Origin of the sequence: Streptomyces sp. NBC_01116, assembly GCF_041435495.1 — a bacterium.
Taxonomy (GTDB): Bacteria; Actinomycetota; Actinomycetes; order Streptomycetales; family Streptomycetaceae; genus Streptomyces.
The window spans coordinates 5,489,680-5,546,403 of the sequence record NZ_CP108644.1 but is presented as its reverse complement, the minus strand read 5'-3'; the positions used below and the strand labels follow the sequence as shown (position 1 = coordinate 5,546,403).

The following is a 56,724-nucleotide window of genomic DNA, read 5'->3' as shown; positions in this document are numbered from 1 at the left end:
CTCCGGCTCGGGCAGCTCCCCCACGGAGAACTCCACGGCGACGACGCCGGCCCGGGCCTGCCGGATACGCACCAGGAGGTCGAGGCCCCCGTCGGTCCACAACCGGAATCCGACCTCGCGGAGCCGCTGGAGGCCGGCGATGGACAGCAACTGATCGCGGGTGACGGGCGAACGGGCGCCCAGGGAGGCGGTGTCGAGACTGACGAGCACCGTGCGGCCGGTCACCGGGTGCGCCGGGCGGAGCCCTTCGGCCTCCAGGTCGCCCAGCAGGGTCCGGGCGTCCAGGCGGGTCCAGCCCAGGTGGTACGAGTAGAAGAATCCGGCATCCATCGACGCCCCCACCCCCGTCGTGTTCGTCGCGGCGTCGTGGTCGGCGACCACCGGCACATCCGAGCGTACTGAGCCGCGGCCGGGGCGGCGTGGGCCCACGGGCCCACGGGCGGCCCCAAGCGGAACGGCAGCCGCGCCTCGACGCAACACGACTGCCTTAAACGGCACTTGGGCCCGCAATGGGGGCCGTGGGCCCGGGCCGGGGAAGCTTTTCGGCCGTACGCTCTCGGCCGTCGGGCAGGACGCGCGGGGTCGAGGAGAGGTGCACCGTGAACGGTGGCGGGGGCCGGGGAGACCGGAACACGGGCCGGACAGCGCCGGGGCACCACGGCATCGCGGGGTCCGGTGCCTCACGCCACGCCCAACAGGGCGGCCGGTTCTTCGCGTTGACCCGCAGCTGGGTGACGGGCGCCCTCGTCTATCTCGCCGCCGGGTTCGTCACGAGCCGGGTCCTGGTCGACCTGCTGGGCACCGAGGCCCGGCTGGAGACCTTCGGGTGGCGGCTGGCCCTGCTCCATCTCCCCGCTCTCACCGTGACGCTCCTGACCGTCCTGGCCTCCGCCCGGATCCTCCCCGACGAGTACCGCGCGTCCTCCCGCACCCTGTATCTGCTCGCCGCCCTCGCCGTGCCCCTGGCCGGTCTCCTGTACGGCTTCGCCGTCGCCGGCGACGTCGTCGGTATCGAGGGCGTCCTCATGCCCGGCGTCTCGCTGGCGGCGGGCGCGGCGTCCGGGGTGGCCGTCGACCGGCTCCTGGAGGAGCGCGCCACCCGGACCCCGGAGCCGCCCCGGTACGCGTACGACTGGCGGGACGGCGGCGCGACCGCGACGGAGTACCTGGGGCTCGTCGTCCTCGTCACCCTGCTGATCGGCGCGATGGCGATGGCCGGGGTCGGCGGGAAGATCGGGGAGCGCCTGCGGTGCGCGATCAGTTCGCTGGCGGGTGGCGGCGGCTCGTGCCCGGCCGACGGCCAGGACCCCGAGGCGAAGCCGGGGACGGACGCCGACTACGAGCCGAAGATGTGCCAGATCTCCAGCATCTCGGACACGGCGGGCGGCAAGGTGAAGATCGGCTGGTTCGAGTGGGGCGAGGAGTACGGCTTCCAGCAGAAGGTCTCGCAGGCGAGCACCGACGTGAACGGCGACGGCACGGTCGACGGGAAGGACACGGTCGTCTCGATGACGTTCACCGACGCCGCGTCCGCCGGGGCCACCGCCGGCACCCCGGGCGTCAAGCTCGGGAGCCTCGGCAAGGCGGACGTCGACATCGGCGGCGGCATCAAGATCACCAACGGTGACACCTGGATCTTCGCGAGCGAGGAGGAGGCGCGGAAGATGCGGGACGACATCGAGGAGATGAAGATGTGGGAGACCTCCACCAAGCACAGCGGCGGCTACGGCGGCGGCTGGTACTCCGCGATGAAGTGGGCGGAGAAGAAGGAGGACATCGAGCGGAAGATCGGCGACAGGAAGATCTCCTACTCGACCGTCGGGCTCAACGCCTACGCGGACGGCGGCCTCTCCGTGAAGGGCGGCGACGAGGGCGAACTCGGCGCGAAGCTGGGCGGCAGGGCGAAGTTCTCGCCCGAGGTCACGATCACCAGGGACGACGTGAACGGCAACGAGTCGTACACGTACACCGCCAAGCTCGAACTGGAGGGCAGGGCCGGCGGAAACGCGGGCCCGGTCAAGGGGACCGTCGGCGGCAAGCAGAACCGCACGGGCGCCATCACCGTCACCCGCGACCAGAGGACCGGGAAGATCGTCCGCATCGACATGACGCAGACGGTGGAGAGCGGTTCGGCCTCCGGCAAGGTCGAGGTCGGCGGCGACAACGGCGAGAGCGGCCAGGACAAGCGCGGCGGCAAGGGAAGCGCGTCGGACTCCTCGGGCGACACCGGCATCGACGTGGTGACGAACTCGATCGTCTTCGGCAAGGACGCCGACGCGGACACGGAGGCCGATCGGGGTATCGCCGAACAGTGGCTGGACGGTTCCGGGAACAACACCGCCCCGTTCGCGTACCTCTTCGGCGACCACGGCATGGAGAACCGCCCGGAGGGCAACGACCCCTTCCAGCGGCTGATGTTCGAGGATGGTCTGTCCAGCTCGATGCGGTACACCGGCGAGAGCGACGCCCAGGAGTTCGGCTTCGAGATCTCGCTGGGCATGAGCCTCGGCTTCTCCCTCTCCACGGAGGCGAAGAAGGAGACCCTGGCGGACGCGCGGTTCCTCGGGGCCCCGCAGGGCGACGCGCGCACGTATCTTCCGTACAGCTACTGCGCGAACTGAGGGAGGCGGGACGAACGATGGGTGTCAGGAAGCGCACGACGCGCACGGCTCGGCTGCGGACGACGCACACGGTCCGGCGGCGGACGAAGCGCATGGCCCGGCGGGTGACGGCCGGCACGGCGGCCGTCGCGGGACTGGCCCTCCTGCTCACCGGATGCGGCGACGGCCAGGACACGGCCTCCGTGCCCGAGGGCTGGGGCACGCTGGAGACCGGCAGCCTGCGCGTCGGCTACCCGAAGAGCGAGGGGTACGCGGAACAGCCCGCGGCCGAGCGGGCGAAGAGCAACGCCGCCGTGGCGCTCCAGGAGAGGGACGGCATCCGGACCGGCATGGTCTCGGTCCAGCTGGACTTCGCCACCGGGGTGAGCGACGCGGCCGGGGCGGCAGCGGCGGCGGGCGCCGGCATCGGCATGAACTCCACCCGCCGGGCGACGGAGGATGTGCGCCTCGCGGGCCCGGACGACGCACGCGAGGCCCGCGAAGCCCGCCGGATCGACTACGACTTCACGGCGGACGGCCAGGACGGCACCCCGACCGTGGGGACGCCGATGACCGGGGTCCTGGTCGCGGGCGTGGACGCGAAGGGCGTTCCGTTCGTGGTGCGCCTGAACGCGGTGAAGGACGCGGTCGACGGGGAGGACCTGGACGCGTTCGTGGGGTCGATCACCGTCAAGTAGTCGATCACCGACACGTAGGGGCGGGCCCCTGCCGGCAGGGAGACCGGCAGGGGCACAGGCGGGAAGCGGCGGCTAGGTGCGATGTGTGTGGTCGGCCGGAGCTTCTGCGGTTCCTGCGGTTCCTACGGTTTCTGCGGCGTCGAGCGCGTGCTCCGCGCGGTGCTTCTTCCCGAGCAGGGCGCCGATGAGGACAGCGCCGAGGGCGAGGAGGACCGCGGCGACGGTGAGCGCGAAGGAGAAGCCTTCCGTCGCGGCGCGCAGGGGCCCCTCCCGCGCGGCCAGGGCGTCGCTGCGGCGCGAAGCCAGAGCGACCAGCACCGCCACCCCCACGGCGCCGCCGACCTGCTGAACGGAGCTCAGGACGGCCGAGCCGAGTCCGGCGTCCTCCTCGGTGGTGCCCGTGAGCGCGGCGACGGTCAGGGCCGGCAGAGCCAGCCCGCACCCGAGGCTCGTGACGAGCATGCCGGGCAGCACTCCGGAGACGTAGCCGTCGCTCGGCGCCACACCGGACAGCAGCAGCAGTCCGGCGGCGCTGATCAGGAAGGACAGGACGAGGGCCGGGCGCACGCCGAGCCTGGCCACCGCTCGGGAGGAGAGCCACATGCCCGCGAGGATGCCCGCACCATAGGGCAGGTAGGCGACGCCGGCGGTGAGCGGGCGGTAGCCCAGCACCGTCTGCAGGTGCACCATCAGCAGGAAGGCCATCGCGTACATGGCGGCGGAGAACAGCAGTGTCGTCCCGTTGGCGACGGCACGGATCCGGAAGGACAGGAACGACAACGGCACCAGCGGCTCGGCGGTCCGTGCCTCGACCGCGACGAAGGCGACGGCCAGAAGCACGGCCAGCACCAGGGACCCGGCAGCGGTCGTGTCGCCCCAGCCCGACTCCCCCGTCCGGAGCAGTCCGTAGACCAGGGCCACCAGAGCACCGGTGCCGAGCACCGCGCCGGGTACGTCGAGGCGCACCGCGCGTCCGGCCCGGCTCTCGGGCACCAGGCGCGGGAGCAGCACCACGGCCGCCACGACCACCGGCAGGTTGATCAGGAAGATCCAGCGCCAGGACGCCAGACCGGTCAGCGCGCCGGAGATCACCAGGCCCATCGTGCCGCCGAGACCCGCGATGCCGCCCCAGATGCCGAACGCCTTGGCGCGCTCCTCGGTACCGGGGAACAGCAGCGCGATCAGTGCCAGCGCGGCCGGGCTTGCCATGGCCGCGCCCGCGCCCTGGACGAACCGTCCGGCCACGAGCTGCCAGGGCTCCTGCGCGAGCCCGCAGACCAGGCTCGCCGCACCGAACAGCGCCACACCGGTCAGGAAGACGCGCCTGCGGCCCAGCAGGTCGGCCATGCGGCCGAACAGCAGCAACAGCCCGCCGAAGGCGAGGAAGTAGGCGTTGACGACCCAGGCCAGGCCCGCGGTGCCGAAGCCGAGATCCTCCCTCATGCTGGGGAGCGCCACGCTCACCACGTTGTCGTCCAGGACGAGCATGAACTGTACGAAGCACAGCACCACCAGGGCCGGCCTCCGGCGCCCAAGGGCGTGGACGGCGGCGGTGGTTGGTTCCGACGTCATGCTGAGCGCCCTGTCCTCGGCAACGGCCCCTGTGAACTGCGGCAGCGCCCGTGGCGCGGTGGGTGATCGATCGGCATGCCAATGACGCTATGCACCGGCCGCGCCGACCGCGATGCGCTACCAGGCCACGTCGTATCGCGATGAGGCCATAGGCTGCACCCATGACCGAGGACGCGATGGGAGCCGTCCCGCCCGGGGTGGGCGCGATCGTCGTCGGGAGCTTCCCGTTGGCGCACGGGGAGTGGTTCATTCCGCACAGCCACCCGCAGCACCACCAGTTGGTCTGGGCGCGGCGCGGTGTGCTCGGCGTCGCCGTCGACGACTCCTCCTGGGTCCTGCCACCCACACGGGCGCTGTGGGTGCCCGCGGGGGTGGTCCACCGGACCGGTGCGACCCGCGAGGCGGTGCTGTGCAGCCTCTACTTCGAACCGGACCGATGCGACCTGGACTGGGCGGACCCCACGCCGGTCGGCGTCGACGGACTGCTGGCCCGCCTCATCGTCCACCTCAGCCGCACCGACCTCGACGACGGCCCGCGGTTACGGGCCGAGGCGGTCGTCCCGGATCTGCTGCACCCCTTGCCGGCCACCCCCATCGACGTCCCGCACCCCACCGACGACCGCGTACGCGCCGTGGCCGACGCACTGCTCGCCGACCCGGCGGACTCACGGAGTCTTGAGGCGCACGCACGGGCCATCGGGGTGAGCCGACGCACCCTGACCCGGCTGTTCGTCCACGACACCGGCATGCACTTCGACCGCTGGCGCACCCAGGTGCGGTTGCGTGCCGCGCTTCCTCTGCTCGCCGAGGGCCAGCCCGTATCGCGGGTCGCGCACACCGTGGGATACGCGACACCGAGCGCCTTCCTCGCGGCGTTCCGGCGAACCGTCGGCACGTCGCCGGGACGCTACCTCAAGGGCGACGCCTCGTTCGAGGCATCGGTGACTGGCGCCGCCGCCGACCGACGGGCTGACGCCTGACGGCTGACCGCTGACCGCTGACCGCTGACCGCTGACCGCTGACCGCTGACCGCTGACCGAGGTAACTCCGGTCTCCCTGCTGGGTGTTCGTACGACCTGGCCGCTTCCGCTCTCAGACCAGCGGGCAGCTGAGAGGGAGGACACGTTCGGACAGCCGGCCGGTGAGGGCGGTGTCGGTGACGGCCGCGTCCGTCAGCCAGTCCGCCACGGTCAGCCGGTCCACCAGCTCCCGCAGGTCGCCGGGGTCGATGGCGCACCAGGAGGCGAGGGCTTCCAGGTCGAGGCCCTCGCCCTCGGGCCCCAGGTGCCCGTCGGCCGTGACGCCGGTGGCCAGGGCCAGGGCGAGCAGGCGGGCGTCGGCCCCGGTCTTGGCCTTGCGCAGCTTCTTCTCGCCGACGACTCGCTGGGCCCATCCGCTGAGCTTGGGTCGCATCTTCCTGCCGAAGGTGAACGGACCCGGTTCGCTCTCGTCGGGTGTCAGGGACGGCACGCTGATGCGGGTGGGGTTCTCCGGACGGGAGGCGATCAGTTCGTCGACGGTCCCGGCCATTTCCAGCCAGCCGCACTCCACCAGTTGCCCCACCAGGTGCTCGGCATCCGGCAGGGGCAGCCCCTTGAGGTCCTGCCCGACGAGGTTGCCGACGCCGGCCTGCGCGGTGCGCAGCGTCAGCATGACCACCAGCAGGCGGGCCTCCGGCCCCGGCAGGGGCGAATGGCCGGCCACGTGGGCGAGGACGGCCCGTGCGTGGTCCCACTGGGCGGGCGCGGTCAGCAGCCGTGCCACAGCGGGCTCTTCGCCTTCCGGAGCCTCACCGATGCGGTTCAGATGCTGGAGACGGGCGGTGGCGGCGGCCTGTTCGGCCCGCTGGGCGTCGAGGCGCAGTCCGGTGTCGGCGGTCACTTCGGCCCAGGCGCTGAAGGCCTTCGCCTTACGGGTGTGCAGCTCGGCGAGCACCGCGAGGTCGGGTTCGGCGCGCTGCTGGTAGGCGCGGAAGAGTTCGCCGAGTTCGGCGAGTTCGTCCCGCAGCGTGACGGGCCGCAGGTCGTGCGGGACGAAACGCTGCGCGATCCTTCCCCGCCGGGCACGCTTCCGCGCCGGCCTCGCGGCCCGGGGCGCCGGCACCTCGGGCGGGGCTGTGGTCCCGGAAGCGCTGTGCGAGAAGTGGGGCCCGACGGCCGACACGGTCGGGGCGGGGGCCGCCGGGGCGCGGAAACCGTCGGCCGGAGCCGCCCTGTCGGGGGCCGGGGCGGTGGCGACGACCTTCGCGGTGGGGTGGCCGGCCGCGCAGCGCGAGCAGCACTCCATCACCTGCCACCAGCGCCCTTCCCGGTCCGTGACGACGGCCAGGACGATCGCGCCCCCGCACCTCCAGGGCACGGGGCGCTCACGGGGTCCGGCGGGGCGGATGTGGGTGTGGCATTCCGCGGCCCGGCAGGCGCAGTACGCCGAGGGGCGGGGGGCCGGGCCCGCGCGGAGGTGGGCCTTGAGATGCTCGACCGCCGCGGTCCGGCCGACGGCCGCGGAGGGCAGCACCTGTGCGGCGCAGGCCGGGCGGCTGCACGAGACGCGTACGTCCGCACGGCCGCGCCCGACGGGGTCGAGCCGCACCGTCCACGTGCGGCCCGTCACCCGTTCGTTCGTCGCGTGGGCCTCCACACCCATCACACCCTCCTCGACGCCAGTTCGTACGTGCACCTCGGCACCCCACCTGATGAATGTGTCCTCGGCGCGCGGCGCGTCATGGTCTCCTGCGCCGGGCTGTCCGGATTCCGGCCCACAACACCAACGACGGTCCGCCGTTCGGGTGACGGGCCCGGAGAGCATGTGGCCGGTTCTTTGCCCCGGCGGTCGCCCCCGGCCTCGCGGGCCGGAGCCCGGGCTGGTGAATCAGGCCGTGGTCGGCCAGGGCACCCATTCGTTTCTTTTCGTGCCCTTTCAGGTCTTTCCAGCATCCTTGTTCCCTTTGCCGGGTCACTCAAGGATGCCCAGGCCCTGGCCCATGAATCTGGTGAGATCCTCGCGGGTGATGTTGGGCCTTCCCAGAAGCTTCGTCAGTCCCCCGCTCAGCCCGAGCCTCCGCGTGAGGGTGATCGCCCGGTCGGGGACCCGGTCCGCCAGCACGCCGAGGTTGCCGGGGCCGGTGTCGGGGTTGAACGTTCCTCCCGCGGCCATCGGCAGGGGGACGGTGGCCGCGCCCCCGGTGATCCTGGGACTGCCGCCCGGGAGGGTCGGCTTCGGTTCCCGCTCCAGGGCCAGAACGTTGAAGATGTGTTCGGGATTCCACCTGGTGGGCTCGGCCAGGAAGGCGAACACGAACTCGTCGAGGTCCCGGACACTGGGCTGTGCTCCGGTCGGCGCCGCTTCCGTGTTGGAGCTGTAGAGAAGGGCCTGGGTGACGGCGTTGGCGGTGTTCTTCCGCAGCCCGTCCTCGCCGCCCGCGTAGGTGTGCATGCCGCCGTCCGGCGGGAAGACGTAGTAGTGGTTCGTTCCCTGGCGCCCCACGCTGTAGGTCCGGCCGAGGATGGTGAAGTCCCGGCGCTGCTCGGCCTGCTCGGAGCCGGTGGATGTGATGCCCACGGCGGCGAACCGGGCCTGCTCGCTGCGCAGGATTCTCAGCTTGTCCGTGAAGCTGTAGCTGTTCTGTCCGCCGACGGCGGGTGCTCCCGCTTCCTGTGCCGGCGCCTCCCCTTCCTGTTCCGGCGTGTCGATGTGACGGCTCAGATGGCGGTACAGGTCTTCGACCACCGACTGCATCGCCACCCAGAGCAGCGCGTCGGCGGCCGTCCCCTGGGAGAACGTGTAGTTGATGCCCGATTCGACCATGGACGTCAGCAGGGGGCGGAGCCAGGTTCCCTCAGCGAAGTTGATGGTGTTGAACCCGGCTGCCTCGGCTGCCTGGAGAAGGCCGGCGACGTCGTTGTACTGCTGGCCCCCGGCCGTCACCGTACGCTGCACCGGAGCAGCCGCGGCCTGCGCCCCGGATGCGGGGCGCGGGGTAGCCCCGCTGCCCGGAGCGTGTGCCGCGGTCGACGGCGCCGGGCGACCGAGCGCGCGGGTGGCGTTGGCTTCGGCTTCCCGTTCGAAGCGGTCGGACGGGTCGGAGACGCTCAGACCCGCCCCGTTGTCGGTCCCGGCGACGGGGCCCCGGCGCTGCTGGATGACGTGGGTGAGTTCGTGGGCGAGGGTGTGCTTGTCACCTCCGCCGTCACCGATGACGACGTGGTTGCCCGAGGTGTAGGCACGGGCACCCACCTCGGCGGCCGAGGCCTTGGCGGCGCTGTCGTTGTGGATGCGGACATCGGAGAAGTCCGCACCGAGCCGGGCTTCCATGTCGGAGCGGGTGGCGTCGTCCATCGGCCGACCGGCGGCGCGCAGGACATCCGGGACGGCGGAGCGCTGCACGGTGCCCTGTTCGGTCTGCTGGTGGCAGGCGTCCCGCAGCATCTGGACGACGGCCGCGTTCCCGACCGTGGTCTGCATGGTGTGGAGCCCGGCGAGGGGCGGTCCCGCGGCTGCAGGCGGGCGGGCCGGGGCCGGCCTGTGCTCGGCGCCGGTCTTCTCGGCACCGTCCTGGCTACGCATGGGAACCTCTTTCCTGCTGAGCGTGTGACTCCTCCTGGATATACGGGGAGCGGCTCCGGATCCAGGTACTGAGGGGCACAGTTGAGTGACCGGACGGGTGCCTGGAACCGGCGGCGCGGCCCTCCGCCGCGGACATGGCCCTCCTCAACCCCGAGCCGCGTCTCGCCCGGTGCACACACGCCCGCACCCGCCATCAGTGGGAGAGCGATGGCGGGTGCGGGTGCGGGTGCGGGTGCGCTGACCCGTGAGTCCCGTGAGCGCGTCACGTGGACCTGGAGAGGGAGCGGTCAGGACCCCTCTCCGCGCGGGAAGGAGACCTCCACGCGACGGTTCTTCTTGCGGCCCTCTTCGTTGCTGTTGCTGGCGATCGGGTACTGCTCGCCATAGCCCCGGATCTCGTACGTGATCGTCGCGCCGAGCTCCTTCGACAGGACCCCGTGCACGGCGTCGGCACGCTGCTTGGACAGCACGTCGCCGTGGGCCGAGGAGCCGAGGTTGTCGGTGAAGCCGAAAACGCGGACCTTGGTCGCGTTCTGCTTCTCGATCTCGTCGGCGATCGCGGCGATGCGGGCGTTGGCGGCCGAGCTGAGCTTCGCGCTGTCCTTGCCGAAGAGGACCTCTGCCTGGAGCGCGAACTTGATGTCGGCGTTGCTGTCCTCGCGGCGTTCCTCGCCGCCGAGGTCCTCCACCACCTGGACGATGTCGAGGACCCGGCCGGGGGCGAGGGTGCCGCCCTCCGGCATCTTCAGGTCCGGGTCGTTCGGGTCGACGGGAACGGGCGGCTCCGACGTCGCCTCCGTACCGGGCGGGACGCTCGGCCCGTCGTCGGCGTACGAGGGTGAGGCTCCGAGCAGCGTGGTACCGGCGATGAGCACGGCGACCGCGACGGCCTGGCCCACGTGGCGGGGTGCCCGGGGGCGCTTGGTGGTCTTCATGGCCGCACTCACCCAGAAATCTTCAGCGAGGTGGTGGCGAACGTCGGGAGAGTGAAGTCGACCTCGGTCGTGCCCTGCGGCGGGGCGGGGAACTGCATGAAGACCGGCGCGGACTTACCCGGGGCGAGGGAGGAGATCGCCGTGGTGCAGAGGCAGCGGGAGTCCGTGTCCCGGAGGACGTAGTAGCGCTTCTTTCCCACCTTGTCCACGAGCGTCGCGCCGGCGACCGAGTTGGGGTTCTTGTTCACGATGTTCACCTCGGACCCGGACCACGCCGTGGTGATCCGCGCCTGGTCCCCCTCATTGGTGACTTCGCCCTGAACGGTGAGGAACCCGCCCGAGTCACGCTTGACCTCGTTGATCACCAGCACAAGCCCGCCCATGCCCCGTGCCTCCGCGAGCTTCACGTCCGGATCCAGGTTCTCCCCCGCAGCCGTGTCCTCCTGCTGCGTCTCGCCCTTGTCCTCCGCGGAGGGGCTGGCCGGGGCGGACGGCGCGCTGGAACCCTCGTTGCCGGGCTCCTCGCCTCCGTCGTCGCCACAGCCGGCGAGCGCGAGGGCCAGAGCAGCCGTCACCGAGACAGCCGCCATCGCCCTTCTGGTCGTCGTGGTCCGCCGCATACTCATGGTCCGATTCCTCTACTCGTCGTTCGCTTCGCTGTCACTGGTCAACCAGCCGCACGTCAAAGAGAGTTCTGCTCACGCTCTCCCACAGACCGGGCCGCCCGATCTCGGACGTCGCGATCGTGATGACATCGCCGCTCAGGCACGTGAAGATGAACGCCTCCGGGGAGCCGTCACTGTTGGCGTCGACGACCGTCGGATTGGGGCAGCGGAACTCGATGAGTGCGGTGGCCTTGGCCTTGGCCTTCTTGCTCTGTGAACCTGGGATCACCGGCGAGTCCACCGCTTCGTGCCCCTCGACCTCGACCGTGATCGTGTCGCGCAGGTATCCGGAGGTCGGATAGCAGAGCTCACTCCTCGCGTCGTTGGCCTCGGCAAGCCTCTGCGCCTCGGCGCAGGGCGGGGCGAAGGGCGCGATGAGGAAGGCGTCCAGCACGTTGCCGGGCAGCGAGCCGAGGAATCCGGGCCCGAAGTCGGCGCGTGCCTTCTGCGCGGCGGCCAGCACAGCGGCGTCCGCCGCGCCCTGGGAATCATTGCGCAAGGCAGAGGCCTTGCCGACAGCGAAGAAGGCCAACGCAAGGAAGAGCAGGCCCGCCACCATCATGATGTAGATGGGGAAGGCCTGCCCTGCGTCGCCGCGTGGACGTGTACGCATCAGCCAGAGGTGATGGCGGTCACCAGTCCGTCGATGCGCTGCGAGATGTTCCCGCCGATCCCGGCGGCCGCGATCGCACCGATGATCGCCACGACCACCAGAATGATGCCCAGGTACTCGAACGCCGTCTGTCCCCGGTCCTTCGCCGCGTAGCGCTTCTGGATGCTGCTGACGGCGGTGTTGGCCCAGCCGTTGACGCGGACGGCGGTCTTCAGGGTGATGTTCGACATGGTGTTCCCCTCCGGGTTCGGCCGACCGGTTGCCGGCCGACGCACACGTTCCTGTTGTGCCGCCCTCGGTACCGGCTTCCTCCCGGCCGGTGCCGTTGGCGACGTGAGAAACATAAGGGAGAACCGCTGCTGCCCCAGAGGGCCCGTGGGCCCATTCCCGGGCCCAAAAGGCGTCCCCGGTATCTTTGTTGCGCGATCGCTCGGTCATGGCTGCCGCCCGGGGTTCCGGGGCGCGGTGCCGAGCCAGTGGGCGATCGCCTCGCTGCGGCTGGCGCTGTGAAGCTTCGTGAAGATGCGGTTGATGTGGTTCTTGACCGTCTTCTCACTGATGAAGCAGGTGGCGGCGATCTGCTGATTACTCATTCCGGACGCAATCAGGTCCATGACCTCCACCTCCCGCGAACTCAGCTTGTACTGCTGCCTGTTGGGGCCAGAATCCGACACCCCGGACAGAGATGACTGTCCCACAGAAGGTTGCAGTTGCGAAAGACTTTCCGAAGTTTCGTGGGGGCGTGGCGGAGCGTGCACGGGTACGGGCGCTGCCGTCAGCGCCGATCCGAGCCCTTCGGGCAGCGGGCCGCGGGGCGGAGCCGACCCCCGGCGCATGTGGGCCAGCAGGGCGTCGGCCGCTGTGGCCGTGAAGTTCGCGCGGCCGTCCTTCGTGTCGCGTACCGCCCGGACCAGTTGGTCCGCCGTGAACTCGCCGTGCACCAGGTAGCCGCCCGCGCCCAGGCGCAGCGCCTCGTGGACGATCTCGCTCTCGCGGCTGTACGTCAGCATCAGCACGGGCGCGATGCCGACCAGGTGGGGCAGGGCCGAGATGCCGTCCACGCCGGGCATCCGGACGTCGAGCAGGACCACGTCGGGGCGGTGCTGGATCGTCTTCTCGTAGGCCTCGCGGCCGTCCGCCGCCTCCGCCACGACCTGGATGTCGGCCCGGCCCGAGAGCAGGACGCCCAGGCCCGCCCGGACCACCGGGTTGTCGTCCGCGACCACCACCCGGAGCCGGGCGGATTCGGGAGCCGCGGGGGCCGGTGGGAAGGGGGACGCGGTGGGCCCTCCCAACGCGGGGGCCGAAGTCGGCGCGGCCGGGTGCTGGATCGCAGTGTGCTGGTGTCCGGGCCGGCCGGCGGGACCGGGGGCCTGGGCGAGCGGGATGTGCGACGACGTGTGCTGGGGGGCGTGGTGGTGAGCCGGCGCCCCGTTGCGGTTCGGCGCGGGGGAGACATCGTCCGGCATGCTGCGACCTCCTCTCAGGGTCGGGGTCATGGGTGGGGGGTCGTGACGTTCTCGGGTGCGAGCGCCGGCGAGAGCGGTGATGAGAGCGGCGGTGAGGCCTGCGGCGCGAACGGTGACGCGGCGGTGGGCGGGGAGGGCGACGGGGTGCGCTCCCCTGCTCCCGGGCTCGTCAGCGCCGCCAGGGGCAGCTCCACACGCACCTCCGTGCCCTTCTTCGCGTTTCCCCGGCCGATCCGGATGCGGGCCCCGATGGAGGCGGCCCGCTCGACCATGCCGACGAGTCCGAAGTGGCCGGCCCGGCGGAGGGTGTCGAGCGTTGTTCCGGCGGGCAGGCCGCGCCCGTCGTCGTACACGCTGATGCGGAGCATGTCGCCCTGCACGCCCGCGAGGACGATCAGGTACGAGGGACCGGCGTGGCGGTGGGCGTTCTCCAGGGCCTCGGAGGCGACGGTGAGGAGCTGCCGGGCGACCGCCTGCGGCACGGGCGGTACCGGTGTCCCCTCGGCGAGACGGCGGAAGGTGGCCGCGACCGGGTGGCGGTCGGTGAAGTCCGCGGCGTGGGCGGCGAGTTCCGCGAGCAGGTCGACGCCGCCCTCCAGGCCCTGTTCCCGCCGCAGGTCGGTGAGCAGTTCCCGGGATTCGGCGGCGGCCCGGCGGGCGGCGCGGGCGACCAGCTCCGCCTGGAGTTTCACGGTGGGCGGGTCCATGCGGTCGGCGGAGCCCGCCAGTCCGTCGGCGGCCAGCGCCAGGCCGTGCAGGGTCTTGGCGACCGAGTCGTGCATCTCCCGTGCCAGGCGGGTGCGCTCGCCCTCCACCGCCTCGTTCACCGCCAGCCGCGCCCGGGTCTCGGCGAGCGCCTGGGTGGCCGTCCCGAAGCGCAGGAGGAGGTTGCGCAGGGTGACCCCGACCGCTCCGGCGATCACGCAGAATCCGGGCAGGAGCAGGGCCGGCGCCCCGCCCGGTTCGAGCTTCGGGACGCTCGCGTACACGCCGAAGACGATGACCACCTGGAGCGCCGCGAAGACCGCGGCGCCGCGCCAGCCCTGGATCAGGCCCGCCAGCAGCGGGGTACAGACGGTGACGTACGCGAGGGTGGACTCGGGGGTCGCCGTGATCAGCAGCAGCCCTCCGAAGAACACGTCGACGGCCAGGAGCCAGGGGTGGCGCAGGAGCACCGGGCCGAAGCGCTCCCAGTCCCGGAACAGCAGGTACGAGCCCATGAAGGTGACCAGGATCGCCGAGCCGATGAGCCACGTGGGCAGGCCGGGAGCGGTGCGGTCGATGGCGTACGGGGTCGCTATCGCGATCATCGCCAGGCGGAAGCCGAAGACTTGGCGGCACATCGCCTGGAGGGCGTTGACCTGGATGGCGAACGCCGGGCGGGCCGGGGTGCCGGTGTGGGCGCGGGTCAGTTCAGCCGCCAGTCCGGGCTGGGCTCCGCTGAGTTGGAATGCCATGTGCCTGTCACCTCCGTCTCGTTCCCCGTAACGCGCGTGGTCCGTAACGCTTGTGCTCCGTAACGCTCGTGCTGCGTCTGGCCGGCCGATCGCTTCAGCAGGCGTTCCGGAACGTAGGAGTTCCGTCCCCATCCGGCCCGCCGTTCATGTCATCCGCCCGTCAGGGACGTGAGGTCGACGTCGGCTCCGTACACGAATCCGACGGTGAGGAGGAGCAGAGTGCCCGGGAGGAGGAACGTGGTCACCGCGAACGTGGCCTTCGGGACCGCCCTCGCCGCCTTGCGGCGGGCGTTCTGGGCGTCGGTGCGGCGCATGTCGTTGGCGATCTGGATGAGCGTCTCGACGATCGGCGCGCCCAGTTCCTCGCCCTGCTGGAGCGTCGTGACGAACATGGCGACCTGTTCGGAGTCGTTGCGTCTGCGTAGTTCCTCGAAGGCCTGGCGTCGGCTGACGCCCATGTCCATCTGCCGGAGCGTGATGCGCAGTTCGTCCGACCAGGGGCCCTCGTACTTCTCCGCGACCCGGTCCAGCGCCTGCCGGAAGCCGAGTCCGGCCGAGACGACGACGGCCAAGACGTCCAGGAAGTCGGGCAGGGTCCGCTCGATGTGTTCGCGGCGCACCCGGATCGCCGACCAGATTCCGGCCTCCACCCAGAACAGGCCGAAGGCGACCATCAGGAGGGCCAGGAACAGCTGGCCGCGCAGGAGCATCGAGAACGCGCCGAGGACGCCCAGCGCGCCGTAGACCGCGCGGCGGGCCGCGTAGCGGTCGATGGTGAGGCCGCCGGGGTTGCCCGCCAGGTCGATCTGGCGGCGCTTCTTGTTGACGGCCTTGGGGCCCATCATCCGCAGCACCATGGGGGCCCAGCGGATGCCGAGGCGGTCGATGCCGGAGCCGACCGCGCTGGTGCGGGAGGCCCCGGACTCCAGGGCGATGGCCAGGTCGCTGGGGAGTTTGGCGTCGGCCCGGTACATCCGGATGCCGTGGATGGCCCCGTAGACGGCGAGGCCGACGGCCAGGGCTAGCAGCAGGTCCATGTCCGTCCTCTTTCTTCCTGGTTCCTGGTCTCGGACACCGGCTGGTTCCTGGTCTCAGACATCGATGCGGGAGAAGCGGCGGATGACGACGAAGCCGATGGCGTAGAGGACGATGGACACGACCACCGCCACCTGGCCGAAGAACGCCCCGGTCATACGGTCCAGCGCGCCGGGCATGACCGCGTTCATCAGCAGCATCGCGCCGATGCCGAAGAGGGGTACCGCGTAGGCGGTCACGGTGACCTGCGAGAGCTGGGTCTTGACCTCGCGGCGGGTCTCCTTGCGCTCCTCCAGGGTCTCGGTGAGGTTGCGCAGCGAGCTGACGACCGTACCGCCGGCCCGGTTGGACAGGACCAGCGTGGTCACCAGGACGACGAGTTCGCGGGACGGCAGGCGGTCGGTCAGCTCGCTGAGCGCGTCCTCCAGCGGCTCGCCGACGGCCAGCCGCCTGGCGACCCGGGCCAGTTCCTCGCCGGCCGGGTCCTCCAGTTCCTCGGCCGCCATCGACAGTGAGGTGCGCAGGGCCAGGCCCGCCTGGGTGGCGTTGGCGAGGATCCGGGAGAGCTCGGGGAGCTGGTTGATGAAGCGCTCGGTGCGCTTGACCCGCTGCCAGTTGAGGAACGCGTTGGTGCCCCAGAGGCCGATCAGTGCGGCGACCGGGCCGAAGAACGCGGCGAGCATGGAGGAGGCGATCATCCAGAGCCCCGCCATCGCGACGAGCGCGTAGACGACGAACTCGCCGGGTGTGATGTCCAGGCCGGTCGCCGCGAGCTTCAGCTCCAGTTTCCGGCCGAGCGCGGTGGCGCGCAGTCTGCGGTCGAACCCCTTGAAGCGGCGGGGGCGGCCCGTCTCCGGGATCTGCCCGACGTGGGAGAGCCGGTCGACGAGGGCGTCGCGGTCGGCCTTGCCGCCGGAGTAGGCGTGCAGGCCGATCACGCCGAGCACGCAGGCCAGCAGCGTGACACCGATGGTGACCAGGGGGAGGTTGACGTTGTCCATGGCTCGGTACCTAGTTGGCCTCTCGGGTGGCGAGCTGTTCGGCGGACTGGGCGACGCCGAACGCCTGCGGGATGGGCTGACTGGCCAGGTAGAGGCGCTCGGCGAGCTTCCGCGGCAGCGGGAGGTACTGGAAGTCGCCGTAGATGCGGCCGTCGGGGGCCATCGGCTGTGCGTTGAACCGCGCGACCGTGACGATGCGGTACGGGTCGCGGCCGTGCGAGTCCAGGACGGCGATCTCGGTGATCTTCCTGGTGCCGTCGGCGTGCCGGGTGAGCTGGACGATCACGTCGACGGCGCTGTTGATCTGGTCGTGCAGGGCCTCGAAGGGGATCTCGACCTCCGACATCGAGGCGAGGGTCTGCAGACGCATCAGCGCGTCCTCGGCGCTGTTGGCGTGGACGGTGGCCAGCGAACCGTCGTGACCCGTCGACATCGCCTGGAGCATGTCGAGGGACTCGCCGCCTCGGACCTCACCGACGACGATGCGGTCGGGGCGCATACGGAGCGAGTTGCGGACCAGGTCGCGGATGGTGATCTGGCCCTTGCCCTCGACGTTCGCCGGGCGGGTCTCCAGCCGGATGACGTGGCTCTGCTGGAGCTGGAGCTCGGCTGAGTCCTCGATGGTGACGATGCGCTCGATGTTCGGGATCAGCCCGGACAGCGCGTTGAGGAGGGTCGTCTTGCCGGTGCCGGTGGCCCCCGAGACGATGATGTTGAGCTTGGCCTGCACCAGTCCGGCGAGCAGCACCAGCATCTGTTCGTCCAGCGAGCCGAAGCCGATCATCTCCTGGAGCGTGAAGGAGCGCGGGAACCGCCGGATGGTGAGCGTCGCGCCGGTCAGCGAGAGCGGCGGGATGATCACGTTGACACGTTCACCGCTGGGCAGGCGGGCGTCGACCATCGGGTTGGACTCGTCGACGCGGCGGTTGACGGTCGACACGATCCGCTCGATGGTCTGCATCAGCTGTTCGTGGGAGCCGAAGCGCATCGGGAGCTGTTCGACCCTGCCGTTGCGCTCGACGAAGATCTGGTCGGGGCCGTTGACCATGATCTCGGTGATGGACGCGTCCTCCAGGAGCGGTTCCAGGATGCCGAGCCCGAGCGCCTCGTCGACGACGCGGCGGATCAGCTGCGAGCGTTCGACGGTGGAGAGGACCGGGCCCTCGCGGCTGATGATGTGGCCGAGGACGCGCTCCAGCCGGGCCCGCCGGTCGGCGGCGGCCAGCGAGGACATCTCCGCGAGGTCGATCTCCTCCAGCAGCTTGGCCCGGTAGGTGGCCACCATGTGGCCGTCCTCCCGTGCCCCGCCCTGTTCCTCAGGAGCGGTCATGCGTGCCCGCAGGCTCATCGGCGTAGCTCTCCTCGGTGTTCGCGGACGGTGCTGGTCCGGCAGGTCAGGTCCGGCCGGGTCAGGACCGGGGCCGGAGGTGCGGGTGGGGGTGGGGTGCGAGCGGGAGTGGAGGTGGCGGGGTCAGGAACGGATCCGGGACTTCTCGTTGGGCATGGTCGTGCTCCGCTCGGCCCACCAGTCGTCCAGTCCCGGCACCACGGAGGGCACCTTGACCCGGACGGTGACCGTGATGTCCCGTCCGCCGCTCTTGCGGTAGCGGAATCCGCCCTCCTCCACCCAGTCGCTCACGGCGTCGCTGGCGTTGGAACGGCCGCTTCCCCGGGCGTCCACGCTGGCTTCCGTACGGGCTCCGGCGCGCGCGGCCGTGCCCGCCTGGTTGGCGGCGTACGCGGCCAGACCCAGCTGGATCGCCGCCATCGCGACGAGGAGCAGCAGCGGGAGGAAGCCGAGGTACTCCATGGCGACCTGGCCCCGGTCGTCCCCCGCGCGTGCGGGACGGGTGCGCTCGCCGTGCGGACGCGTCGTCGTCATCACTGGTCCTCCCTCGGCGATCCGGCCGTGCCCTTGATCTTGGTGTCGAGGTCGAACAGGCCCGGCACCAGCACCGGGACCTTCAGCTCCACCGTGGCCTCGTACAGGCGGCTGCCCCCGCGGCACTTGACGACAACACCCTCGGTCCAGGCGTCGGGCAGATCCTTCAGCGCGCCCTCCCGGCAGGCGGATCCGGGCGCGAACTCCGCCCCGCTGCCCTTGCGCGCGCCCACGTCCGCCGCGTTGCCCGCGAGGCTGAAGGTGTAGCCGATCAGCGCGCACTCCCAGAGCACGAGCATGATCAGGATGATGAAGGGGGTCATGCCCAGGAACTCGACCGCGGTCTGTCCGCGGTCCCGGTTCCGGCCCCGGACCCGGCCTCCGTACCGGCGGTCACGTAGGGCGGTGATCCGCCCCCGTATGCCGCTCCGTGCCGTCCTTGTGGTGGTCATCGCTCAACGTGTCCCCTCGGAGTCTCCGGGCCCGCGGCCGGAGCCGTCGCGCCGGCGGCGCGGGCGTCCGATCGAGCCCCGGTCGTTCTTGAAGGCGCCGCTGCTCTTCTTGACCAGGGCGCTGCCGCTCTTCTTCGCCGTCGCGCTCTCCTTGACGATGCCCAGCTCTCCGGCCAGGCCCCAGAGCGCCTGCTTGACCGTGCTCTTGGCGTCCAGCTCGTGCAGGCGTCCGGAGTCGATGGACGCCTGGAGCTCCTTGAAGTTCGCGGGGACCGCCGCCGAGGCGACCCGGGTGCCGGTGATCTTCTGGATCAGCGGCGGCTGGATCTCGGTGTTGCGGGTGAAGCGGTTGACGAGGGTGATCGTCTCCTCGGCCTTGCGGATCTGGAGCCGTTCCCACATCCGTACGATGCGTTTCGCGCCGCGCACCGCGACCACGTCCGGGGTCGTGACCAGCAGGGCCACGTCCGCCATCTCGATGGCCGCGGCGTTGGCCCCGTTCATCTGGCCGCCGCAGTCGATGACGACGATCTCGTAGCGGGTGCGGAGCGCGCTGACGATCTGGCGGGCCGAGCGGTCGCTGACCTCCTCACCGCGTTCGCCCTCGCCGGGGGCGAGGAGCAGGGCGAGGCCGGTGGAGTGGGAGAACACCGCGTCGGACAGCACCCGGGGCGAGATGTCGGTGATCAGGGCGAGGTCGACGAGGGAGCGCCGGAACTGGACGTCGAGGAAGGACGCGATGTCCCCGGTCTGGAGGTCCATGTCCACCAGGGCCACCGTGTTGCCGGACGCCTGCGCGGCCAGGGCGAGCTGGATGGCGGTGACGGTCGCGCCGACCCCGCCCTTCGCGCCGGTGACCGTGACCACCGTGCCGCCGGGGCCGGTGAAGACGTCGTTCGCGGAGGTGAGGTGGCGGCGTACGCCGGAGGACCACTGGGCGGCCGCCTGGACGCGGTTGGCCAGTTCCTCGTAGCTCAGCGGGAGGGCGACGAGGCCGCGCGCCCCGGAGTCCATCGCGTCGGCGAAGAGGCTCGGGCTGGCGTCCGCGGTGATCATGACGACGCCCACGGACGGGAAGCGCATCGACACCTCCCGGACCAGCTCCAGGGCCGGCACCGGGCCGATCCGCTCGTGGACCAGCACCACCTCGGGCAGTTCGTCGATCGCCTCGCCCGCGAGGCGGGCCAGGGTGTCGATGAGCTGGGTCGAGTCGCCGACCGGGGGCGCGGGTTCGGCGTCGGGCAGCTGGCTGAGCAGGGTGGTGACGGAGCGGGCCGCGTCGAGGTCACCGACGGCGGGGAGGATTCTGGTGGTCATCCCATCCTCACTTGTCCTTGTCGAGCGTGTAGGTGCGGTCCCCCGGACGGATGGTGCCGTCGCTGCCCGGCGCGACGAGCGCGAGGCGCACGTGCTCCGCGAACGACTCGGCGTAGGCGACGCGCTGGGTGTCCAGCGTGTTCAGGGCGAAGGTGATCGGCACGGCCTCGGTCGCCCGGGTGCCGCGGTCGTCCGCGCTGGGGTCGAGCGCGGTCAGCTCGCCGACGTCCAGCACCTTGGCGTTGGAGACGATGACCTTGGACTGGGCCGCGGCGCCCTGCTGCTCACCGGCGAACGTGGCGTAGATGTTGACCGTCGCGCCGGGGGTGATCTTGCCCGCGACGCCGGTGGAGGCGTCGATCATGATGGCGATCTCCTGCTCACCGGCCCGGAGTTCGGGCTTGCGGACCATCATGTCCGACTGGAGCAGCGAGCCCTTGCGGAGCTCGGTGACCGCGATCTTCGAATCGACCTCCTGGAGGTCGGTCACGGCGTTCTTCGAGAGCCAGCGTTCGGGCATCGTGATCTTCTCGAACTGGCCGCTGTTCAGGGCGGTGTACGGAGCCACGTCGGTCTTCAGCTGGTACGCCGTCACCTCGGGTCCGACCTTCGATTTGACGTCGCTGATCACCGAGAGCACGCCGGCGAAGGCCGCGAAGGCACACAGGACCGACAGGAGCAGGAGTATCACGCCGCGGCGCTGGCGGGAGTTCATGGTCCGGACAACCTCGTTCGAATCGGATGCGTGGGACGGACAGCGGACAGGGTGGGCGGTGCGGTGGAGCGGTTACGCGCATACATCTGCGGTGGAACGGTGAGCGGTGGAGCGGTGGTGAAGTGGAGCGGTTACGCGCTTACATCTGCGGTGGCGCGCTGCCGCGGGCCGGCCTGAGCGGGGAAGGTCTCGTGCGGGGACTGCTGGGACTGGGGGGACTGCGGGGACTGGGGGCGGTCTCGTAGAGGGAGTGCGGGCAGTGCGGGCAGGAACCGGGAGGAGCGGGTCCTGCGCGGAGGAGCGGTCTCGCTAGGGGCCCGGCGATTCGCCGGCTCCCTGGTGGAGGACACCGGTGGGGAGCATGTGGTTCTCCGCGGACGCGAGTGGGGCGGAACAGAATGCGCAGCGGTCGCCGATGAGTTCCATGGCGCACCAGTGGCATTTCTCCCGGCGCACGGAGGAGACCAGCTGGTAGAGCACGGAGAGGTCCGGGAGATGGGCGGCGAACTCCACCAGCTTTCCCGTGCCCCACCAGCGCGGTGAGTCGGACGGGATCGTGGCATCGTGAATGGCCTGGACCTTCCAGGCGGGCGCGAGGGTCTCCTGTACCCAGTCCGACTGCAGATTCCCTTTGGCGACCAGAAGATGCGTGCCGAAGTCCGGTCCCGCAGGCGGTTCGACGGTCGGGCCCACCTTCAGCAGCTGCGACTCGGGTCCGGCGAGCACGACGAACTGCGATCCGGGGACCCAGGACGTGGCGTGGCTCTTGAGGCTGACCGGGACCCGGTCGAGGCGGGCGACGGAGTTGAGGAGGGCGCCCGCGTGGATGTAGTGCGAGAGCAGCCGGGCGGCGGAGGCGACCACCCCGGGACTGAAGTCGCAGATGGACAACTGCCGCAGCTGGCGCACCAGTACGGCGAGGCCGAGGGGAGGGAGGTCCACCTTGACCAGGGCGATCCGGTCGCTCTCCAGCACCGAGCGGATCGAGTGCAGGCGACGTTCGTGCTCGGGACGGATGCTCGCGGGATAGAGGGCGATCACATACCCGTGCTGCTCCAGCAGCAGGTGCATGTCGCCGATCGCCAGCTCCAGCACCTGGGCCTCGGGGGCCTGGAGCAGAGCGGCGGTCGGCGTCTGCTGGTCGATGGGCGGCAGCACCAGGTCTGCGCTCGTCACTGCTATTGCGGTCGGCACGCTCTTCCCCGTTTCGGCTCCGGTCGACGTGGGGACGTCGGCCGCAATCGCTCCTGCTCCGTGCTCCTGACCCAGCACTTTAGCCACGTCTCACCAGGCAGAGAACAGTTATCGGAGACCAGTACGGCACCATGCGAACACCGTTCCTACGGGGCCCGGGTGCTAAACGGGACGAAATCGATTCCGCCCAACTCGGCTATCGCTGCGCAGCGTTACCGAATCCTGCGTCCGGTCGTTGATCAGGTACCCATTCGCGCACGTCAGACGCGATTCCCGGGGGCCGGCCTCCTTTTCGTAAGGGCGTTTCCGTGACCGTTCGAAGAACGGCCGCAAGATCACCCGTGCGGGGGGCGATGTACGGTCGCGAGGCCGCTCCCGGCGGAAAAAACCCCGGTCCGGCACTCTCCGCGGCCCCTCGGGCCCCCGCCGCACGGTAGGCCGCGCGGCCCCGCGCCGGCCTTCGCGGAAGGCTTTTCACCGCCAAAGGTCTTGACAACTTGATTGGTCTGGACCAGTTTTATGCGCCAAGCGGTGGCCACCGCTCCCGGCAGGACACCCCGTGTTCATCGTCCCCGGTTCAGCACCCCTTGCCCCACTGCCGCACGACACCCCCGCTTCACCCCCCGATGCACAGCGCTTCACCCTGATGCGCGGCGCTTCACCCCCGACCCACCGCGTTTCACCCCGCTTCACCCCGCTTCACCGTGATGCACCGTCACGGCCCCCCGCTCCGCCCGGCCCACCCCGTGCAGCCCCGGCCCGTCGTCCGTACGGCACTCCTGCACGACCCCCGCCAGGCCACCAACTCCCCACGGAGGAACCAGTGGAACGCTCCGCAGGCAGCAGTCGCAGAAGGCGCCGCTCCCGTCCCGTGCTCGGCGGCACCATGGCCGTCATCGCGGCAGCGGCCCTGACCGTCACCGGCCTCGTCAGCACCGCCCAGGCGGCCGACGTCAACAACGCCAAGAACGCGGGCTTCGAGTCGGGCCTCGCCAACTGGACCTGCGCCGGGAACAGCGGCGCCATCGTCTCCTCCCCCGTGCACGGCGGCACGTCCGCGCTGAAGGCCACCCCGGCCGGCCAGGACAACGCCAAGTGTTCGCAGGCCGTCAAGGTGAAGCCCAACTCGACCTACGCGCTCAGCTCCTGGGTGCAGGGCGGCTACGCCTACCTCGGCGTGAGCGGCACCGGAACCACCGACGTCTCCACCTGGACGCCGGGCTCCACCACCTGGACCAAGCTGTCCACCAGCTTCAAGACCGGCGCGAACACCACCTCGGTGACCGTCTACACCCACGGCTGGTACGGCCAGGCCGCCTACCTCGCCGACGACTTCGAGGTGACCGGCCCCGACGGCGGTGGCGGCGAGGAGCCCGGCCCGGTCATCCCGGCCGCTCCGGCGGGACTCGCGGCGGGCGCCACGACCACCTCCTCCGTCGCCCTGTCCTGGAACGCCGTCTCCGGCGCCACGGGCTACAAGGTGTACCGGGACGGTGTGCAGGCCACCACCTCCACCGGCACCTCGGCGACGGTCACGGGCCTCACCGCGGACACCGCCTACCAGTTCTCGGTGAGCGCCACCAACGCGGCCGGTGAGTCGGTCAAGTCGGCCGCCGTCAGCGCCCGTACGGCCAAGAACGGCACCGGTCCGGTGACCACCGTGCCCAAGCACGCGGTGACCGGCTACTGGCAGAACTTCAACAACGGCGCGGCCGTCCAGAAGCTCAGCGACGTCCCGGCCGACTACGACATCATCGCGGTCTCCTTCGCGGACGCCACGGCGACCCAGGGCGCGGTCACCTTCAACCTGGACACCGCCGGGCTGAACGGCTACACCGACGCGCAGTTCCGGTCGGACATCAAGGCCAAGCAGGCGGCCGGCAAGAACGTCATCATCTCGATCGGCGGCGAGCTGGGCACGGTCCGCATCGACAGCGACGCCTCCGCCACCGCGTTCGCCAACTCGGTGTACGCCCTGATGCAGGACTACGGCTTCAACGGGGTCGACATCGACCTGGAGAACGGCCTCAACGCCACCTACATGACGAAGGCGCTGCGCCAGCTGTCGGCGAAGGCGGGCCCCGGGCTGGTCCTCACGATGGCCCCGCAGACCATCGACATGCAGTCGACGTCGGGTGAGTACTTCAAGACGGCGCTCAACGTCAAGGACATCCTGACCGTCGTCAACATGCAGTACTACAACAGCGGTTCGATGCTCGGCTGTGACGGCAAGGTCTACTCGCAGGGCTCGGTGGACTTCCTCACCGCGCTCGCCTGCATCCAGCTGGAGGGCGGCCTCGACCCGTCCCAGGTCGGCATCGGGGTTCCCGCCTCCACCCGCGGCGCGGGCAGCGGCTACGTCTCCCCGTCCATCGTGAACGCGGCGCTGGACTGCCTCGCCAAGGGCACCAACTGCGGCTCGTTCAAGCCGTCCAAGACCTACCCGTCGCTGCGCGGCGCGATGACCTGGTCGACGAACTGGGACGCGACGGCCGGGTTCGCCTGGTCGAAGGCGGTCGGCCCGCACGTCCGCAGCCTGCCGTAACGACACCGCACCACCCCGGAACCTGCAGCGCCGCCGCTCCCCCGGCGGCGCTGCGGCGTTACGTCCGCGACCACCCGGTCACCGGATCACCGGGTCAGCAAGGCACCGGGCCACAGGGCCACCGGTCACCAGGGCAGGTCGCGCACCTGCTGGACGCACAGCACGACGAACAGCAGCCCGGACAGGGCGAGCATCCCGTTGCTGACCCATCCGTTGCGCCATTCCCCCGGCGTACGGGAGGAGTTGAGCAGCCAGAGCAGGGTCAGGGCGAGGAACGGCATGAAGAACGCGCCGAGCACCCCGTAGGCGATGACCAGGCCGAAGGGCTCGTCCAGCCAGAGCAGGGTCATCGGCGGGAAGGTCAGCCACAGGAGGTACGCGCGGAACGGCAGCGACCGCTGGCGGCGCTCGGCGACGTCCGCCCCCTCGTGCTCCCCGGCCTCCGCCGCACCGGCCGCCGGAGCCCGGAACCGCTCCACGAAGTCGGCGAACATCAGGCTGACCCCGTGCCAGACGCCGATCAGCGACGAGAACGACGTGGCGAAGAAGCCCACCAGGAAGAGCTTCGCGGTGCCCGTGCCGAAGCGGTCCTCCAGGACCTTGCCCAGGTCGATCAGGCCCCGGTCCCCGGAGGTGAGGGCGACCTGGGTGGCGTGCAGCAGCTCGGCGCCGACGATGAGCATCGCCACGACGAAGACGCCGGTGGTGATGTAGGCGACCCGGTTGTCGAGCCGCATCACCTTCATCCAGGAGGAGTTGCTCCAGCCCTTGGCGTTGACCCAGTAGCCGTACGCGGCCATGGTGATCGTGCCGCCGACGCCGCCGATCAGCCCGAGGGTGTAGAGGAGCGAGCCGTCCGGGAGCACGGGCAGCAGCCCGGCGAACGACGCCCCGACGTCCGGCACGACGCGGGCGGCCACGTACACGACCACCACGAACATGATGCCGATCAGGACCGTCATGACCTTCTCGAAGACGGCGTACCGGTTGAACCAGACGAAGGCCAGCCCGATCAGCCCGGTGACGATCGCCCAGAACTTCAGCCCGGGGCCGTCGGGGAACAGCGCCACGATGGGCAGGGCGCTGGAGGACATGGCCGTCGCCCCGTAGATGAAGCCCCAGAGCACCACGTAGACCGCGAAGTACACCGTGGTCCAGGGGCCCAGGCTGCGCCAGCCGTCGAAGAGTGTGCGGCCGGTCGCCAGATGCCAGCGGCCGGCCGCCTCGGCGAGCGAGATCTTGACGACGCAGCCGATCACCGCCGCCCACATCAGGGTGTATCCGAACTTGCTGCCCGCGATGAGCGTCGCGACCAGGTCACCGGCCCCGACCCCGGTCGCCGCGACGACGATGCCGGGGCCGATGTACTTCCAGCTGGACTTACGTGGTCGGGAGGCCGGCTCCCCTGTCACTGTGGTTGCGCTTGTCTCCGCCATGCCGATCAAGGAAGCGCAATCGGCGGGACAGCACAAGAGGGTGCGCACGGCAGTAAAATCTGGAGGGGACCCATCGGCCGCGGCGAACGGCGGATAGGGGGAGGAAGCGGGCGCGGTTGCGGCCGCACGCTGTGGCCTTCCGAAGGAGGCGCCATGTCCCACACGATCCAGCGGACAGGGGATCCGGCCCGGCAGGAGGAGTTCGCCGGCCGGATGGTGCAGGTGCTCAACGATTCCTGCCTGGGGTATCTGTGCAGCCTCGGGCACCGGACGCGGCTGTTCGACGTGATGGCGCTGCTGCCGCCGTCGACCAGTGAGGAGATCGCCGGGGCCGCCGGGCTGGACGAACGCTATGTGCGCGAGTGGCTCGGCGGGGTGACGGTGGGCGGGATCGTCGTGTACGACCCGTCGGACGGCACGTACCGGCTGCCGCCCGAGCACGCCGCCGCCCTCTGCCGCGCGGCCGGGCCCGACAACCTCGCCTCCTTCCTCCAGGACCTCGCGCTGATCGGGCTGGTCGAGGACGAGGTGGTCGCGGCGTTCCGGGACGGGGGCGGGGTGCCCTACTCCTCGTACCCGAGGTTCCAGGAGCTCCAGGCCGAGGAGACGGCCCGCGTGTACGACGCCGCGCTGGTCGACGCGATCGTCCCGCTGGTGCCCGGCCTGCCGGAGCGGCTGGCCTCGGGCACGGGTCTGGACGTGCTGGACGTCGGTACGGGCCAGGGGCACGCGGTCAATCTGCTGGCGCGGGCGTTCCCGGCCAGCCGGTTCACCGGGGTGGACATGTCCGAGGGCGGCATCGCGGCGGCCCGGGGCGAGGCGGAACGGCTGGGCCTGCGCAACGCGCACTTCGACCTGGCGGACGCGGCCCGGGTGACCGGCCCGTACGACCTGGTGACCGCCTTCGACGTGATCCACGACCTGGCCCGCCCGGCGGAGACCCTGGCGGCCGTCGCCGGTGCGCTGCGGGACGACGGGGTGTTCCTGATGGGAGACATCGCGGCCTCCAGCAGGCTGGAGGAGAACCTGGACCTCCCGCTGGGCCCCACCCTCTACACCTTCTCGGTCTTCTACTGCATGACCGTCTCGCTCGGCGAGGGCGGTGCGGGCCTGGGGACCGTGTGGGGCAGGCAGACCGCGCTGCGGATGCTGGAGGAGGCGGGCTTCGGGGAGGTGGAGGTGCGCGAGGTGGAGGGCGACATCCTGAACGTCTACTACGTGGCCCGTAAGGGGGGTTGAGGGAAGCCCGAGGGGGCGGGGCCCCGTACGCCCTAGATGACCAGGCTGAGCAGCGCCGCGACGACGAAGCCCGCGACCGAGAGCACCGTCTCCAGGACGGTCCAGGACTTCAGGGTGTCGCGCTCGCTGATGCCGAAGTACTTGGACACCATCCAGAAGCCGCCGTCGTTCACGTGCGAGGCGAAGATCGAGCCCGCCGAGATCGCCATGATGATCAGCGCGAGGTGGGCCTGGGAGAAGTCCTGGCCCTCGACCAGCGGGACCACGATCCCGGCGGTCGTGACGATCGCGACGGTGGCCGAGCCCTGGGCGACACGCAGGACCACCGAGATCAGCCACGCGAGCAGGATGACCGGCAGGCCCACGTCGTTGAAGGTGTCCGCCAGCGCGTCCGCGATGCCGCTGCCCTTGAGGACCGCGCCGAAGATGCCGCCCGCGCCGACCACCAGCAGGATGTTGCCGACGGGCTTGAGCGAGGACGTGGAGACCGATTCCAGGGACTTGCGGGACCAGCCGCGCCGGATGCCGAGCAGGTAGTACGCGAGGAACAGGGCGATCGTCAGGGCGACGAACGGGTTGCCGAAGAACTCGATCACCGAGCGGAGCGTGGAGGGGTCCAGGGCGATGGAGGAGAACGTCGCGGCGAGGATCAGGATCAGCGGGGTGCCGATGATCGCGAGGACCGTGCCGAGCGGGACCGGCTTCTCGTGCGGGGTGACCCCGGCGGCGCGCTGTTCGGCGGCGACGGCGGCCTTGGCCTCCTCGGCGGCCTCCACCATGTCCTGCGGGACGTCGACGAAGATCCGCTTGCCGATCCAGGCGGCGTACGCCCAGGCGGCGATGACCGACGGGATGCCGACGACGACGCCCATCAGGATGACCCAGCCGAGCGAGACGTTGAAGAGTCCGGCGGCGGCCACCGGTCCCGGGTGCGGCGGCAGGAAGGCGTGGGTCATGGACAGGCCCGCCAGCAGCGGCATCGCGTAGAGCAGGATCGATTTTCCGGAGCGCTTGGCCGCGGCGTACACGATCGGCGCGAGGACGAAGATGCCGACGTCGAAGAAGACCGGGATGCCGAAGACGAGGCCCGTCATCCCCATGGCGAGCGGGGCGCGCTTCTCGCCGAAGGCGTTCAGCAGGCGGGCGCTCAACACCTCTGCCCCGCCGGACACTTCGAGGATCGCGCCGAGCATGGTGCCGAGCCCGATGATGATCGCGACATGGCCGAGGATGCCGCCCATGCCGGACTCGATGACCGAGACGGCGGCGGACTTCTGCACGGTGCCGAAGAGTTCGGTGACCGAGAGCCCGGCGCCGAGGCCGACGGCTATGGAGACCGCGAGCAGGGCGACGAACGGCTGGAGCCTGACCTTGATGATCAGGAAGAGCAGGAGGGCGATCCCGAGGGCCGCGACGGTCAGCAGACCGGCGGTGCCGTCGATCAGGAGGAGCAGGCCACCGGTGTGCGGTGGTGCCTCGACCGGCGGTGGGGTGGCGGCGAGCAGCATGGGGACTCCGGTGGTGCTGGAGGGCAGGGGGGAGCGCGGCACGGCGCCCCCGGGGAGCGGGGCGCCGTGCCGTACGGCGTGCGGGAGGGGTTACGCGGGTGGGGCAAAGCGATCCGTGGGAGGCGGCGTTCGGGGGGAGGGAACGGCCGGCGGGCCGGAGCGGGTCAGCCGATCACCGCGAGGGCGTCGATCTCGATGAGCAGCCCCTTGGGCAGGCCGACGTAGACCGTCGTGCGGGCCGAGGGGGCCTCCTTGAGGTTCTGCTCGGCGAAGTACGTGTTGTAGATCTCGTTCATCTCCGCGAAGTGGTCCACGTCCGTGAGGTAGACGCGCATCATCATCACGTCGTCCCAGCTCGCGCCGCCCTCCTCCAGGATCGCCTTCACGTTGGCGAAGGTCTGGAGGGTCTGCTCGCGGAGCGTCGGACCGGCGGGCGTCGGGGCCTGGCCCGCCACCGCCGGGAGGAAGCCGACCTGGCCGGCGACCTGGAGGATGTTCCCCTTCTTCACGCCGTGCGAGAACTTCGCGGGCGGCGTGGTGTGGGTGGAGGGAGTGAGGGCGGTCTTCTCGGTCATGGCTGATCAGGCTTTCTTGGGTCGGGTGGTGCCGGAGTACTCCCGGCTGATGGTCTCGGCGGTGCGCCGGACCAGCGGGAGCAGGGTGAGGAGTTCCTCGGCCGTGACGACCACATTGGGTGCGGACACCGACATGGCCGCGACGACCCGCCCGTCCGCGCCGCGGATGGGGGCGCCGATGCAGTTGATGGACTCCTCGTGGCCACCGAGGTCGGTGGCCCATCCCTGTTCGCGGACGACGGAGAGCTCCTTGAGGAAGGCTCCCGCGTTGGGCGTCGAACGGGACGTGTACATGGGGTAGTCGAGCTTCTCGGCGATGACGCGCCGCTCGGGCTCGGTGAGGTCGGCCAGCAGCAGCTTGGCCACGGCCGCGACGGTGATCGCGACGGGCTTGCCGATCCGTGAGTACATCCGGACCGGGTAGCGGCTCTCGACCTTGTCGATGTAGAGGACTTCCTGCTCCTCGTACACGGCGAGGTGGACGGTGTGCCCGCAGCGGTCGTTCAGCGCGACCAGGTGCGAGTGGGCGATCTCGCGTACGTCGAGGTTCTCGACGGCCTCCTGCGCGAGCGCGAAGAGCCGGGCGCCGAGGCGGTAGCGCTGGTCCTCCTGGCGGTAGACGAGGCCGTGCTCGTGGAGCGTACGCAGCAGGCGCAGCGCCGTGGACTTGTGGACGCCGAGCCGCTCGGCGACCTGGCCGAGGTCGGCGGGTCCCTGGGCGAGCAGCGGCAGGATGCTGAGTGCCCGGTCGACGGTCTGGCTCATGGTGTGCGTACCTCCTCGGGGGCCCGGTCGGCTGCGGTCCAGCCGGGGCCGAGACGAAGTCTCCCCCAGGCGTCGTCGTCGAGGGCCGCGAGGCGGTCGGCGTGGTCACGGGCGGGCGGGTCGGTGAGGTCGCCGGGGACGGTGAGGACGGCGGCGGCCATGAGGTGCCCGTGCCGGACCCGCTCGCGCACGGGCAGCCCGCGCAGGGTGGCGGAGAGGAACCCGGCGGCGAACGCGTCCCCGGCCCCGACGGCGGCCACGACGTCGACACGGAGGGCGGGGACAAGAGTGACGGTGTCGGCGGCGCTCTCAGCCTCTCCGGCGGCGCTCTCAGCTCCGGCGCTCTCAGCTCCGGCGTTCTCAGCCGCTCCGGCGTTCGAGGAGCGCGGTCCGGGGCGGGGCCCCGAGGCGAACACCGTCGCGCCCGCGCTCCCCCGCTTCACGACGACCACGGCCGGCTCCGGCAGCGCCGCCCGGATCGCCTCCGCGCCGACGATCCCCCACGCCTCCTCCGCCTCGTCCTCGCCGACGAACACGAGGTCGGCGCGGCGGGCCAGCTCCAGCAGCACGGAGGCGTCGGCGTCCCCGCCCCGCCACAGGTGCGGCCGGTGGTTGACGTCGAAGGAGACGAGCGGCCGGCCGGGCCGCGGTGCCGTCAGGTCCCGCAGCAGCGCCAGGCAGTCGGCGGACAGCGCGGCGGTGATCCCGGACAGGTGCAGGACGCGGCCCGCGAGGAGGTCCGCGTACGGCACGTTGTCCGGGGACATCGCGGAGGCGGCGGACCCGGCCCGGTAGTAGGCGACCTCGTGCGTGTCGGTCCCCCGGTCGGTGGCCGTACGGAAGTAGATGCCGGTCGGGCGCACGGGATCGCGGCGGACGGCCGAGGTGTCGACCCCGTACGACGCGATCGTCTCGACGAGGTGGTCGCCGAAGCCGTCCGCGCCGACCCGGCCGACCCAGGCCGCCCGGTGCCCGGCGGCGGCGAGCGCACAGGCCACGTTGGACTCGGCGCCGCCGATCCCGCGCCCGAAGGAGGGCACGTCGGCGAGGCGGCCGGGCTGCGAGGGCAGGAACGTCACCATGGACTCACCGAGACAGACGACATCGGTGGTCGTGGCGGCGTCGGCCGTCCCTGCTGCGGGTCCGGACACTGAGGGCTCCTCGCTGATCGGCGTGCGGGCCGGTGGTCACCATTGACCGGGCATCGGCTCGGATGTTAGACAGCGTTGAGCGATATACGCAATGGGTGTTGCATATGCTGCAACGAACTTCGAGGAGCTCCCCTTGGCAGCCGAACGCCCCACCGGCCACACCGCCGCCCCCGCGCCTTCCGCCCCCGGCGCCTCCCCCGCGTCCCTGGCGTCCGGCCTCGCCGACGAACGCGTCGACCACCGCTTCAAGGCCCTGCCGCCGGACGCCGAGGGCCTGACCGTCGGGGCCCTGGCCGCCGAGCGGCGCAACCTCTTCACCGGCGGGTTCACCACCCCGGTCCTCGCGCTCTCCGCCGAGTCGGTCGCGCACAACCTCGACCTCCTGGAGACGTACGCCGAGCGCCACGGCCTCGCGTTCGCCCCGCACGGCAAGACGTCCATGTCCCCGCAGCTCTTCGCCGACCAGCTGAAGCGCGGCGCCTGGGGCATCACGGCCGCAGTGCCGCACCAGGCGCGGGTCTACCGGGCGTACGGCATCGGGCGGATCTTCCTCGCCAACGAGCTGGTCGACGCCGTCGCCCTGCGCTGGCTGGCCGGCGAGATGACGGCCGACCCGGCGTTCCGCTTCGTCTGCTACGTCGACTCCGTGCGCGGCGTCGAGCTGATGGACGAGGCCCTCGGCGCGGCGGGCGCCACCCGGCCGGTCGACGTGGTCGTGGAGCTGGGCGCGGGTGAGGGCGCCCGCACCGGGGCCCGCACGGAGGCCGACTGCGCGGCGGTGGCCGACGCGGTGGCGGCGGCCGGTTCGCTGCGGCTGGTGGGCGTCGCCGGATACGAGGGCGAGGTGCCGGACGCCGACCCGGAGCGGGTACGGGAGTGGCTGCGGCGGCTCGTCGGACTGGCGGCCGGCTTCGACGCGGCCGGCCGGTTCTCCGGCGCCGAGGAGGTCGTCGTCAGCGCGGGCGGCAGCGCCTGGTTCGACGCGGTCGCGGACGTCTTCGCGGAGATTCCGGAACTGAGCCTCCCCGTACTGAAGTTGCTCCGATCCGGGGCGTACGTCTCGCACGACGACGGGCACTACAAGCACCTCACCCCGTTCAACCGCGTTCCCGAGGAGGGTGCGCTGGAGCCCGCCTTCCGCCTCTGGGCGCAGGTCGTCTCCCGCCCCTCCGGCGAGCAGGCGTTCCTGAACGCGGGCAAGCGGGACGCGGCCTACGACCTCGATCTGCCCGAGGCGCAGGTGGTCCGCTCCGGCCGGGACGGCTCGGTCCGGCCCGCCACCGGGGTCACCGTCACCGGCCTCTCCGACCAGCACACCTGGGTGCGCACGGAGGCGGGCACGGAGCTGGAGGTGGGCGACTGGGTCGGCATGGGCCTCTCGCACCCCTGCACCAGCTTCGACAAGTGGCAGCTGATCCCGCTGGTCACGGCGGACGGCACGGTCACCGACTACATCCGCACGTTCTTCTAGGGCGTGTTCCGAAAGTAGCGCCGTCTGCCCGGAGGGCGGGCTCGGCGGCGTCTGGTGCGTGCGATCGCAAGGCGGAGGGCCACCCCGATACTGGATGTATCGGGGTGAACCCGACAGCGCGGCGACCGTGCGTGCCAGGCGTCGCCGAGCAGGCGGGACTTTCGAAACACGCCCTGGAGCCGCAGGCACCACCACCCCGATCGGAAAGGCGACCCATGGACCTGGTCCTGCGTGACGCGCTCGTCGTCGACGGCACCGGCGCGCCCTCCTACCGCGCCGACGTGGCCCTCGACGGCGGCCGCATAGCCGAGATCCACCCCGAGGGCTCCCCCGGCCCCCGCCCCACCGCCACCCGCCACGTGGACGCGGACGGCCTCACGCTCGCCCCCGGCTTCATCGACATGCACGCCCACAGCGACCTGGCGCTGCTGCGCGACCCCGACCACAGTGCGAAGGCCGCGCAGGGCGTCACCCTGGAAGTGCTGGGCCAGGACGGGCTGTCGTACGCCCCGGCCGACGACCGCACCCTCGCCGAGGTCCGGCGCTCCATCACCGGCTGGAACGGCGACGGGAGCGACATCGACTTCGACTGGCGCACCGTCGGCGGCTATCTGGACCGCCTCGACCGGAACTTCGGCGGCCAGGGCATCGCGGTGAACGCCGCCTACCTCATCCCGCAGGGCACGGTCCGGATGTACGCGGTGGGCTGGGACGACCGGCCCGCCACGGCGGACGAGCTGGCCCGGATGAAGGAGCTGGTCGACCAGGGCATGCGGGAAGGCGCGGTCGGCATGTCGTCCGGGCTGACCTACACGCCCGGGATGTACGCGGACGACGCCGAACTCACCGAGCTGTGCCGGGTGGTGGCCCGTCACGGCGGCTACTACTGCCCGCACCACCGCAGTTACGGGGCCGGTGCGCTGGAGGCGTACGAGGAGATGGTCCAGCTCACCCGGAACGCCGGCTGCGCCCTCCATCTCGCCCACGCCACCATGAACTTCGGCGTGAACAAGGGCAGGGCGCCCGACCTCCTCGCCCTGCTCGACGGGGCGCTCGCCGCCGGGGCCGACATCTCGCTCGACACCTACCCGTACACCCCGGGCTGCACCACGCTGGTGGCCATGCTGCCGAGCTGGGTGAGCGAGGGCGGACCGGACGCGATCCTGGCCCGGCTCGCGGACGCGGAGAGCGCGGAGCGGATCCGGCACCACCTGGAGGTGCTGGGCTCGGACGGCTGCCACGGGGTGCCGATCGAGTGGGACACCATCGAGATCTCCGGCGTCGGCGCACCGCACCTGGCCGAGTACGTGGGCCGCACGGTGGCGGATTCGGCGGTCCTGCGGGGCGAGGAGCCCTGGGTGACCGCCCGGCGGCTGCTCACCGAGGACCGGCTCGGGACGACGATCCTCCAGCACGTGGGCCACGAGGAGAACGTCCAGCAGATCATGCGGCACCCGGTGCACACCGGAGGCAGCGACGGCATCCTCCAGGGCGACAAGCCGCACCCCCGGGCGTACGGCACGTTCCCGCAGTATCTCGGCCGGTACGTAAGGGAGTTGGGCATCCTCTCACTGGAGGAGTGCGTCGCCCATCTGACCTCGCGGCCGGCCGCCCGGCTGCGGCTCGCGGACCGGGGCCTGGTGCGCGAGGGATACCGCGCGGACCTGGTGCTGTTCGACCCGGAGGCGGTGGCGGCGGGCTCCACGTTCGCGGAGCCGCGCGCGCTCCCGGTCGGCATCCCGCATGTGCTGATCGACGGCCGGTTCGTCATCGAGGACGGCAGGCGCACCTCCGTGCTGGCGGGCCGGGCGGTCCGGGGAGCGGGTGCCGGGGCTGCCGGGGCCGGGGTCGGGGCCGGGGCCGGGGCCCTCTGAAGGCTCTCTACGAACCGTCCGCCGCGCGTTCCGCCGCCCAGGCGAGGTCCTCCTCCGTGGGGGCGTCGTCCTGGGTGAGGGCGCGCCGCCAGTAGCCGCTGAACTCGACGGCCGGCTTCGGCAGATGGCGCTCCTCCACCAGATGGCGGCGGAGCGCCCGGACGGCGGAGGATTCGCCCGCCACCCAGGCCGCGTCCACCCCGTCGAGGACCGGCCCGGCCTCCCGCACGGCCGCCACCAGCGAGCCGCCCCGGTCCCGGTGCACCCAGCGGACCTCGGACCCGCCGGCGGCGGCCGGCAGCTCCCGCTCCTCCGCCGCGTCCGCCACCTCGGCGAACACCACGGCCCCGGTCCGGGCGGGCAGCGCCTCCAGCACCGTGGCGATCGCCGGGAGCGCCGCCTCGTCCCCCGCCAGGAGCATCCGCCGCCCGGCGGGCAGCGGCCGGGCGTAGAGGGAGGACGGGCCGACCATGCCGAGGACGTCGCCGACCCGGGCTGCCGCACCCCAGCGGGAGGCGGGTCCGCCGTCGCCGTGCAGCACGAAGTCCACGGCCATCGCGTTGCGTTCGCGGTCGTAGGCACGGACGGTGAAGCTGCGCATCCAGGGCCGCTCCACCTCCGGGATCGCGAGGAACGCCTCGTACCAGCGCATGCCGTACGGGTCGTCGGCGTCCTGCTCCGGCAGCCGGGGCAGGGCCTGCCCGGGGCGCGGCAGGCAGAGCTTCAGCTGCTGGTCGGGGCGGTCCTCCAGGAGACCGGGCAGTTCGTCGGCGGTGAAGGAGATTCTCGCCGTCCGGGGGGTGATCCGCTCGACGTCCGTGACCCTCACATAGGTGACCGGCAGTGCCTGGCCCATCGCACTCGACCTCTCTCCCGCTGATAGCTTACGGCGTAATGAGTTATCCGCCCGGCATTACTTTACATCGTAAGGAGTTGCACGTGGTGGTCTTCGCCGGACAGGGCGACCCGCGCCGTTCCCTCTCCCTCCTGTGGCGCGCGGACACGCCGCCCCCCACGCGCGGCGGGCCGGGCCCCAGACCCCGGCTGAGCGTCGACGCGATCGTGGCGGCCGCCGTGGCGCTCGCCGACGAGGAGGGGATGGGGGCCCTGTCGATGCGCGCGGTCGGCGACCGGCTCGGGCGCACGGCGATGGCGCTCTACACCTACGTCCCCGGCAAGGGCGAACTGCTGGACCTGATGTACGACGCCGTCCACGCCGAACTCCCCGCCGCCCGGCCGGAGCCGGCGGACTGGCGGGCGGCGCTCACCGCCTGGGCCTGGGAAGTCCTGGAGTTCTACGTCCGGCACCCCTGGGTGCTCCAGGTCTCGCAGGTGCGGCCGGTGCTGGGGCCGCACGAGTACGCGGGCCTGGACACGCTGGTCGTCCTGTTGCGGGCGACCGGTCTGGAGGCGGGGGTGCTGCGGCGGCTGGTGGGGACCCTGTTCCCGTATCTGCGGGGCTCGGCCCAGGCGGTGGCCGACGCCCGGCTGGCCGCGGCGGCGACCGGGAGCTCCGACGAGGAGTGGTGGGCGGCGCGCTCGGCGGCCCTGATGGAGCTGGTCCCCGACTTCGCGGAGCGCTTCCCCGCCGTGAGCCGGCTGGAGGCGGACGGGCCGGTCGAGCCGTACCCGGGCACGGGAGAGGGCGCGGCAGAGGGTGCGGGAGAGAACCCGGGAGACGGTACGGAGGAGGGCACGGAGGCGATGCCGTATCCGGAGCGGGAGGCCCGCGAGACGTTCCGGGTGGGACTCGGGGTGCTGCTGGACGGGATCGAGGCGGCGCGCGCCCGGCGGCCCCGATAGTGGTCGGGACCGCCCGGCACGCGCCGGAATCACCGTTGACTACTGCTACCGCTACGGCTTGGGCAGCGCGCAGCCCTCACGGCTGAGGTCGATCGCGCTGCCGGCCCCGATGCACGGGACCATGTTGTAGGTCTGCTGGGCGTAGTTGATGCCCTCGCGGACGGTCACCTTGCCGCTCTCGTCGACCTCGCACGGATTGTTGTCCGTGCACTCCTGGCCGCTCTCGTTGCCGGTGTTGTTGACGGCGACCACCTTGCCGGTGGCGTCGTCGATCACCGGCGAGCCGGACGTACCGCCGATCGTCCGGCACTCCGGGGTGTAGCGGACCGAGTCCTTCCAGGTCCACCGGCCCTCCTTGAGCTGGTGGACGAAGCCGTCGATGTCACAGCTGTAGGTGCGCTTCCAGTAACCGGAGGCCACCGTGATGGCGGTGCCCGCCGTCGGGTGGGCGGTCGCCAGCTCCAGCGCCCGGATGCCGTAGCTGTCCTCGATCTGCTGGTAGGTGCTGGTGAGTTCGTAGAGCGAGAGATCGGTGTCGGTCATGGTGCCGTACGCGATCTTGCTCGCCTTCAGGGTGCCGACACCGCTCCCCGAGGCGTTGAGCAGGGTGAACGTCCGGGAGGACGGCTGATCGACCACGACCTCGCCGGGGCCCGGGAAGCCGGACTCCAGACAGTGCCCGTTGGAGAGCACGAGGGCGGGGTCGGTGGGGGCGGCGTCGGGGCCGCGGACGACGGAGCCCGAGCAGTTGCTGAGCGCGACGGTCCCGGCGAAGGTCACGGCCTTCGCTTCGGGGCCGGCCTGGGGCGCGGCTTCCTGTCCCTGCGGTACGGGTGCGGCTGCGGCGACGGGCGCGGCACCCGCTCCCAGGAGCAGGGCAGCGAGAAGCGCACCGGCGAGAGGCTTGTTCATGTGGGGGGTCCCCTCCAGTGATGCCAAGGGCCGGAGATCTTCCAGCTTTTGACATGCGCATGTTCGCGCAGATGTCAGGCCATCACAAGGGGTCCCCTCACCAGGGGTCGGTTCCGGCCGCGGCCGCGAGCGACCTGCCTCAGCCCCACCAGGGCCTCGGGAGCCGACTCACCGACGGCCCCGGCACCAGCCTCGATTCCGACTCCGCTCCGGCGCCGGCTCCGGCTCCGACAGCGGCTTCGACACCGCCCTCCCCCTCACCGCGATAGATGTGGTCACGCCCCCACTGCGCCAGCGGCTCCAGCGCGGCGTTGAGCGAGAGGCCCAGAGGCGTGAGCGAATACTCCACGCGCGGCGGCACTTCGGCGTACACCTCGCGGTGCACGATGCCGTCGTCCTCCAGCTCCTTGAGATGCGAGCTGAGCACCTTCTCGGTCACCCCGGGCACGGCCCGGCGCAGCTCGCCGAAGCGGTGGGTCCGCTCGTTGAGCGCCCACAGGATGAGCACCTTCCACTTGCCGCCGATCACGTCCATCGCCGCGTCGATCCCGCAGACGAAAGCCCCCGGCCTCCGTACGATCCGCATCGTCCGCCCTCCCCCACCTGGTTCCCGACCGCGAGGCAACCACCCACCCCCTGGGAGGTACTTGTCGCCCCCGGCGTCTTCGGCCAGCCTAAGCGGCACGTACGACAACAACGCCGCGCCGGTCCCGCCCGGCCCGGCACCCCGCGTCCGGGACCGCCCCGCCTCAGGCCCCCGCCGCCTCGGCCTCCTTGGCGTAGGTCACCGCCTGGAGCAGCGTCAGACCGGGCTCTGCCTGGCGCAGGATCTTGATGGCGTCCACGGAGTCCGCCGGGCCCTCGTGACCGGCGGCGGCGAGCCGCTGCCGCACCCACCGGCCGCGCAGCTCCGCGTCCGGGCGCGCGGCGGAGTCCTCGGCCAGGGCGAGGGCGCGCTCCAGACCGGGGCGCTCGGTATCCGTGGCGGTCTCCAGCGCGCGCCGGAGCCCGGCGACGACATCGGGGGCGTCGCGGACGACGAGTACGGCCAAGGGCTGGGGCTTCCGGAACATGCTCATGTGATCACCGCTACCCGGCCCGGCCCGGTTCTCACCGGAGTTGAGCAGGATCTGAGCCGCCTCGCCCCCCGGTATCGGTCCCGAGACCGAGGCCGTCCGGTCGCGCGCGTCGGTCCGCAGCCGGAGGCGCGCCCGCACCCCGACTGCGTACGGTCGGTGTATGACTCTCGACCTCGACGCGTACTTCGCCCGCATCGGCTGGACCGGAAAGCCCCGCCCCACACTGGAGGTGCTGCGGTCCCTGCACCGCGCCCACCTGACCGGCATCCCGTTCGAGAACCTCGAAGCCGTCCTCGGCTCCGCCCCGTCGCTGGCGATCGGCGACCTGGAGGCGAAGCTCGTGCACGGCGGGCGCGGCGGGTACTGCTACGAGCAGAACACCCTCTTCTCCACCGCGCTGCGGCAGATCGGCTTCTCCGTGACGCCGCTGACGGCCCGGGTGGTCCTGGGCGCCGCGCCGGGCGACATCCGGCCCCGTACGCACATGCTGATGCGGGTGGACGTGGCGGGCGAGCCGCACCCGTATCTGGCGGACGTCGGATTCGGGACGGTCGGAGCCCTGCTGGAGCCGATCGAGCTGGTGGAGGACGCCGAGCTGTTCGACGCGCCGCGCCACCACCGCCTGGTCCACGCGCCGCACCAAGGCCCGCTGCCCCTGTGGGAGCTCCAGGCCGAGAAGGGCGGGTCGTGGGAGCCGCAGTACGCGTTCACCCTGGACCCGAACGAGAAGCCGGACTACGAGGTGATCAACTGGTTCATCGCGACGCACCCGCGCTCACCGTTCCGGCAGGCGGTGTACGCGATGCGCACCCGGATCGGCTCCCACCTCGCGCTGTCCGGACTCGACCTGGTGGAGACGGCCGACGACGGCACGATCCGGGAACGGCGGCTGAAGGACGGCGACGAGGCGCTGCGCGTCCTGGCGGACGACTTCGGCATCCGGCTCCCGGAGGGCACCCGGCTTCCGGAGTGACGGAGGCCGCCGCGTGACGGCGGCCGGGGTGACGGAGGCCGCCGGGCGCACCCCGGTACGCGGCACCCCCGGTACACGGCACGCGCACCCCGGTTCACCGCGGCCGGGGTGACCGCCGCCGGAACGGGCGCGCCGGCCCCGCCGGGCCCCCGCGCAGGGACCCCGCGTGGCGCATCTCACCCGTTCCGGCCGCCCACGCCCCCTTTCCAAGCCGCGACGCCGCCCCGACCGGGCGATCCCACGGTCCGGGGCGGCGGCGGGCATGGCGATGGAAGACGGGACGCGGCGGGCGGGCGCCCCGGAGGGAGTACGCCGGGAGCAATCCCCGCGCACCGCGCGAAACGCCGCCGTAAGCTCGCGGACATGCAGGTCATCCAGTCCACGAAGCTCTCCAACGTCTGTTACGAGATCCGGGGTCCCGTGCTGGAGGAGGCGATGCGGCTGGAAGCGGCCGGTCAGCGCATCCTCAAGCTGAACACGGGCAACCCCGCCGCCTTCGGGTTCGAGTGCCCGCCGGAGATCCTCGAGGACATCCTGCGCAACGTCGCGGGCGCGCACGGTTACGGCGACGCGAAGGGCCTGCTGTCCGCGCGCCGTGCGGTGATGCAGCACTACCAGACCAAGGGGATCGACCTCGACGTCGAGGACATCTACCTGGGCAACGGCGTCTCCGAGCTGATCCAGATGTCGATGCAGGCGCTGCTGGACGACGGCGACGAGGTGCTCGTACCGGCTCCCGACTATCCGCTGTGGACCGCCTCGGTCTCGCTGGCGGGCGGGACGGCCGTGCACTACCGGTGCGACGAGCAGGCCGACTGGATGCCGGACCTCGCGGACGTGGAGCGGAAGATCACCGACCGCACCAAGGCCCTGGTGATCATCAACCCGAACAATCCGACCGGCGCGGTGTACGACGACGAGATGCTGCGCGGTCTCACCGAGATCGCCCGGCGGCACAACCTGATCGTCTGCTCCGACGAGATCTACGACCGGATCCTCTACGACGGCGCGACCCACACCCCGACGGCGGCGCTGGCCCCGGACCTCATGGTGCTGACCTTCAACGGACTCTCCAAGAACTACCGGGTGGCCGGCTACCGCTCCGGCTGGATGGCCGTCTGCGGGCCGAAGGCGCACGCCACCTCGTACATCGAGGGGCTGACGATCCTCGCCAACATGCGGCTCTGCGCCAACATGCCCTCGCAGCACGCGGTGGCCACCGCGCTCGGCGGGCGGCAGTCGATCCAGGACCTGGTGCTGCCCGGCGGCCGGATCCTGGAGCAGCGGGACGCGGCGTACGACCTGCTGACCTCGATCCCCGGGGTGACCTGCGTGAAGCCGAAGGGGGCGCTGTACCTCTTCCCCCGGCTCGACCCCAAGGTCTACAAGATCAAGGACGACCGGCAGATGGTGCTGGACCTGCTGCGGGCCGAGAAGATCATGGTCGTGCAGGGCACCGGATTCAACTGGCCCGAGCCCGACCACTTCCGGATCGTCACGCTGCCGACGGTCGAGGACCTGACCGACGCGGTGACCCGGATCGGCACCTTCCTGGACGGTTACGGACAGCCGTAGCCGGTTACGGACGGCCGCGGGACCATCACCCTTCCGGATCGGGCACAACTTTAGACTGATTCCAATGTAGGATGGATCCATCGCACCATCGGGAGGCCATCCATGTACGAGCCGATCCGCAGCCCCTCGGTCCACACCCCGGCCGACGAGGCGGACTTTCCGCACCGCAGCCGTGAGGAGGAGCTGGACATCCAGCTCGCCGGGCACCTGGCCGCCCTCCTGGCGGTCACCGACGAGCTGGGCCTCACCGCGGCGGGCGACCGTATCGCCGAGCAGGTGGCCCGGCTGCGCGGCGCCCCGCCCGCCCGGCACGCCGGCCTGACCGACGCCGCCCCCGCGGACCTCCACCGCCGCGCCCACGCCCTCGCGGGCCGCGCCCTGCTGGTGGCCGCGTCCCGCGCCGACACGACCGCCGCCATCCTTGCCGCGGTACGCATGGACGCCCACACAGCGGCCCTCGCCGACCCGGCCCTCTCCGGGCACCTGGTCGGCGCCCACTGACGGCCCCGGTCCGCGTGCCGTCGAGGCCGCGCGGGCCGGGTGCCATGCCCCTTCCCCACCGGGGCCGTTGCGTTCCGGTATGGCCGTTCTACTCGCCGCTCGTCGTGGTCGCCCACCGCAACGCGGCCGAGGTCCTCGCGGGCAACGGGCTGGCCCGGCTGCGGGCCCACGGCGGATCGAAGTTCACCACGCGGGGGACGCTGCTCATGGACCCCTACCTGAGGGCGGCCGAGGACGACCGGACCTGGCAGCAGCTCAAGGGGCCTCCGGACATGCCGAGTTGAGCGGCAGGCGCCCCTCGGGTCATCTGAGGCTTATGACAGGGACCTTTGAGGGGTTCCCGTAGGTGAGTACCTTCTCCAGACCCGCCCGGAGTTCACCGATGTCCACGCCCGGCGCGATCCCGAGAGCTATGACCGTGGACGGCAGTTGCAACTCCTCCGCCGACGCGCTCCGGAACCGGAGGATGAGCCGGCCTGGAAGCAGGGTTGCCTCTTCAAGGCCGCCGAAGTCGACGCCGTCGCCCTCCGACACGATGCAGTAGCTGTCCAGTTCGAGATCCATCTCCTGTTGCCCGGGCTCCTCGATCATGCGCTGCAGATCGAAGTACCGGGCGTCCTCGCCGTCGCCCTCGGCGATGAACACGGTGAACGTCTGTCCAGGAACGGACTCCCCGGACTCCAGGTGCCGGATGGTCCAGTAGGGAACGCTCGGTTCGGCCATCTGTCCGTTCTCCGTCCTTGGAGCTCCTCGCCGTGGAGGGGCTCCCGAGGCTCCGACTTCGGCAGGGTCGGCGATGAGCCCCCTGATGACGAACATGACGATCTCATGCGCGGATCCACGGAACGGGTCCTGGGGCGAAGGCCCTCCGACGCGGGGCGGCCCCCGGAACCATGAGGGGGTTCCGGGAGCCGGGAGGGTGTCCTTGGTCGGGGACGAGCCCTCCGGGGCTGTCGGCGAGGACAGGCCCCGTACCGCGGCGGGTCGTTCGGCCCCACAGGTCAGGGCGGATGTCCGACGGACCCGGCCGCGGGGTTCGGCGGGAGCGCGGGGCTCAGCCCAGGCGCTTCACCAGCGCGTGGTACTCGTCCCACAGCTCCTTGGGCGTGTGGTCGCCGAAGGTGTTGAGGTGCTCGGGGACCAGGGCGGCCTCCTCGCGCCAGACCTCCTTGTCGACGGTGAGGAGGAAGTCGAGGTCGGCCTCGGAGAGGTCCAGGCCCTCGGTGTCGAGCGCGCCCTTGGCCGGCAGGATGCCGATCGGGGACTCGACGCCCTCGCCCCTGCCCTCCAGGCGCTCCACGATCCACTTCAGGACGCGGCTGTTCTCGCCGAAGCCGGGCCACACGAACTTGCCCGCGTCGTTCTTGCGGAACCAGTTGACGTAGTAGATCTTCGGGAGCTTCGACTGGTCGGCCTTGTCGGCGCCCACCTTGACCCAGTGGTTCATGTAGTCGCCCATGTTGTAGCCGCAGAACGGCAGCATGGCGAACGGGTCGCGGCGCAGCTCGCCGACCTTGCCCTCGGCGGCGGCGGTCTTCTCGGAGGCGACGTTGGCTCCGAGGAAGACGCCGTGCTGCCAGTCGAAGGACTCGGTGACCAGCGGGACGGCGGAGGCGCGGCGGCCGCCGAAGAGGATCGCCGAGATCGGCACGCCCTTGGGGTCCTCCCACTCGGGCGCGATGGTCGGGCACTGTCCGGCGGGGACGGTGAAGCGGGCGTTGGGGTGGGCGGCGGGCGTGCCGGACTCGGGGGTCCAGTCGTTGCCCTTCCAGTCGGTGAGGTGCGCGGGCGCCTCCTCGGTCATACCCTCCCACCAGACGTCGCCGTCGTCGGTGAGCGCGACGTTGGTGAAGACGGAGTTGCCCCACATGGTCTTCATGGCGTTGGCGTTGGTGTGCTCGCCGGTGCCGGGCGCGACGCCGAAGAAGCCGGCCTCGGGGTTGATCGCGTAGAGGCGGCCGTCCTCGCCGAACCGCATCCAGGCGATGTCGTCGCCGATGGTCTCCACGGTCCAGCCGGGGACGGTCGGCTCCAGCATGGCGAGGTTGGTCTTGCCGCAGGCCGAGGGGAACGCGGCGGCGACATACTTCGACTCCCCCTGCGGCGGCGTCAGCTTCAGGATCAGCATGTGCTCGGCGAGCCAGCCCTCGTCGCGGGCCATGACGGAGGCGATGCGCAGGGCGTAGCACTTCTTGCCGAGCAGGGCGTTGCCGCCGTAGCCGGAGCCGTACGACCAGATCTCGCGGTCCTCGGGGAAGTGCGAGATGTACTTGGTGGTGTTGCAGGGCCACGGGACGTCCTCCTGGCCCTCGGCCAGCGGAGCGCCCAGGGTGTGGACGGCCTTCACGAAGAAGCCGTCGGTGCCCAGCTCGTCCAGGACGGCCCGGCCCATGCGGGTCATGGTGCGCATGGAGACGGCGACGTACGCGGAGTCGGTGATCTCGACGCCGATCGCGGAGAGCGGCGAGCCGACGGGCCCCATGCAGAAGGGCACGACGTACATGGTCCGGCCACGCATGGACCCACGGAAGACACCCTCCGCACCGGTGAAGATCTCCCGCATCTCGGCGGGGTCCTTCCAGTGGTTCGTGGGACCCGCGTCCTTCTCCTCCTTGGAGCAGATGAACGTACGGTCCTCGACGCGGGCGACGTCGTTCGGGTCGGACGCGGCGTAGTACGAGTTCGGCCGCTTGATCTCGTCCAGCTTGGTGAACGTGCCCTTGGCCACGAGCTCCCCGCACAGGCGCTCGTACTCGGCCTCGGATCCGTCGCACCAGACCACCCGGTCCGGCTCGGTGATCGCTGCGATCTCGTCGACCCAGGAGACCAGCTCCTGGTGGTGGGTGGGGACAGTGAGGGGAGCCGCGATGTCGCGCGCCACGATCGCTCCTAGTTGAGGGTGTCAGTTGTCTTAAGGCCCCGTGGGGGCTGCGACCCGGATGCTTCGTACCCTTCGAATTCCCCTGGCGCTCATCCGGTGCCGACTGCACTCATTTGATCATCCGACCGTTCCGCCCATATGTCCAGGGGGGCTCACACGTGAGCATCGCCACTCATTTGCGCCCCAAATCCTCTACTTACGGTGGCGTAGGTAGCATGCGGATATGACTGACGCCGCCGCTAGCGCCGCGACCCCGGGCCCCGTCGTACTCGACCCCGTCCCCGTCAAACCGCGTATGCGCGGCTGGCTGCACGCCGGAATGTTCCCGGCGGTGCTGATCGCCGGAATCACCCTGATCGCCCTGACCGACAGCACGATGGGCCGGATCGCCTGCGGCGTCTACATCCTCAGCGCCTGTCTGCTGTTCGGCGTCAGCGCGGTCTACCACCGCGGCACGTGGGGGCCGCGCGGCGAGGCGGTGCTCCGCCGCCTGGACCACGCGAACATCTTCCTGATCATCGCGGGCACCTACACGCCGCTGACGCTGCTCCTGCTCCCCGAATCCACCGCCCGGCCCCTGCTGTGGGCCGTCTGGGCGGCCGCGGCGGCGGGCATCGCCTTCCGGGTGCTCTGGGTCGGCGCGCCGCGCTGGCTCTACACCCCGTGCTACATCGCGATGGGCTGGGCGGCGGTCTTCTTCCTGCCCGACTTCATGCGGACCGGCGGCATCGCGGTCCTGGTCCTCGTCGTGGTCGGCGGGCTGCTGTACAGCGCGGGCGGCGTGATCTACGGGATCAAGAAGCCGAACCCGTCGCCGCGCTGGTTCGGCTTCCACGAGGTCTTCCACTCGCTGACGCTGGCGGCCTTCATCGCGCACTACGTGGGCATCTCGCTGGTGGCGTACCAGCACGGATGAGCACCGAGGGGTTACGGGAGGGGCCGGCCGCGTCGACGGCCGGCCCCTCCGTCTCCGCCGTAACGGCTACCGGCCGCCCAGCTTCACCGCCAGATCGGCGGCATCGGTCGTCGGCGCGTCGCACACGAAGTGCCGGCAGACGTACGCGGTCGGCTCCCCGCCCACCGGCGGCCGGTCCACCAGCAGCGGGAACTCCGCCCCCGCCCCCGGCCCCTCTCCCGCGGCGACCACCGCGCCCGGGGCCCGCCCCAGCAGCGCCGTGCGGTGCAGCTCCCCGCCGACCGGCCCGGCGACGGCGACCTCACGGGGCCCGTCCAGCAGCGCCTCGGCCACCGCGAGGCCCCAGCCGACGAACCGGGGCACGCGCGGCCCCAGCGCCTTCACCACGCCGAGCGCCCCTTCGGCGGCCGTCCGGTGCGCCTCCGACCCGGTGTACGCGGCGTACGAGAGCAGCGCACCCGCCGCCGCGGTCCACCCGGACGGGGTGGCGCTGTCCGTCGGGTCCTGGGGCCGCCGGATGAGCTGCTCGGCGTCATGGGCGGTGTCGTACAACTGCCCGCCCTCCCCCGTGAACTGCTCCAGCACGATGTCCAGCAGGAACCCGGCGAACTCCAGCCAGGCGCCCTCCCCCGTCACCGCCGCCAGCGCGAGGAAGCCCTCGGCGACATCGCCGTAGTCCTCCAGCACCCCGGCGTTGTCGCCGGCGCGCCCGTCCTTGGAGGTACGGGTCAGCCGCGCCACCTCGCCCAGGTGCACCCGGACCAGCAGATCGGCGGCCTCGGTGGCCCGTTCCACCAGGTCGGGCCGGTCGAAGTAGGCGCCGGTCTCGGCGAGCGCGGCGATGGCGAGCCCGTTCCAGGCGGCGACCACCTTGTCGTCCCGCCCCGGACGCGGCCGCTCCGCGCGGGCCGCCAGCAGCCGGGCCCGTACGTCCGCGACCCGGGCGGCGGCCACGGGCCCCGCGTCCCCCGTCAGCCGGAGCACGGAGGCCCCTTCCTCGAACGTCCCCGCCTCCGTCACCCCGAAGTACGCGGCGGCGAAGGCGGCGTCGTCCTCCCCGAGCACCTCGCGCAGCTGCGCGGGCGTCCACACGTAGAACGCGCCCTCGACATGCCTGCCCCCGGCGTCCTCGCTGTCGGCGTCGAGCGCGGAGGCGAAGCCGCCCTCGGCGGTCCGCAGCTCCCGCACCATGAAGTCGGCGGTCTCCAGGGCGATCCGCCGGGCCTCGTCCGACCCGGTGGTACGCCACAGATGGGCGTACACCCGGCACAGCAGCGCATTGTCGTACAGCATCTTCTCGAAGTGCGGCACCACCCACTCCCGGTCCACGGAGTAGCGCGCGAAGCCCCCGCCGAGCTGGTCGTAGATCCCGCCCCGGGCCATCGCCGAACAGGTGTCGGCGGCCATCTGGAGCGCCCCCTCGGACCCCGTACGGGCGTAGTGCCGCAGCAGGAACTCCACCGCCATGGACGGCGGGAACTTGGGCGCGCCCCCGAACCCGCCGTGCTGCTCGTCGTACTCCCGGGTCAGCCCGAGCAGCGCCTGCGCGGTCTCCTGCTCCCCCGGCACCCCGTCACCGCCGTGTACCAGCGAGCGCCCCGCCAGATCCGCGACGATCCGCCCGGCGACCTCGGCGACCTCCTCGCGCCGGTCGGTCCAGGCGGCCACCACGCCTTCCAGGACCTGCTGGAAGGAGGGCGAGCCGTGCCGGGCCTCGGGCGGGAAGTAGGTCCCGAAGTAGAAGGGTTCGGCGTCCGCCGTGAGGAAGACCGTCATCGGCCACCCGCCGTGCCCGGTGGCCGCCTGGACGGCCTCCATGTAGACGGCGTCGACGTCGGGCCGCTCCTCCCGGTCGACCTTCACGGGCACGAAGTGCGCGTTGAGGTAGGCGGCGACGGTCTCGTCCTCGAACGACTCATGGGCCATCACATGGCACCAGTGGCAGCTCGCGTACCCGACGCTGAGCAGCACCGGCACGTCCCGCTTCCGCGCCTCCTCGAACGCCTCGGGCGACCAGGGCCACCAGTCGACGGGATTGTCGGCGTGCTGGAGGAGATACGGGGAGGTGGTCTGCGCAAGTCGGTTGGCCATGGGCCAATCCTCGCGCACCACCCTCCGCGACACCCGCGCGCCACGGGCGGGGGCGCGAACGGGCAGGTGGGGCAGGTGTGCGCTTCCGAAGCCGGGCGGCTCGACGCCTTGGAACAGTAGGCTGGGCACGCAGAACCGAACCTGCCGAGGCCCCTCGAAGGAGGTACACGATGACCGCCGGGATGGTGGCGCCCGCGTGGATGCATACGCAGATCAGCGCGGAGCAGTACGACTCCTGGTCCGAGGAGCAGTGCGCCGGCATCGAGATCGTGGACGGGATGGTCGTCGTGAGCCCGAGCGCCTCCAAGCGGCACAAACGGCTGGCCCGCATCCTGGCCAATGCCCTGGACGCCGCCGCGGGCCCGGACTGGAACGCCGACGCGGACTTCGACGTCCGCCTGCAGGACGTTCCGCTCACCAACCGCCGTCCGGACGTCATCGTCTACCGGGCCGAGACCATCGACCTCACGCCCACCCGCCCCGAGCACGTGCTCCTGGTCGTGGAGGTGGTGTCGCCCGGCTCGGAGACCACCGACCGGATCGTGAAGGTGGACCAGTACGCCAAGGCGGGCATCTCCTTCTACTGGCGCATCGAACAGGCCGCCACCGGTATCCCGATCGTGTACACCTACGTCCTCGACCCCGCCACCAAGGCCTACCGGGACGGCGAAATGTTCACCGGCGCGATCAAGACCGCTGCGCCCTTCCCCGTTGCTGTCGACCTCGGAACCATCTGAGAGGCGGGGAGGGCGGCCGGCTGACCGCGCAGACGCCCGCCGTTCCCGGAGGTGAATGCGCAGGTGGCAGGGGTTACGCGGTGACGAGCGCGGGGATCCGCAGTGCTACCGTTCCGGCACCCCGGCCCCACACGGACTCCTGCGCTGCTCACCCTGACGAAAGGGCACAGGGTCATGACCGTGCCGCCGCCTCCGCCGTCCTCCCCTGCCTCCGGGCCTCCCGCGCCCGGCCTTGCCCCTGCGGTGGGCCCGTACGGCCCCGGGCAGCCCGCCCCGCAGCCGCCGCTCAGCGGCCTCGCCGTCGCCTCGCTCGTGCTGTCGCTGCTCGTCTGCCTCGCGCCGCTGGGGCTCGTCCTCGGGATCGTCGCGCTGGTGCGGTTCCCCGGCAACGGCAAGCGCGGCAAGGGGCTCGCGATCGCCGGGACGGCCGTGGGCGGGGTGGTGGTCGTGCTGACCGCCCTGCTGCTGGTGATCGGCGGGGCGCGGTTCACCGCGTGGACGGAGGAGGGCGGGGGCCTCCTCGGCTCCCGGGACACGAAGGCGGGAACCCTGATCCACCTGAAGGCCGGGGACTGCTTCGCACCGGCGGGCGGGCTGTTCTCCCCCCAAGAGGTCGAGCACGAACGGATGACGGACACGTCCGTCGAGATCGTGCCGTGCGACCGGCCTCATCCGGCCCAGGTCTACGGAACGTTCCGGCTGAAGGGTGACCACGCCATCTCCGACCCCGCGACCGTCTCGGCGCAGGCTTTCGAGGGCTGTGTGCCGCTGCTCCACGACTTCGCACCGGACACCTGGGCCCTGCCGGACGTCGGGTTCTCCTCCTACTACCCGGAGTCGGTCAGCGGGACCGGCGGGGACCGGACCGTGCGGTGCTGGCTGGGCGCGGAGGCCGGCCTGCCGGAGGTTTCCCTGCGGCAGGACCCCGGCGCGTGGGACGCCGGTCAGCGGGCGTACCTGAAGGCGATGCGGCCCTCCTCCGAAGCGTGGTTCAGCGCCTCCGGGAAGGTGGACACCGATCTGGCCGCGGCCACCGCGTGGGCCGGGCGGATGGCGGAAGGCGGGGCCGAGTCGGCGAAGCTGCTGCGTGCGGTCGACGGCCTCCCGGAGCGGGCGCGCGGCCCGGTCATCGCGCTCGCGAACCGGCTCGACGCCCTGTCCGGCATCCAGCGGTCCGCGGCAACGGCCCCCGACCGGGCGGAGTTCGACGAGCGCTGGGACGGCGACGAGGACGCCTCCGGGGAGGAGTGGGAGGCCCGGCTCGCTCTGGGACTGCCGGTGGAGGACGAGGAGGAGGGCGGCGGGGAGCCGCAGGCATGAGACGTCCGCCAGCGCCTTGACCCTCCCCTTGCCCGGCGCCCCTCGCGCCGGAGCGCGCCACGCAGGACACTTGACCCCGACGCTTGGTATCTGACGCTTGGTATCCGACGTTCCGGAACCCGAGGTCCGGAACGCGGCACTCGGAGGGGGACGCATATGCGGGACAGCCATCGGGCGGAAGCCGAGAGGCTGTTGGTGCGCGCCGTGGAGGAGGAGACGCGGCGCACCGGCGGACGGACCGATGCCGGTGCGCTGATGTCGCGGGCGCGGGCCGCGCTCGACACCATGGCCGCCAGCGCGGGCGAGGAGTACGCCGCGTACACGCAGGCACTGGACTCGGTGGCGGCGGGAGAGCGCCCGCTCTCGGAGCGGTTCAGCAGGGCGACGCTCGGAACACCCATGCTGGTGACGGGCGTTGCCGCGGCCGCCGCGTTCGGCGCGGATCTGGCGCTCGGCGCGAACACCGGCCTGGCCCTCGGTGCGGGCGCGGCCGTCGCGGTGGCCGGCACGGCGACGACGGTGGCGAAGGCGACCGCCTCGCACTGGCCCGCCGCCCACCGCCGCGCCGGAGCCGCCGGACAGCCGGGCGGGGCCGAGCAGTTGCGGCTCCAGTGGCTGACCGCCCTGGAGGTACGGGGCATCCGCCCGTACCTGGACCAGCAGCGCATGCTGACGCCGGCCGCGCGCGCCCCGAAGAAGCAGACCGCTCCGGTGGGGCGCCAGTTGCGCGGCGGGGACCGCAGCGCCGCGGCCCGCACCCGGGTGGTGCTGGAGCAGTCCTTCGGGCATCTCCCGAAGGCGGAGGGGCCGTTCACGGGGCGGCGCTCCGAGCTGGCGCAGATCGCCCAGTGGGTGCACGCGGCCCGCGCCTCCACGCAGACCCGGCCGACGGTCGTCGTGCTGCACGGCGAGCCGGGTGCGGGGCGTACGGCGCTCGCGGTGCGGGCCGCCCATGCGCTCAAGGACCAGTTCCGGGGTGCGTGCGTGGTCGACCTGCGCGGCCAGGTCGCCGGGGAGAGCCCGCTGCCGACCCGGGACGCGTTGCTGCACCTGCTGAACCGGCTGGGCGCGCCGCGCGAGCAGTTGCTGTTCCGGGAGAGCGCTTCGGCCGAGCAGCAGGTGCGGCGGCTCGGCGAGCTGTACCACCAGCACCTCACGGGGACGCCGGTCACGATCGTGCTCGACGACGCGACGGACGCCGGGCAGGTCCGCACCCTGGTGCCGGAGCGCTCGGACAGTCTGGTGATCGTCACCGCCCGGGAGCCGCTGGAGCTGCCCGAGGACCTGCCGGCCTGGGTGCACCACCTGCCGGTCGGCCCGCTGGACGCGGCGGGCGCGGAGGAGCTGCTGCGCGAGGTCGCCGAGGAAGAGGAGGCCGGGCCCTACGACTACCCGTCCACGGAGGCCGTCGTGGAGCTGTGCGGCGGGCTGCCGCTGGCGCTGCGGGTGGCGGGTTCCGCGCTGGGGGCGCGCAGTCGGCACACGCTGGCGCGGGACCTGGGCGCGTACGGCCCGGTCGATCCGGTGGAGCGGGCACTGTGGCTGCGCTACACCGACCAGGGTGATCAGGCCCGGCGGCTGCTGCGGCGGCTCGCGCTGGCGGGCCGGGCGAGCCTGGGTGCGGCGGCGGCCGCGTCGCTGCTCGCGGCGGACGAGCAGGAGGCGGAGCGGCTGCTGACCGTGCTGGCACGGGCCGGGCTGCTCACCCGCGTACGGGGGTCGCGCTACCGGCTGCACGACCTGGTGCGGGCCTTCGCGCTGGCCCGGCTGCTGGACGAGGAGGAGCCGGCCGAGCGGACGGCGGCGCAGGAGCGGCTGCTGACGAACTACGCGGAGCTGGCCGACGCGGTGATCCGGATGGTCGACGGGAAGATGTCGACGCGGGCCGGGCAGTTCGGCTCGCACGGCTTCGGTTCGCTGGACTCGGCGCTGCGCTGGCTGGACGACGAGTCGAGCTTCATCACGGCGGCGCTGCGGCACGCGGAGGGCGTCGACCAGGGCACGGTGCTGCATCTGCTGGGCGCCCTGTGCGACTACTGCCTGCTGCGCGGCGACCTGTACCGCCTGGGTGAGATCAGCGAGCTGACGCAGGCCGTGGACCAGGGGCTGCTGGAGCGCTCGGTGCAGTGGCGTACGGGCATCGCGGCCCGGCAGCTCGGCGAGCTGGACAAGGCCCGCACCACGCTGTCCTCCGTCGTCGGGCTCTACCACGAGGCGCAGAACGACGCGGGCGAGGCGCTGGCCCTCTGCTCGCTCGGCATCACCCTGCACCACCAGGGCAATCTGACGGAGGCGGCGGCCCGGCTCGGCGAGGCGCTGGCGCTCCAGTCGTCCGAGGCGCAGGCCGAGGACCGGGCCTGGACCCTGCACGCCCTGGCGGCCGTGGAGCGCGACCGGGGCGATCTGACGAGGGCGCTGGCGCTGCTGGACGACGCGCTGCGGCTGCACCGGGAGGGTGAGTCGCTGCACGGTGAGGCCTGGACGCAGTTCCAGCTGGGCCAGGTGCGGCTGCGGACGGGCGAGGTCGGCCCGGCGGAGGAGGCGCTGAGCACGGCCCTGGAGCTGTACGGGCGCACCCGCGACGGACGCGGTGAGGCGTGGGCGATCACCCAGCTGGCCCGGGCCCGGCTGGTGGACGGCGATCCGGCGGCCGCGCTGGAGCAGTTGCGGGACGCCCTGGCCCGGCACCGGGACAACGAGGACGCGCGCGGCGAGGCGTGGACCCTGTTCTATCTGGGCCAGGCCCTGGAGGAGGACGGGGACACCGATCAGGCGGTGCGTGAGCTGGAGCGGTCCCGCACGATGTTCTCGCGGATGCGGGACGTGTACGGGCTGGCGTGCGCCCGGCACCACTCGGGCCGGGTGACCCGGGACCAGCGGGCCGCGCAGACGGGCAACCTGCGCAATTCCGGGTTCGCCCGGCAGCTGCTGATGGACGCGCGGGCCGACTTCCGGCGGATCAAGGTGCCGTACGGGGAGGCGTGGGCGTGCGTGGAGCTGGCGCTGATCGACGCGGGCAACGGGCGGGCGCCGCAGGCGCTGGAGCTGTGCGGTGAGGCGGCGGAGCTGTTCGCCTCGTACGGGGACGCGCGGGGCGGCGACTGGGCCCGGTTCCTGCGCTGCACGCTGCTGCCGTACGCCTCGCCCGGGGGCAGCGAGGTGGGCACGGTGGTCGCGCAGCAGGAGCTGGCCGAGCTGATGGCGGCCCCGCACCCGGCGCGGGACGGCAAGCTGGAGCAGTCGGCGGCGGCGTTCGCGGTGGCCCTGGAGCGGGGCGTGGATCTGGAGGACGGCTGGCAGGCGTGGCGGCTCGGGCTCACCCCGGCCCGTGCCGCCGGCCAGATCATGGGCGTCCCGGCGGAGCCGGCCCGGCCGTGACGGCACGCCCGGTCACGACACGGCCGTGACCGGGCGCAGACGCGCGAACGGGCGTCCGGCAGCGGGGCCGGACGCCCTTCCCGTACGCGCGGCCTCGGCGCGGGCTACTTCCGGGGGGCGGCCGCCCCGTCGGCGACGGGCTCGGCCGCCACCGCGTCCGGGTCGGGGGCTTCCTCGAAGTTCACCCGGCCCATGTGGCGGTTCATCGACTTCATCAGGGCCCACACGCCGACGGCGAGCGCCGCGAAGACGAGGAAGCCGAGGACGCCGGGGGTGACCTTGTTCTTGTCGAGCTCTTCGGCGGCGAGCGGGACGAGGTGCGTCAGTGCCTGGGTCGCGTACATATCAGGCATTGTCGCGGATGCCCGCGAAGAGGTCGCTCTCGGGGAGGGAGGTATCGACCAGAGACTTCGCCAGCTCGTACTCCTCGGTGGGCCACACCTCGCGCTGGATGTCCATCGGGACCCGGAACCAGCCGCCCTCGGGGTCGATCTGCGTGGCGTGCGCGATGAGCGCCTTGTCGCGGATCTCGTAGAACTCGTCGCAGGGAACGTGCGTGGTCAGCGTGCGTTCCACGCGCTCGAACTCCTCCCAGCGCTCCAGCCACTCGCCGTACGGGGACTCCAGACCGCGGGCGAGGAGCGCCTCGTGCAGGGCGACGGTGCGCGGCCGGTTGAAGCCCTGGTTGTAGTAGAGCTTCCGCGGCGTCCAGACCGGGCCGAACTCGTCCTCCGGGAACCGCTCCGCGTCGGCCGCGCCGTCGAACGCGATCATCGAGATCGTGTGCGTCATGATGTGGTCGGGGTGCGGGTAGCCGCCGTTCTCGTCGTACGTGGTGATGACCTGCGGCCGGAACGCGCGGATCTTCGCCACCAGGCGCCCCGCGGCGGTCTCGGGGTCCTCCAGGGCGAAGCAGCCCTCGGGAAGCGGCGGCAGCGGGTCGCCCTCGGGCAGCCCCGAGTCGACGAAGCCGAGCCACTCCTGCTGGACGCCCAGGATCTCCCGGGCCTCGTCCATCTCCTTCTTGCGCACCTCGTGGATGTTCTTCTCGATGTACGCGTCGCCCTGGAGCTTCGGGTTGAGGATGGAGCCGCGCTCGCCTCCCGTGCAGGTCACGACCAGCACGTCCACCCCCTCGGACACGTACTTGGCCATGGTGGCCGCGCCCTTGCTCGACTCGTCGTCGGGGTGGGCGTGAACGGCCATCAGTCGCAGCTGCTCAGTCAAAGCTCGATCCTCAGTCATTGGTCGCTCTGGTCGATCCTGGGTCGTTCCGGTCGGTCCGGGTCTCCGTCGAAGTCGGTCCGGGTCTCTGTCGCGGTCGGTCCGGGTCTCTTTCTCGAGAGGCGCCGCGCCCGCGCGGCATCGGTGTGGGGCGCGGTCGGGTGACGGGCGGGCGGCTTCTATAGTGACTGAACGATGGGCCGGAAAATTCCTCGATGCCCGGTCCGGAGGGAACGATCATGACGACGGTTCGTGAGGCCCTGCCCGAGGGGCGGTACGGCCGGACCGAGGATCAGCGCGCGGACCGCAAGCTGAAGATCGTCGGATCGGTCCTGGGCGTCGCCCTGCTCGGCGTGATCGGGTGGATCGGCTTCGACTACGTGGGCGGCCAGGGCATCAGCGCCGAGATGATCAAGTTCAAGGTCGTCTCCGACACGCGGGCCGATGTCCACCTGGAGGTCCGCAAGGACCGCGAGGGCCACGGCTACTGCCTGGTGCGGGCGCTCAGCGAGGACGGCTCCGAGGTGGGCCGCAAGGAGGTCCGTTTCGACCGGGCCGAGGACCGGATCGACGAGGTCGTGACCGTGGTGACCCGGTCCAGGGCGACCGCGGTCGAGCCGATGGGCTGCACCGCCGACGACGGCCCGCAGGGCTGATTCCCTCCACACCCCCGCTGACCTGCGACGATACGGATCACATCGGCCGTGTGAGGGGTCTGCCGGTTTACCTTCTCCCCCTTTTCCTGCGGAATTGTTAGGCTCGTGGTTTCGCCCACCCGGAGAAGCACATGCTTCTGGGTAGGGCGATCCTTTGTATTCCCAGCACCGACGAGGAGCACCTGTGACCCAGACCAGCGAAAACGTCACCTGGCTCACGCAGGAGGCGTACAACCAGCTCAAGGCCGAGCTGGAGTACCTGTCTGGTCCCGCGCGCACGGAGATCGCCGTCAAGATCGCGGCGGCCCGTGAGGAGGGTGACCTCCGGGAGAACGGCGGGTACCACGCGGCCAAGGAGGAGCAGGGCAAGATGGAGCTGCGGGTGCGCCAGCTGACCCAGCTCCTGGAGCACGCGAAGGTCGGCGAGGCGCCGGCCGACGACGGCGTGGTCGAGCCCGGCATGGTCGTCACGATCGCCTTCGACGGCGATGAGAGCGACACGCTGACCTTCCTGCTCGCCTCCCGTGAGTACGCCAGCACGGAGATCGAGACGTACTCCCCGCAGTCCCCGCTCGGCCTCGGTGTGAACGGCAAGCGGACGGGCGACGACGCCGACTACGAGCTGCCGAACGGCAAGACGGCCTCGGTGAAGATCCTGGCGGCGAAGCCCTACGCCGGCTGATCCGGCCGCATCACGACGGAACGACGCGGGAGCCCCGGCCATGAGCGGCCGGGGCTCCCGTGCGTCGTGTGGGCCGTACGGCCAGGGCCGGCCCCCGATGCGGCGCGTACGCGCCGTACGCCCGGGGCTCCTGTGCCCCGTCGCCCGCGCCCGGGGCCGTTCCCGCGGGCCGGGTCAGGAGCAGTCGCCGGTGCGGCCGAGGGTCTTCTCGGGTGTCGCGCCGGGGCGGGTCCACTGCGGGGTGGGGCGGCTGGCCGGGCCCCAGCTCGCGGTCCCGTCGGCGTCGGTGCGCCAGTACCAGCAGACCTGGCCGCCCTCGCCCGGACAGCCGTCGCGGACCCGGCCGATCGCGGGCCTGCCCTCGGGCCGGTCCTCCCACGCCTCGCCGCGGCCGTAGGGCGTCAGGTCGAGCAGGCCGAAGGAGCCGTTGGCCGACTCGATCCCGCGGCCCGTCGTGGAGTAGGTGAGGAACACGCGCTCGCCGTCGCGCAGGAAGCAGGCGAGGTGCCCCATCTCGCCGCCGATCGGCGCCTCCAGGCCCCGTACCGAGTACCAGGGCTGGGTGTAGCCCATGAACGCGGTGTAGGCGGCCACCTCTTCCCAGGACCCCGTGGTCAGGACGGCGTACGAGACGCCCCGGGCGTTGAGGTAGACGGCGTCCCTCATGTGCCAGACCGCGTCGGTGCAGCCCTCGCACTGGCCCTGGTGCGGTGCGCCGTCGTACCACATGTGCTGGTAGACGACGAGCTCCCGGCGGTCCTGGAAGAGGTCCAGGAACGGGACCGGGCCCTCGGGTCCGACGACCTCGACCGTCCCGTCGACCTCCGTCATCGGCAGTCGGCGGCGGGCCGCGGCGAGCGCGTCGCCCTGGCGGGTGTGGGCCTTCTCGCGGACCAGGAGCTCGTCCCGCGCGGCCTGCCAGGCGGCCCGGTCGACGACGGGCGGGGCGCCGGACAGTTCGGCGGCCGGGCCGTCCGGTGCGGTGGTCATGGCGCCTCCCTGGTGTCGCGTGCCGGGCGTCAGACGGAGGCCGAGCGGTACTTGCGGACCGCGAGGGTGCGGAAGACCACGATGATCAGGACGGACCAGATGAGCGAGGCCCAGACGGGGTGCTCCATCGGCCAGGCCCCGGTCACGGACTTCGGCACGCCGGCGATCGTGTTGCCGAACAGCTCGCGCGCCGCCTGGACCGTGGCGCTGAACGGGTTCCACTCGGCCACGTACTGGAGGAACTTCGGCATGCCGTTGACGGGCACGAAGGCGT

Annotated in this window: 51 protein-coding genes and 1 pseudogene (2 of these 52 cut by a window edge); 18 read left to right on the top strand and 34 right to left on the bottom strand. The window is 71.7% G+C overall.

The features are described 5' to 3' along the window. Positions 1 to 330 carry the 5' portion of a hypothetical protein gene (locus tag OG245_RS24550; RefSeq protein WP_371627983.1) on the bottom strand. The gene continues 264 nt to the left of window position 1, outside the view, so 330 of the gene's 594 nt are visible here — the first part of the coding sequence; its start codon is at positions 328 to 330; the stop codon falls past the left edge of the window. 269 nt (positions 331 to 599) lie between these two features. On the opposite strand from OG245_RS24550, the gene OG245_RS24545 reads away from it, so the two are divergent. Continuing rightward, a complete protein-coding gene (locus OG245_RS24545) occupies positions 600 to 2,621 on the top strand; it encodes a hypothetical protein (RefSeq protein ID WP_371625605.1) in 2,022 nt (673 codons plus the stop codon). Between the two features lie 92 nt (positions 2,622 to 2,713). Then, positions 2,714 to 3,298, top strand: coding sequence for a hypothetical protein (locus OG245_RS24540; protein WP_371627982.1), 585 nt, complete (start codon positions 2,714 to 2,716; stop codon positions 3,296 to 3,298). A gap of 72 nt (positions 3,299 to 3,370) precedes the next feature. Here OG245_RS24540 and OG245_RS24535 read toward each other — a convergent pair whose 3' ends face one another. After that, positions 3,371 to 4,870, bottom strand: a complete 1,500-nt coding sequence (locus OG245_RS24535) for an MFS transporter (RefSeq protein WP_371625604.1) — start codon at positions 4,868 to 4,870, stop codon at positions 3,371 to 3,373. 161 nt (positions 4,871 to 5,031) lie between these two features. On the opposite strand from OG245_RS24535, the gene OG245_RS24530 reads away from it, so the two are divergent. Further along, complete coding sequence (locus tag OG245_RS24530; protein ID WP_371625603.1) at positions 5,032 to 5,850, top strand: helix-turn-helix domain-containing protein; 819 nt, start codon at positions 5,032 to 5,034, stop codon at positions 5,848 to 5,850. 112 nt (positions 5,851 to 5,962) lie between these two features. Here the strand turns inward: OG245_RS24530 and OG245_RS24525 are convergent, their stop codons facing one another. The 16 genes from OG245_RS24525 to OG245_RS24450 all read right to left on the bottom strand — a co-directional run bounded on the left by OG245_RS24525 (position 5,963) and on the right by OG245_RS24450 (position 22,150). Next, a complete protein-coding gene (locus tag OG245_RS24525; RefSeq protein ID WP_371627981.1) occupies positions 5,963 to 7,513 on the bottom strand; it encodes a hypothetical protein in 1,551 nt (516 codons plus the stop codon). A gap of 309 nt (positions 7,514 to 7,822) precedes the next feature. Beyond that, entirely contained in the window at positions 7,823 to 9,433 is a 1,611-nt protein-coding gene (locus tag OG245_RS24520) for a DUF4157 domain-containing protein (protein WP_371625602.1), read from the bottom strand. Between the two features lie 287 nt (positions 9,434 to 9,720). Then, a complete protein-coding gene (locus OG245_RS24515) occupies positions 9,721 to 10,368 on the bottom strand; it encodes an OmpA family protein (RefSeq protein WP_371625601.1) in 648 nt (215 codons plus the stop codon). Positions 10,369 to 10,376: 8 nt separating this feature from the next. Then, positions 10,377 to 10,994: a hypothetical protein gene (locus OG245_RS24510; RefSeq protein WP_371625600.1), complete on the bottom strand. Its 618-nt coding sequence runs from the start codon at positions 10,992 to 10,994 to the stop codon at positions 10,377 to 10,379. 34 nt (positions 10,995 to 11,028) lie between these two features. Next, entirely contained in the window at positions 11,029 to 11,646 is a 618-nt protein-coding gene (locus OG245_RS24505; protein WP_371625599.1) for a pilus assembly protein TadG-related protein, read from the bottom strand. After that, positions 11,646 to 11,876 (bottom strand): hypothetical protein, encoded by a 231-nt coding sequence (locus tag OG245_RS24500; RefSeq protein ID WP_359614897.1) that lies wholly within the window; start codon positions 11,874 to 11,876, stop codon positions 11,646 to 11,648. Before OG245_RS24500 ends, OG245_RS24505 begins: the two co-directional genes overlap by 1 nt. A 204-nt stretch (positions 11,877 to 12,080) precedes the next feature. After that, a complete protein-coding gene (locus OG245_RS24495) occupies positions 12,081 to 13,115 on the bottom strand; it encodes a response regulator (protein WP_371625598.1) in 1,035 nt (344 codons plus the stop codon). Positions 13,116 to 13,141: 26 nt separating this feature from the next. Beyond that, positions 13,142 to 14,572, bottom strand: coding sequence for a sensor histidine kinase (locus tag OG245_RS24490; protein ID WP_371625597.1), 1,431 nt, complete (start codon positions 14,570 to 14,572; stop codon positions 13,142 to 13,144). Between the two features lie 149 nt (positions 14,573 to 14,721). After that, complete coding sequence (locus OG245_RS24485; RefSeq protein WP_371625596.1) at positions 14,722 to 15,609, bottom strand: DUF5936 domain-containing protein; 888 nt, start codon at positions 15,607 to 15,609, stop codon at positions 14,722 to 14,724. 54 nt (positions 15,610 to 15,663) lie between these two features. After that, on the bottom strand, positions 15,664 to 16,608 hold the full coding sequence (locus tag OG245_RS24480; protein ID WP_371625595.1) for a type II secretion system F family protein: 945 nt from the start codon (positions 16,606 to 16,608) through the stop codon (positions 15,664 to 15,666). A 10-nt stretch (positions 16,609 to 16,618) separates the two neighbouring features. After that, entirely contained in the window at positions 16,619 to 17,956 is a 1,338-nt protein-coding gene (locus OG245_RS24475) for a CpaF family protein (protein WP_003966653.1), read from the bottom strand. Between the two features lie 123 nt (positions 17,957 to 18,079). Then, a complete protein-coding gene (locus OG245_RS24470) occupies positions 18,080 to 18,490 on the bottom strand; it encodes a TadE/TadG family type IV pilus assembly protein (protein ID WP_371625594.1) in 411 nt (136 codons plus the stop codon). Beyond that, on the bottom strand, positions 18,490 to 18,942 hold the full coding sequence (locus tag OG245_RS24465; protein ID WP_371625593.1) for a TadE family protein: 453 nt from the start codon (positions 18,940 to 18,942) through the stop codon (positions 18,490 to 18,492). The genes OG245_RS24470 and OG245_RS24465 overlap by 1 nt, the downstream gene beginning before the upstream one ends. A 3-nt stretch (positions 18,943 to 18,945) precedes the next feature. Beyond that, entirely contained in the window at positions 18,946 to 20,259 is a 1,314-nt protein-coding gene (locus tag OG245_RS24460) for a CpaE family protein (RefSeq protein ID WP_371625592.1), read from the bottom strand. A 7-nt stretch (positions 20,260 to 20,266) separates the two neighbouring features. Further along, complete coding sequence (gene cpaB / locus OG245_RS24455; protein ID WP_371625591.1) at positions 20,267 to 20,974, bottom strand: Flp pilus assembly protein CpaB; 708 nt, start codon at positions 20,972 to 20,974, stop codon at positions 20,267 to 20,269. Positions 20,975 to 21,283: 309 nt separating this feature from the next. Beyond that, complete coding sequence (locus tag OG245_RS24450; RefSeq protein WP_371625590.1) at positions 21,284 to 22,150, bottom strand: hypothetical protein; 867 nt, start codon at positions 22,148 to 22,150, stop codon at positions 21,284 to 21,286. Between the two features lie 841 nt (positions 22,151 to 22,991). Between OG245_RS24450 and OG245_RS24445 the strand changes: the two genes are divergently transcribed. Further along, positions 22,992 to 24,713 (top strand): chitinase, encoded by a 1,722-nt coding sequence (locus OG245_RS24445; protein WP_371625589.1) that lies wholly within the window; start codon positions 22,992 to 22,994, stop codon positions 24,711 to 24,713. Between the two features lie 125 nt (positions 24,714 to 24,838). Here the strand turns inward: OG245_RS24445 and OG245_RS24440 are convergent, their stop codons facing one another. Beyond that, the gene (locus OG245_RS24440) at positions 24,839 to 26,149 is read right to left on the bottom strand and encodes an Nramp family divalent metal transporter (protein WP_371625588.1); all 1,311 of its coding nucleotides are present in this window, start codon (positions 26,147 to 26,149) and stop codon (positions 24,839 to 24,841) included. A 153-nt stretch (positions 26,150 to 26,302) separates the two neighbouring features. Between OG245_RS24440 and OG245_RS24435 the strand changes: the two genes are divergently transcribed. Further along, on the top strand, positions 26,303 to 27,388 hold the full coding sequence (locus OG245_RS24435) for a class I SAM-dependent methyltransferase (RefSeq protein WP_371625587.1): 1,086 nt from the start codon (positions 26,303 to 26,305) through the stop codon (positions 27,386 to 27,388). A 32-nt stretch (positions 27,389 to 27,420) separates the two neighbouring features. Here the strand turns inward: OG245_RS24435 and OG245_RS24430 are convergent, their stop codons facing one another. The 4 genes from OG245_RS24430 to OG245_RS24415 all read right to left on the bottom strand — a co-directional run bounded on the left by OG245_RS24430 (position 27,421) and on the right by OG245_RS24415 (position 31,387). Then, positions 27,421 to 28,896: a GntP family permease gene (locus OG245_RS24430; protein WP_371627980.1), complete on the bottom strand. Its 1,476-nt coding sequence runs from the start codon at positions 28,894 to 28,896 to the stop codon at positions 27,421 to 27,423. Between the two features lie 164 nt (positions 28,897 to 29,060). Next, positions 29,061 to 29,471 (bottom strand): RidA family protein, encoded by a 411-nt coding sequence (locus OG245_RS24425; protein ID WP_364952379.1) that lies wholly within the window; start codon positions 29,469 to 29,471, stop codon positions 29,061 to 29,063. Between the two features lie 6 nt (positions 29,472 to 29,477). Continuing rightward, entirely contained in the window at positions 29,478 to 30,236 is a 759-nt protein-coding gene (locus OG245_RS24420) for an IclR family transcriptional regulator (protein WP_371625586.1), read from the bottom strand. After that, complete coding sequence (locus OG245_RS24415) at positions 30,233 to 31,387, bottom strand: sugar kinase (protein ID WP_371625585.1); 1,155 nt, start codon at positions 31,385 to 31,387, stop codon at positions 30,233 to 30,235. The genes OG245_RS24420 and OG245_RS24415 overlap by 4 nt, the downstream gene beginning before the upstream one ends. A gap of 133 nt (positions 31,388 to 31,520) precedes the next feature. Between OG245_RS24415 and OG245_RS24410 the strand changes: the two genes are divergently transcribed. Beyond that, positions 31,521 to 32,858, top strand: a complete 1,338-nt coding sequence (locus tag OG245_RS24410; protein ID WP_371625584.1) for an alanine racemase — start codon at positions 31,521 to 31,523, stop codon at positions 32,856 to 32,858. 215 nt (positions 32,859 to 33,073) lie between these two features. Beyond that, positions 33,074 to 34,732: an amidohydrolase family protein gene (locus OG245_RS24405; RefSeq protein WP_371625583.1), complete on the top strand. Its 1,659-nt coding sequence runs from the start codon at positions 33,074 to 33,076 to the stop codon at positions 34,730 to 34,732. Between the two features lie 7 nt (positions 34,733 to 34,739). Here the strand turns inward: OG245_RS24405 and OG245_RS24400 are convergent, their stop codons facing one another. Next, positions 34,740 to 35,588 carry a siderophore-interacting protein gene (locus OG245_RS24400; RefSeq protein ID WP_371625582.1) on the bottom strand — a complete coding sequence of 283 codons (849 nt, stop codon included), beginning with the start codon at positions 35,586 to 35,588 and terminating at the stop codon, positions 34,740 to 34,742. 83 nt (positions 35,589 to 35,671) lie between these two features. On the opposite strand from OG245_RS24400, the gene OG245_RS24395 reads away from it, so the two are divergent. Continuing rightward, entirely contained in the window at positions 35,672 to 36,535 is an 864-nt protein-coding gene (locus OG245_RS24395) for a TetR/AcrR family transcriptional regulator (protein ID WP_371627979.1), read from the top strand. A 51-nt stretch (positions 36,536 to 36,586) separates the two neighbouring features. On the opposite strand, the gene OG245_RS24390 is transcribed toward OG245_RS24395, so the two are convergent. The 3 genes from OG245_RS24390 to OG245_RS24380 all read right to left on the bottom strand — a co-directional run bounded on the left by OG245_RS24390 (position 36,587) and on the right by OG245_RS24380 (position 38,526). Then, positions 36,587 to 37,447 (bottom strand): serine protease, encoded by an 861-nt coding sequence (locus tag OG245_RS24390; RefSeq protein WP_371625581.1) that lies wholly within the window; start codon positions 37,445 to 37,447, stop codon positions 36,587 to 36,589. A 139-nt stretch (positions 37,448 to 37,586) separates the two neighbouring features. Continuing rightward, positions 37,587 to 38,033 carry a winged helix-turn-helix transcriptional regulator gene (locus tag OG245_RS24385; protein ID WP_371625580.1) on the bottom strand — a complete coding sequence of 149 codons (447 nt, stop codon included), beginning with the start codon at positions 38,031 to 38,033 and terminating at the stop codon, positions 37,587 to 37,589. Positions 38,034 to 38,196: 163 nt separating this feature from the next. Beyond that, a complete protein-coding gene (locus tag OG245_RS24380) occupies positions 38,197 to 38,526 on the bottom strand; it encodes a hypothetical protein (protein ID WP_371625579.1) in 330 nt (109 codons plus the stop codon). Positions 38,527 to 38,686: 160 nt separating this feature from the next. On the opposite strand from OG245_RS24380, the gene OG245_RS24375 reads away from it, so the two are divergent. From OG245_RS24375 to OG245_RS24360, 4 genes and pseudogenes are all read left to right on the top strand, one after another. Then, a complete protein-coding gene (locus tag OG245_RS24375) occupies positions 38,687 to 39,499 on the top strand; it encodes an arylamine N-acetyltransferase (protein ID WP_371625578.1) in 813 nt (270 codons plus the stop codon). Between the two features lie 363 nt (positions 39,500 to 39,862). Beyond that, positions 39,863 to 41,074: a pyridoxal phosphate-dependent aminotransferase gene (locus tag OG245_RS24370; RefSeq protein WP_371625577.1), complete on the top strand. Its 1,212-nt coding sequence runs from the start codon at positions 39,863 to 39,865 to the stop codon at positions 41,072 to 41,074. A 102-nt stretch (positions 41,075 to 41,176) separates the two neighbouring features. Continuing rightward, positions 41,177 to 41,575 (top strand): hypothetical protein, encoded by a 399-nt coding sequence (locus tag OG245_RS24365; protein WP_371625576.1) that lies wholly within the window; start codon positions 41,177 to 41,179, stop codon positions 41,573 to 41,575. A 74-nt stretch (positions 41,576 to 41,649) separates the two neighbouring features. Then, positions 41,650 to 41,864 (top strand): annotated as a pseudogene (locus tag OG245_RS24360) (hypothetical protein); the annotation flags it as partial. A gap of 14 nt (positions 41,865 to 41,878) precedes the next feature. Here OG245_RS24360 and OG245_RS24355 read toward each other — a convergent pair. After that, complete coding sequence (locus OG245_RS24355) at positions 41,879 to 42,298, bottom strand: hypothetical protein (protein ID WP_371625575.1); 420 nt, start codon at positions 42,296 to 42,298, stop codon at positions 41,879 to 41,881. A gap of 331 nt (positions 42,299 to 42,629) precedes the next feature. After that, positions 42,630 to 44,456 carry a phosphoenolpyruvate carboxykinase (GTP) gene (locus tag OG245_RS24350; protein WP_371625574.1) on the bottom strand — a complete coding sequence of 609 codons (1,827 nt, stop codon included), beginning with the start codon at positions 44,454 to 44,456 and terminating at the stop codon, positions 42,630 to 42,632. Positions 44,457 to 44,679: 223 nt separating this feature from the next. On the opposite strand from OG245_RS24350, the gene OG245_RS24345 reads away from it, so the two are divergent. Further along, a complete protein-coding gene (locus OG245_RS24345; RefSeq protein WP_371625573.1) occupies positions 44,680 to 45,372 on the top strand; it encodes a hemolysin III family protein in 693 nt (230 codons plus the stop codon). Between the two features lie 66 nt (positions 45,373 to 45,438). Here OG245_RS24345 and OG245_RS24340 read toward each other — a convergent pair whose 3' ends face one another. Further along, positions 45,439 to 47,463, bottom strand: a complete 2,025-nt coding sequence (locus OG245_RS24340) for a thioredoxin domain-containing protein (RefSeq protein ID WP_371625572.1) — start codon at positions 47,461 to 47,463, stop codon at positions 45,439 to 45,441. A gap of 170 nt (positions 47,464 to 47,633) precedes the next feature. Between OG245_RS24340 and OG245_RS24335 the strand changes: the two genes are divergently transcribed. The 3 genes from OG245_RS24335 (at position 47,634) to OG245_RS24325 (ending at position 52,898) form a co-directional block, all read left to right on the top strand. Next, complete coding sequence (locus OG245_RS24335) at positions 47,634 to 48,200, top strand: Uma2 family endonuclease (protein WP_371625571.1); 567 nt, start codon at positions 47,634 to 47,636, stop codon at positions 48,198 to 48,200. A 174-nt stretch (positions 48,201 to 48,374) separates the two neighbouring features. Further along, positions 48,375 to 49,520 carry a DUF4190 domain-containing protein gene (locus OG245_RS24330; protein ID WP_371625570.1) on the top strand — a complete coding sequence of 382 codons (1,146 nt, stop codon included), beginning with the start codon at positions 48,375 to 48,377 and terminating at the stop codon, positions 49,518 to 49,520. A gap of 156 nt (positions 49,521 to 49,676) precedes the next feature. Further along, entirely contained in the window at positions 49,677 to 52,898 is a 3,222-nt protein-coding gene (locus tag OG245_RS24325; protein WP_371625569.1) for a tetratricopeptide repeat protein, read from the top strand. Positions 52,899 to 53,002: 104 nt separating this feature from the next. Here the strand turns inward: OG245_RS24325 and OG245_RS24320 are convergent, their stop codons facing one another. Both OG245_RS24320 and mca read right to left on the bottom strand, forming a co-directional pair. Then, entirely contained in the window at positions 53,003 to 53,242 is a 240-nt protein-coding gene (locus OG245_RS24320; protein WP_050360173.1) for a hypothetical protein, read from the bottom strand. Between the two features lies 1 nt (position 53,243). After that, positions 53,244 to 54,125 carry a mycothiol conjugate amidase Mca gene (mca, locus tag OG245_RS24315; protein ID WP_097964890.1) on the bottom strand — a complete coding sequence of 294 codons (882 nt, stop codon included), beginning with the start codon at positions 54,123 to 54,125 and terminating at the stop codon, positions 53,244 to 53,246. Between the two features lie 236 nt (positions 54,126 to 54,361). Between mca and OG245_RS24310 the strand changes: the two genes are divergently transcribed. Continuing rightward, the gene (locus OG245_RS24310) at positions 54,362 to 54,778 is read left to right on the top strand and encodes a DUF4307 domain-containing protein (RefSeq protein WP_371625568.1); all 417 of its coding nucleotides are present in this window, start codon (positions 54,362 to 54,364) and stop codon (positions 54,776 to 54,778) included. Between the two features lie 184 nt (positions 54,779 to 54,962). Further along, positions 54,963 to 55,460 (top strand): transcription elongation factor GreA, encoded by a 498-nt coding sequence (greA, locus tag OG245_RS24305; RefSeq protein WP_097870914.1) that lies wholly within the window; start codon positions 54,963 to 54,965, stop codon positions 55,458 to 55,460. Between the two features lie 174 nt (positions 55,461 to 55,634). Here the strand turns inward: greA and OG245_RS24300 are convergent, their stop codons facing one another. Together OG245_RS24300 and OG245_RS24295 are read right to left on the bottom strand one after the other, a co-directional pair. Further along, positions 55,635 to 56,450, bottom strand: coding sequence for a DUF899 family protein (locus tag OG245_RS24300; protein ID WP_371625567.1), 816 nt, complete (start codon positions 56,448 to 56,450; stop codon positions 55,635 to 55,637). A 29-nt stretch (positions 56,451 to 56,479) separates the two neighbouring features. Then, a protein-coding gene (locus tag OG245_RS24295; RefSeq protein ID WP_371625566.1) for an ABC transporter permease crosses the window boundary here: on the bottom strand, positions 56,480 to 56,724 show its 3' end. The gene runs 622 nt beyond the window's last position; the window shows 245 of its 867 coding nt (coding positions 623-867); the start codon falls outside the window, past its right edge; it ends in the stop codon at positions 56,480 to 56,482.

Bases quoted from the DNA above. Each gene is read 5' to 3' on its own strand.
- OG245_RS24340 (WP_371625572.1), bottom strand. From the start codon at position 47,463: ATGGCCAACCGACTTGCGCAGACCACCTCCCCGTATCTCCTCCAGCAC.
- OG245_RS24470 (WP_371625594.1), bottom strand. From the start codon at position 18,490: ATGACGACGACGCGTCCGCACGGCGAGCGCACCCGTCCCGCACGCGCG.
- OG245_RS24405 (WP_371625583.1), top strand. From the start codon at position 33,074: ATGGACCTGGTCCTGCGTGACGCGCTCGTCGTCGACGGCACCGGCGCG.
- OG245_RS24490 (WP_371625597.1), bottom strand. From the start codon at position 14,572: ATGGCATTCCAACTCAGCGGAGCCCAGCCCGGACTGGCGGCTGAACTG.
- OG245_RS24300 (WP_371625567.1), bottom strand. From the start codon at position 56,450: ATGACCACCGCACCGGACGGCCCGGCCGCCGAACTGTCCGGCGCCCCG.
- OG245_RS24505 (WP_371625599.1), bottom strand. From the start codon at position 11,646: ATGCGTACACGTCCACGCGGCGACGCAGGGCAGGCCTTCCCCATCTAC.
- OG245_RS24430 (WP_371627980.1), bottom strand. From the start codon at position 28,896: ATGCTGCTCGCCGCCACCCCACCGCCGGTCGAGGCACCACCGCACACC.
- OG245_RS24385 (WP_371625580.1), bottom strand. From the start codon at position 38,033: ATGCGGATCGTACGGAGGCCGGGGGCTTTCGTCTGCGGGATCGACGCG.
- OG245_RS24380 (WP_371625579.1), bottom strand. From the start codon at position 38,526: ATGAGCATGTTCCGGAAGCCCCAGCCCTTGGCCGTACTCGTCGTCCGC.
- OG245_RS24495 (WP_371625598.1), bottom strand. From the start codon at position 13,115: ATGCCGGACGATGTCTCCCCCGCGCCGAACCGCAACGGGGCGCCGGCT.
- OG245_RS24435 (WP_371625587.1), top strand. From the start codon at position 26,303: ATGTCCCACACGATCCAGCGGACAGGGGATCCGGCCCGGCAGGAGGAG.
- OG245_RS24320 (WP_050360173.1), bottom strand. From the start codon at position 53,242: ATGTACGCGACCCAGGCACTGACGCACCTCGTCCCGCTCGCCGCCGAA.
- OG245_RS24330 (WP_371625570.1), top strand. From the start codon at position 48,375: ATGACCGTGCCGCCGCCTCCGCCGTCCTCCCCTGCCTCCGGGCCTCCC.
- OG245_RS24485 (WP_371625596.1), bottom strand. From the start codon at position 15,609: ATGGACCTGCTGCTAGCCCTGGCCGTCGGCCTCGCCGTCTACGGGGCC.
- OG245_RS24345 (WP_371625573.1), top strand. From the start codon at position 44,680: ATGACTGACGCCGCCGCTAGCGCCGCGACCCCGGGCCCCGTCGTACTC.
- OG245_RS24335 (WP_371625571.1), top strand. From the start codon at position 47,634: ATGACCGCCGGGATGGTGGCGCCCGCGTGGATGCATACGCAGATCAGC.
- OG245_RS24400 (WP_371625582.1), bottom strand. From the start codon at position 35,588: ATGGGCCAGGCACTGCCGGTCACCTATGTGAGGGTCACGGACGTCGAG.
- OG245_RS24355 (WP_371625575.1), bottom strand. From the start codon at position 42,298: ATGGCCGAACCGAGCGTTCCCTACTGGACCATCCGGCACCTGGAGTCC.
- OG245_RS24325 (WP_371625569.1), top strand. From the start codon at position 49,677: ATGCGGGACAGCCATCGGGCGGAAGCCGAGAGGCTGTTGGTGCGCGCC.
- OG245_RS24510 (WP_371625600.1), bottom strand. From the start codon at position 10,994: ATGAGTATGCGGCGGACCACGACGACCAGAAGGGCGATGGCGGCTGTC.
- OG245_RS24500 (WP_359614897.1), bottom strand. From the start codon at position 11,876: ATGTCGAACATCACCCTGAAGACCGCCGTCCGCGTCAACGGCTGGGCC.
- OG245_RS24440 (WP_371625588.1), bottom strand. From the start codon at position 26,149: ATGGCGGAGACAAGCGCAACCACAGTGACAGGGGAGCCGGCCTCCCGA.
- OG245_RS24365 (WP_371625576.1), top strand. From the start codon at position 41,177: ATGTACGAGCCGATCCGCAGCCCCTCGGTCCACACCCCGGCCGACGAG.
- OG245_RS24460 (WP_371625592.1), bottom strand. From the start codon at position 20,259: ATGACCACCAGAATCCTCCCCGCCGTCGGTGACCTCGACGCGGCCCGC.
- OG245_RS24475 (WP_003966653.1), bottom strand. From the start codon at position 17,956: ATGAGCCTGCGGGCACGCATGACCGCTCCTGAGGAACAGGGCGGGGCA.
- OG245_RS24425 (WP_364952379.1), bottom strand. From the start codon at position 29,471: ATGACCGAGAAGACCGCCCTCACTCCCTCCACCCACACCACGCCGCCC.
- OG245_RS24480 (WP_371625595.1), bottom strand. From the start codon at position 16,608: ATGGACAACGTCAACCTCCCCCTGGTCACCATCGGTGTCACGCTGCTG.
- OG245_RS24310 (WP_371625568.1), top strand. From the start codon at position 54,362: ATGACGACGGTTCGTGAGGCCCTGCCCGAGGGGCGGTACGGCCGGACC.
- cpaB (WP_371625591.1), bottom strand. From the start codon at position 20,974: ATGAACTCCCGCCAGCGCCGCGGCGTGATACTCCTGCTCCTGTCGGTC.
- OG245_RS24375 (WP_371625578.1), top strand. From the start codon at position 38,687: ATGACTCTCGACCTCGACGCGTACTTCGCCCGCATCGGCTGGACCGGA.
- OG245_RS24530 (WP_371625603.1), top strand. From the start codon at position 5,032: ATGACCGAGGACGCGATGGGAGCCGTCCCGCCCGGGGTGGGCGCGATC.
- OG245_RS24540 (WP_371627982.1), top strand. From the start codon at position 2,714: ATGGCCCGGCGGGTGACGGCCGGCACGGCGGCCGTCGCGGGACTGGCC.
- OG245_RS24390 (WP_371625581.1), bottom strand. From the start codon at position 37,447: ATGAACAAGCCTCTCGCCGGTGCGCTTCTCGCTGCCCTGCTCCTGGGA.
- OG245_RS24420 (WP_371625586.1), bottom strand. From the start codon at position 30,236: ATGAGCCAGACCGTCGACCGGGCACTCAGCATCCTGCCGCTGCTCGCC.
- OG245_RS24525 (WP_371627981.1), bottom strand. From the start codon at position 7,513: ATGGGTGTGGAGGCCCACGCGACGAACGAACGGGTGACGGGCCGCACG.
- OG245_RS24535 (WP_371625604.1), bottom strand. From the start codon at position 4,870: ATGACGTCGGAACCAACCACCGCCGCCGTCCACGCCCTTGGGCGCCGG.
- OG245_RS24515 (WP_371625601.1), bottom strand. From the start codon at position 10,368: ATGAAGACCACCAAGCGCCCCCGGGCACCCCGCCACGTGGGCCAGGCC.
- OG245_RS24465 (WP_371625593.1), bottom strand. From the start codon at position 18,942: ATGACCACCACAAGGACGGCACGGAGCGGCATACGGGGGCGGATCACC.
- OG245_RS24370 (WP_371625577.1), top strand. From the start codon at position 39,863: ATGCAGGTCATCCAGTCCACGAAGCTCTCCAACGTCTGTTACGAGATC.
- OG245_RS24520 (WP_371625602.1), bottom strand. From the start codon at position 9,433: ATGCGTAGCCAGGACGGTGCCGAGAAGACCGGCGCCGAGCACAGGCCG.